The following is a 43980-nucleotide window of genomic DNA, read 5'->3' on the forward strand; positions in this document are numbered from 1 at the left end:
ATCACAAGGCTCATGTCCATAATGTTCAAAGCCCGGACATAAAATGACGTATTCCCCCTCACGAACAGCAAACGTTTCTTGTTGTTCTGTCATATATAACGTCCCTTTTTGTACATACAGTAAATCAAATACGGAAAATGTACGCCGAAAATGTTTCATTCCTTTTTGAAAAACCGCCTCTCCCCCTTTAATAAAAACAGGAAACGGTGGTACGGAAAACGATATATACATACAATCTCCCCTTTAAGTCGGAAATGTACAAAAGTCATCGCCTTTTTCTCTTTTCACTATTATATACAATCCATTAAACTAAAAACAGTTTGCAAGTCGGAAATCGTAAAGGGGTTGTCTTGTTTGGCAAAAAAGCTTTCTTTATTTGCGCTCACATGGCCCATTTTTATTGAATTGATGCTTCATATGTTGACGGGCAATGCCGATACGTTTATGCTCAGTCAATATGCTGATGAAGCGGTGGCGGCTGTCGGTGTTGCGAATCAACTATTGTTTATGGTCGTTGTCATGTTTGGTTTTATCGCGACCGGCACATCGATTTTAATTGCGCAATATGCTGGAGCAAATGATGAAAAAACAGCTTCCTATATTGGGGCGACTTCCATTTGGGCGAATTTGTTATTTGGCGTCATATTAAGCATTGCGCTTTGGGCAGGAAGCGATCGTTTACTTCAACTAATGAACGTTCCACACGAGTTGATGGCTGATGCGCGTGCTTATTTATGGATTGTTGGTGGCTTTTCGTTTGTGCAAGCGCTTATTATGACGCTTGGCGCCATTTTACGTAGCTACGGTTTTACACGCGATATGATGAATATTACAATTGGGGTGAACATATTAAACATCATCGGCAACTATTTCGTGTTGTTCGGACCGTTCGGCTTACCGGTTTTAGGTGTTGAAGGGGTCGCTTGGTCAACAACGATTAGCCGTATCATCGGGCTTGTCATTGGATTTTTGCTCATCATGAAACGTCTCCCGCACCCTCTCCCGCTTTTATCGAAAGAGGCGTTTGCATTTAGTTACATCAAACAATTATTAAAAATTGGCATCCCATCGGCTGGCGAGCATGTCGCTTACAATACGTCACAACTTGCCATCACCTATTTCATTACAATGCTCGGCACTGAGGCGTTAACGACGAGAGTATACACACAAAACATCATGATGTTTATTTTTTTATTTAGCGTCGCCATTGGGCAAGGGACGCAAATCATCATCGGTCATCTCGTTGGGGCAGAACGCTTTCATGAAGCGTATACCCGTTGCTTACGAAGTTTGCGTCTTGCAGTCATCATTTCGTTTACGATAGCAGCGTTGTTTTCCGTTTTTTCTGATCAACTGTTTTCCATTTTCACAAGTAACAAACAGATGATTGAAACAGGCGGAACGCTCATTTTACTTACGATGCTTCTTGAACCAGGGCGTTCGTTTAATCTCGTCATCATTAACTCTTTACGCGCGGCCGGCGATGTGAAATTTCCCGTCTATATCGGCATCGCTTCAATGTGGGGGGTGAGCGTTCCGCTTGCTTATGTGCTTGGCATTTCGCTCGATCTCGGCTTAGTCGGTATCTGGCTCGCGTTTACTGCGGACGAATGGTTACGTGGCTTGCTCGTCTATTGGCGTTGGAAATCAAACGTATGGCGCACAAAATCGTTCGTCAAAAAGGAAGCGACAGCTTAGCACCGAGCAAATGGTTCGCGACATTTTGTCCGCTAATGACAACCATCGGCGACCCGCCTCCTGGGTGGGTCGTCCCGCCAACAAAATATAACCCTTTCACCTGCCGACATGCGTTCGACGGACGTAAAAACGTATCCCGACGTCGATTGGACGCCATCCCATATAACGCCCCGCGATATGCGCCAAACTGTTCCGCCATATGAAGCGGAGTGATCACTTGTTCGACATCTGGTACAATGTCCAACCCATATGCCCGAAGCCTTTCATACACGAGCTGCTTATATGCTTGTTCATCGACTTGCATACGCCCATCTTTCGTAAGCGGCGGAGCATTCACTAGCACGAACAACGATGTACCATCGGTTGTAAACGGCGGAGCGCAAACGTATATTGTCGGATGTTCGCTATACCGTCCGGCAAATAGATGTTCAAACTCTTGTTTATAATTCGCCGAAAAGAAAACGTTGTGATGAGCTAAATCATCCCATGTTTGTTTTGTACCAACTAACATGACAAATGCAGAAATGGACGGCTCAGCTCGTTCATACGAACGATCGTGAGGATCAACAAGCTCTCGATATGCCCGCAACAAATCGGCATTCATAATGACGACGTCCGCTTCCACCTTTTCCCCATCTTCAAGCTCGACTCCTTTTACCGTACCGTTTTTTACAATGACGCGTTTGACCGCCCGATTCGTATGTAACGTTGCCCCTGCTCGTTTCACAAGCATCGCAAACGTATGGGCAATTCGGGCGTTTCCTCCTTCCACATAATATACCCCGTCAACCATTTCTAAATAGGCGATCATCGCAAACGTCGCTGGCGCCATATACGGTGATGAACCAATATACGTCGCATAACGGTCGTACGCTTGAATGACATGTTCATTTGTAAAATAGCGGCTAAAAAAAGAATGAAGCGTCTCAAACGGACGAGCAGACAAAAGAGCAAGCGCAAGCGATGGCGACATATAATCAACAAACGAGCGAAACATGCGCGGAAAAAAGTACGTTTTCGCGAGTTTATACAGCCGCTCCACTTCGCGAATAAAATCGTCGTATCGCAACGCCCCGATGCGATCAATACGCGCAAGCTGCTCTTTCATATAGTCGCGATCGCTTGACAGAAAAAACGTTGTGCCGTCTTCGTACACGTTTTTCGTATGGACAGCCAATTTCCGAAACGTCATGTAATCTTCAAGGCGCTCACCTGTTTGCTCAATGACGTGGCGAAACACAAACGGCATCGTAATCGTATTCGGCCCAAAATCAAAATAATAGTCGCCAAGTTGAACGGGCATTAACTTCCCGCCAAAATGGCGATTTTTTTCAAATAACTGCACATCCACACCGCGATGGGCGAGCGTCACAGCGGCAGACAACCCACCGAGCCCACCGCCAATAATGACGACTTTTTTCACGTGTACGTCCTCCCTTTCCATTCATAACGTTTCGCGCGCATCGATGCATACATTAATGCGATAAACGCTCCTGCACTTATCGGCATCCAATAACACGTCGAAATCGAACGCTCTGTCTTCCATTCGACATACGCTTTTTGAGCAATAACGATGATGAGCGGCAGCGCATACGTTATCCCATACATCAACGCTAGCGGAGCAACAATGAGCGGTGCGACGTAAAATAGTCCGTAAAACATCGTGAACATCAAAACAAAAAACGGCGAGCGATTTAACCCGACATATACATTTTTTAAAAAACCTTCCCATACTTCTTTATTCGTTTCATACATATAGCAAACGACATCAGTGCTTACGTTCGCAAGGATGACACGATACCGATGTTCTTTCATTTTGCGGGCAATCATCACATCTTCAACGAGCTCACTTTTTACAGACGCATGCCCACCGATCGCTTCATACGCCGCGCGTTCGAAAAACAAACATGCTCCGTGCGCTGCGGTCGCCGAACGCATATGCGTATAATTCGCTAAAAATAACGGCAAATGAAACAAAATAAAAAAATGTTGCAACGGCACGAGCCATTTGCCTATCAGTGGAAGCGACGACGGATGAAACGACGGAAAACCCGTCACTAATTTCGCATCATACGCAGTGGCGACCGCCAACAATTTTTCAATGACTGCAGGCTTTAACTCGACATCCGCATCAATAAAAAACAAATACGCCCCTTTCGCCTCCTTCGCCAGTTGATGACACGCATGCACTTTCCCTACCCAACCGTTAGGAAGAGGCTTCCCTTGCCATATTTGAAAACGATCGTCCTCTTTCGTTTCTTTCAACAATAACTCATACGTGCGATCAGTCGATTGGTCATCAAGAAGCAAAAATTCGACTGACTCATACGTCAACTGCTTTAACGAACGAACGAGACGGACAACATTCCGCTCTTCATTGCGAAGAGGAACGAGGACACTGACAAGCGGGCGAGCGACGATTTGTGGACGTTTCGGAAGCGAAATAAGAAACAAAGCGTTAAAAACGGTCCAAATGAAAAAACTTACCCACACCCCGATCATAACGCCCCTCCGTTCCAACGTGTAAACGATTGAAGCTGTTCACTCACAACCAACCTCTTCACTTCATCTAGTTGTGCGGTGCAAATGCGTTCGAGTTCAGCCGTTTTTTCCTTCCGATCGCTTCCTGTCATATGAGCCACCCATAACGGCTCGCCAATATGAATAAACCATTCCGGCTTACGATGGTGACGAAAACTATGATAAAACGCAAGCGGTATGATCGGCACGTTCGCTCGTTCCGCTACATATATGGCCCCTGTAAAAAACTGAAGTGGACGTTTTTCAATATGTTGTTCTTCCCCTTGTGGAAACATCCAAACGCTGTTTCCATCGCACAATAACGAAACGGCGTAGTCAAGCGACTTCATTATTTCTTTTCGTTTCGTCCGATCAATCGAAAAACCGCCAAGCTTACGAAAAAACGGATATTGTTTTAACCCTTCTTCACTCATCATCGCATAACTATTTTGTTGAAACAGAAAACGGCTCAATTGAAAGGCGATTAGCCCATCCCACCATGAACTATGATTCGCGACATATAATGCGGGTGTGCGCACGATGCGTCCACGCACATATAGCCGATGAAACGACGTGCGCAACAACCATGCGTTGTAAAGGGAAAACATCCATGCAAACGAACGACTTTTTTTCGCTTTAATCATGCCGACCGTCTCCATTTCCAAAAAATAAACGTCGCAAGCGATAACCCAAGCAAAAAAGCAACGTACAATTGTTCTAGTAACGCAAGAAATAAAAACATCGCGTCAAGAAGAAAAAAAAGAGAAATCGCTCTCCTTTCTAAACTTGCCTTGCGTGCGGGAAGAACGAACAATAAACGATGAATGACAAACGCAACAACAAACCACCCAGCAAAATTTTGAAGCGGAACGTTATAATATATGCTCGTTCCTTCCCAAAGCCAATATTGTTTCGCAACATATGCGACCGGGTCAATCACTAAATCTAATACAACCGCCAAAGATGCGCCAACAACGGAAGCAACAATAGGTCTCATTGGCGGAACGAAACGTAACGCGAGCGCATGCGTACAACCGATCACAGCAAGCCAAGCAAAGCCGATCGCTATTGGAACACCAAATATGGTCATACCAAATTGATTCGTATAATCATATGAGCCAAAAATGAGACTATACGTCGCCCCAACATACTCGACCGCCATCGTACCAATGAAGATCGCAATTGTTGCGATGATCCCCCGTCGACCGTACCTTTCAATTAAAAATAATGCACCAATCATTCCAGCAAGCATTAAAAAAACAACGTTCGCCCATTCTAACCACGGCGGTAGAAGATGAAAACCGACGAGCACAAGTCCGCATCCATACCAAATGAGAAAAAGGCGGTATAAGCGCTCACCCCACTTCAACGTTTTCGCCCCCAATTTGTTGGAGCAACGCTTTTTTTCGTTCTTCCGACACAAACGCCCGCTTCGCAAATACGTCATATTGTTGCTCACGAACAACATGTAAAATGCTTTTGTACATCAATGTCGCTCCCCGTACGGCAAAACGTGCTGAAAGTGGATAAAGCGAAAATGCCGCTTCGGCATACGTATATTTCTCTTCTGCCTTTTGTGCAATATGTTCCCATAAATCGATAAATGCGTTCGTCACCCGACCAAAAGCGATATCTTGTTCACTTACCCCATACACGCTCATCCATTCACGCGGTAAATAAATACGACCACGCGCTATATCTTCTCCGACGTCGCGCAAAATGTTCGTCAGTTGCATCGCTTCTCCAAGCGCGATGGCGCTTTCTTTTAGCTGCTCGCGACGATGCGGCGCTAAAATCGGCAATAACATTAAGCCAACGGTGCTTGCGACACAATAACAATAGCGCAACAACTGGGAAAACGTATCATAACGATGAACAGTCAAATCCATTTTTTGTCCTTCAATCATATGTGAAAACGGTTCAGCGTCCATATCATAGCGGGAAAATACGTCGCGAAGCGCTACCCACATAAAGTCATTTTCTGTATATCCACCTAAAAACGATTCCCATTGTTTTTCAAACTGTCGTAGTTGTTGATGTGGCTGTGTTCCTTCATCAACAATATCATCGACGCGACGACAAAATGCGTAAATCGCCCAAATCGCATTACGATCATGTAACGGTAAAACGGAAAATGCCCGATAAAACGTTTTCGAATGATGTGCCGTCACCGCTTCACATTGCGCATACGCTTGCCTGATATTCATCATTCTCCACTCCAATCACGCGATATTTGTTGTGCACATAACTTTGCCCCTTGCATAACAACCGGCACTCCGCCACCGGGATGAATCGACGCACCAACGCCATATACGTTTTCGTAACGTGTCGACTTCACTTGTGGGCGAAATGGACCGGATTGAAATAACGTCGGTGCGATCCCAAACATGCCGCCATCATACAACCCTTCTCTGTGCGCATCAAGCGGCGTACGCACGTGCATCCACTCGATCGCCTGTTTGACATTCGGAAACGCCCGTTTTTCTACTTCATCGACGATGCGGGTGGTCCAACGATCTTGTTTCATCCAATCGATATGCCGTCCAGCTGGTACAGGAATTAACACATATAGCACACTTTTTCCTTCAGGTGCGAGCTTACGATCGACCGCTGACGGATAAAACGTATAAAATGACGGATCTTGCGGAACGACTTTGCGATCAAATACATCGCCCATATGTTGTTGAAAATCATGGGGTAAAAAAAATTGATGAATTGGTGCATCGTACGTTTTCCGAAGCCCCATATAAAGCAGTACACAGCTCGATGAAGGGATCCATCTTCTTTTTTTCGTCATCATCGTCGGCTCATCGGTATTCATAACAAATGCATCAAAACGATGCTTTTCTCCTTTCGCATAAAGCGCCTCAACAGTGGAGCCGTTCACTTCATACTGCTCAACTTTCGTTTGCAGTCGGACGGTGACACCCGCTTCTTCTAGCTTTCTTGCAAGTAAAGAAACGAGACTTGCGTAGCCACCTTTTACGTAATACACGCCGTGCGCATGCTCGCTAAACGGAACGAGCGAGTAAAGCGATGGCGTTGTATACGGATTGCCGCCAATATATAACGTTTGTAACGAATAAGCAAGCTGCAACCGTTCATCGTGAAAATAACGCGCCATGCTCGTTTTCACAGATTGATAGGCGCGCATGCGCGAAAAAAGCGCCATCGTTTCTTTCGTGAAAAACGTTTGTTTCTTTATAAATGACTTCGTTAAAATGAGCTCATCGCCTTTTGCAAAATATTCCCTCATCTCATTCATAAAACGTTGAAATCCTTTTTCTTCTCCAGGAAACAGGCGAGCAATTTCTTGTTTTTGTCTTTCTACATCCGCGTACTTTGTATACGATACGCCGTCTGAAAAATGAATCGTATACATCGGATCGCAGCGAACAAGCTCGTATTCATCTTCTGTTATACCAACATCGGAAAGGAAGGTGCGCAGCTTCTCTGGCAATAATACAATCGTTGGACCAGCATCGATGCGAAACCCGTCTCGCTCAATAAACGAAAGCCGTCCACCAAGTCGATCGTTTTGTTCAAAGATCGTCACATGCGCGCCGCGTTTCGCTAGCCATAACGCCGTCATCATTCCACCAATTCCGCCACCGACAACGGCAATGTTCATCACGCTTCCCTCCGTTTCGGCAAAGCGCCAACAGGAATAAGCGGTTGACGATGAGCGTGCAATATGCCGTTTGCGGTAATGCGAGCCGATTCAAAAATCGTCGGCAAACCGCTTCCCGGATGCGTCCCACCACCGACAAGCCAGCAATGCTCTAACTCTTCAAATTCGTTATGTGGACGAAACACCATCATTTGCGACAACTGATGCCCTAAGTTAAATGTCGCCCCTTCGTAAACGAACATGTCATGTTGCCAATCATGTGGGGTAATGATTTTTTCATATTCAATATGTTGTTCCATACGCCCCCATCCTAACTTTTTCGCGAGCGTATCCCATAGTTTTTGGCGAAACGGTTCTTTCTCTGTTTCCCAATCAATTCCGCTCGTATTGTTCGGTACAGGGGCTAAAATGTAAAGCGCACTTTTTCCTTTTGGTGCGACTGTCTCATCTGTGACGATCGCATTTTGTACGTAAATCGATGGATCGTGCGGAATCGTTTTTTCTTTCGTAATTTCATCGACATTTCGCTTATAATCATCCGCAAATATAATCGTATGATGGGCAAGATCCACCGGCTTGTTTATCCCGACATACATCATAAACGTTGAACATGAATATTTCTTTTGTTGCAATTTTTCTTTGCGATATTTGTTTAATACCCCATCATCAACGAGATTTGTCATCGCATAAGCAAAATCCGCATTCATAATGACTTCATCAGCCGCCACTTTTTCACCGTTTTCTAATATGACGCCTTTCACCGTACGGCCATCAAGCCAAAGCTTTTTTACCCCTGTGTTGACATGTACGCGCCCCCCATATTCTGCAACGATGCGCGCCATCGCTTTCGGAATTTCGTTTAATCCACCGATGACGTGATAAATGCCGTACGCATGTTCCATATACGATAAAATGGAAAACGCACCCGGACATTCCCACGGGGACATCCCTAAATATTTCGCTTGAAACGTAAATGCTAAACGAAGGCGCTCATCATGAAAATATCGACTTAATATGTCGTATAGCGACTGCGATAACGTCAATTGCGGCAACGCTTTTAATACCGTCGGTCGCAAATAATGGTATAATCTGTCCATTTTCCTTTGCAAAATGGGTGCAAGCGCCTGCAACTTCCGCTCGTTTTCATTCATAAACCGCTCATAACCATCTTCGTCCCCTGGAAATAGCGCAGCAATTTGTTCTTTCATTCGCTGCCGATCCATCGTCATCGCTAACTTCACATCAGGAAAAATAAGTTCATACATCGGATTTAATTCAACTAGTTTCACGTAGTCATGTATGTTTCTTCCTGCGGCTGTAAATAGTTCTTCAATAATATGAGGCATGCTTAAAAACGTCGGACCGATGTCAAAGCGATACGGTCCCAGCTCGAATCGTCCATTTCGCCCGCCTACGTACGATTGTTTTTCGAATACGGAAACGTCATATCCTTTCGCGGCAAGCAACATCGCCGCCGCAAGCCCACCAGGTCCCGCCCCAACGACAACAATTTTTTTCACGTTATCCACTCCATTAAACAAAAGTTATACAAATATTATACAAGATAATAAAGAAACAAGAAAGAAAAAAGACAGCCATTTTTAGCTGTCTTTTAAATGAATGTTGTAATGCTCAAACCATTCATGAAATTGAATGAAATACGCTAAAAGTTGCGGACCAGACATGAGTTGACCAAACCATGGGATGCGAAACGAGTTTCCTTTTGTCTCAACTAATTGTTTTAACTTCTTTTCATCAAACAATTCGTACAAAACGGATGAACGATTTGTTAAAATCGTCCCTAACCGTTCAGCAACGATGTCGGTATAACGCGGATGATGCGTTTTTGGATACGGACTTTTTTTCCGATACAAAACGTCATTTGGCAAAATCCCTTCCAACGCTTTACGTAAAATGCCTTTTTCACGATTGTTATGCATTTTCATCTCCCACGGAATGTTCCATACATACTCGACGAGGCGATGATCGGCAAACGGCACGCGCACTTCTAAACTTGCCGCCATGCTCATTCGGTCTTTTCGATCTAAAAGCGTCGTCATAAACCAAACCATATTTAAATAAAATAATTCGCGGCGGCGCGCTTCTTCTGCGCTTTCTCCGTCTGCGTGAGGAACTTCACGAAGCGTTTGTTTATAACGCATATGCGCATACTCATGAAGTGGCAGTTTTTCGCGCCACGTTTCATGTAAAAGATCGAACCGTTCATTTAACGACCGCATCCACGGAAATCCGTCACGCTCGAAGTCTTCTTTTCTATGAAACCACGGGTAGCCTCCGAAAATTTCGTCGGCACATTCACCCGACAAACTAACAACAAACTGTTGCTTTATTTGACGACAAAACCAGAGAAGTGATGAATCAATATCCGCCATCCCCGGTAAGTCGCGTGCCATCACCGCCGCTTGCAATTCATCAGCTAACTGTTGTTGCGAAATGACACACGTATGATGGACGGTTTGAAACGCATCGGTCATTTGCTTAATCCACGGCCCGTCGCTATTCGGTTGAAATGCGTTGGCTGTAAAATATTGTTCGTTTTCTTCGTAATCAATCGAATACGTATGAAGCGGTCCTTTTCCTTCTCGTTCAAACGCCTGCGCCGCAATCGCTGTAATGGCGCTTGAGTCAACGCCACCTGACAAAAACGTACACACCGGAACATCTGACACAAGTTGACGTGTAATCGCATCAATGAGCAATGTTCGAATATGCTCGACCGTTTCATCAAATGAATGGACATGCGGTACGCTTTGTACGTTCCAATAGCGCCATTGATGCACGCCACGCTCAGCAACGATCATCGCATGGGCCGGTCGCAGTTCATAAATCGTTCGAAATACGCCATGTCCCGGAGTGCGCGACGGGCCAAGCGCTAAAATTTCGCATAAACTTTCGCGATCAATTTCTGCTCGAACGTTTGGATGCGCTAAAATCGCTTTAATTTCCGAAGCGAATAAAAACTCTCCTTGTTCATGACGATAAAAGAGCGGTTTGACACCTAGACGATCGCGCGCTAAAAATAGCTGCTTTCGTTCACCATCCCACACCGCAAATGCAAAAATGCCATTGAAATGATCGACGCATTGTTCGCGCCATTCCATATATGCGGTAAGCAACACCTCTGTATCCGAATGTCCTTGAAACGTATATCCTTTTTTCAATAACTGCTTACGAATATCTTCCGTATTATACAGTTCGCCATTATAACAAATCGTATAATCATAGCCGTTTTTCGTTCGCGTCATCGGTTGAACGCCACCTGCTGGATCGACAACGACAAGCCGCTTATGTCCAAATGCAACATGATCATCAAGCCAAACGTTCGTATCATCCGGCCCTCGGAAAGAGAGCGTATTGGCCATCTTGAGCACCGTTTCTTTCTCTTGATGTAAACGACGTCCAAAATGAACCCATCCGGTAATTCCGCACACGTCAATCATTCCCTTCTGTTGTGAACAAGTATGAAGCATGCTTTTATTTTATGCATCGTTTATATAAATGATGAGTTGTCTATAATGGCGTACGGAGGGAATTGACATAAAAGGAGGGAAACGAATGGATCGCCTTACAACATTGCGCACACAAAAACGTGCTTACATCTATGGTGTTGTTGAACAAGTAAATGGCGAATGGGTGTTTTTTGATGAAGATGATGAAGCGCATGAGTTCATCAGTTTGCCTGAAGAAGTGGAATTGTTTCGCTTCGGTCAATGGGTGAAAGGATGGCTCGGAGAACATGGAGACATATATATGTCGGAACGTTATACATTAAAAAACGGTGATCGTCTTCGCTACATGAAACCGTTGTCGCACGCATACGAACAATGGCTTGCTCAGCTACCCGATCACGCGTTTTTCCATTTCATTCATTTAATTAACGAATGGAATTTTTCCGTATATGACTGTTTGTATTGTTATAACTATATGTTATTTGCTGAAAAAGGGGTTAATTTTTTAATGTTCGACAACTCGCTCGACATGTGTAACGTCCAACATTATTTTGACGGGAAACAAAACCGTTTCGAACTAACGTTGCAAACAGGAAAAAAAATGATTGGCGTACAACTCGATCATTGAATCATCGATTGGCTTCCCTGCAATACTTGTTGTTCAAACTGTTCGGCCGGAAGTGGTTTAAAAATGGCGTATCCTTGCGCATAATGACATTTTAATCGTTTCAACAATTTCATTTGTTCAGCCGTTTCGACACCTTCTGCGACAACTTTTAAGCGCAAACCGTGCCCCATCGTAATAATCGATTTGACGATCGCAATATCTGAGCGATCTTTATGAAGCTGATAAATAAACGATCGGTCAATTTTTAACGTGTTAATCGGCAAATCTTTTAAGTAACTCAGCGATGAATAGCCTGTGCCAAAATCATCAATCGACACGTGTACGCCAAGCTGTTGCAGTTTTTTCATGACGTGGATGCTGTAATACATATTGCGCAACATCGAACTTTCTGTTAATTCTAAATGCAAACAATGCGCAGGCAGTTGCGATTGCTTGAGCGCTTGTTGGACGTCTTCAAAAAACGTCGGATGCTGAAATTGCGTTGCTGAGACGTTGACAGAAATCATTAACGAATCAAAGCCGAGATCGTGCCATTTTTTCGTTTGCATGCACGCTTCTGTTAACACCCAGCGCCCGAGGTCATGGATGAAACCAATTTCTTCCGCAATCGGAATAAACTCAAGTGGAGAAACAAGACCGATTTTCGGATGTTTCCAACGTAACAACGCTTCGCTCCCAATAATTTTCCCAGACATTAAATCGAGAAGCGGTTGATAAACGAGAAAACATTCATTTTTGTCGAGCGCTTTTCGTAAATATCGTTCCAACTCGACGCGATGCATGACTTGTTCATTCATTTTTGTCGCGTACAATTTCACATTGTTGCCGCCGTTTTGTTTCGCTCGATTGACCGCTGTATCTGCATTTTTTAATAGCGACTGCGCATCTACACCATCTGTTGGATAAAAACTGACACCGACGCTTGCAGTTAAAAAAAACTCTTTTTCTTCGTATACAATCGGTAAAGCAATATGTTGGAGCAATGTTTTCGTCCATTCGACGACCGTTTGCACGTCCGTTTGTTTTGTCAACAATAAGCTAAACTTATCTCCCCCAAAACGACCGAAATGCGCGCCAGATGGCAATATGTTTTTTATTCGCTCCGCCATTTGCTTTAATATTTCATCTCCTCCGTAATGACCGATCGTATCGTTCACGATTTTGAATCGATCCATATCAATAAACAATACTGCAAGGGAATCCCCTTTTTCTTTCGCTTTGTCAATTGCGCTTTTCACCATGTTTGTAAATTGCAGTCGATTCGGTAGCCCCGTGTCAATATCGTGATATGCAATATATTTGATATGTTCTTCCGCGCGCTTTTGTTCAGTAATGTCACGTCCGATGCCGTAAATACCAACCTTGTTTCCGTCAACGATAATCGGAACGTTTTTAATTTGGAATAAATATACCTCTCCTGATTTCGCTGGAATTTCTAAATTGTATTGTTGCACCTTCCCTTTTAGTGCACGATAAAAATAGCGACGTACGCGCGGAATGTCTTCTTTTTTAATGTAATCAAGCGAGTTTGTGTGCAAAATTTCGTCTGCTTTATACCCAAATACTCGTTCAAATGCAGGATTGACACTTGTGAAATTACCTTCTAAATCAGTGGAATATACAATGTCTGGATTGTGTTCAAATAAGGAGCGGTAATATTGTTCAGATATTTTCATTTTTTGACGCATCTCGTCTAAATCCGCTCGACATTCGTCAAAAACGAGGGCACAGATGACTGCTATTTCCGATGCATCCCCAATCATCGGAAACAACTTTGCTTGGGGTAAATGATGTTGCACGTATTGTTCGACTTGCATGCGAAACGAAGGAGAGAGCGAAGAAACGAAAATCGTTAGTTGGTCATACTCATATAAACGATAGTCACTTACCCACCGTTCCCAATCCGCAAACGTGTTGCAAACTGTTTGAAATAATTTCATCCCCTTTTTCCCACTCTTTCTTTCTCTTTATAATATTTTTTCAATTATTAATCAATTTGTATTATAGCACATTTCCATATGATAGAAAAAGAAAAAAGTTGGCGAATATGCCAACTTTACGAAAAGAATGAAAAACCAAACGGCAATTTAAAGCCAAGGTATAGCACAACGACGAACGCTACGATGAACTGAAGCCAAAGAACATTCGTATTTTTCCCTTTTGCTGTCCGAACGAGAATCATTTCCATCGTTCCGATGACCCATAAGCCGACAATCACTTTGACGATATACAGAAACGGAAATGAGGACATGCTATGTAAAATCCATGCGCCTGTCGCAATAATCAAAATGTAAAACAGGCGCAACAACATGTGTACCATTTTTGTTTTTTCATGCCCCCTAGCTTGAAAAGAGATCGCAACGACAAATAAAATGAGCGCAACGACCCACGTTGTAATATGTGCATGTGTCATAACCATGCTCCTTTCCTTCTCAAATTCATATATGCCTATGATAGCACGCCTGTATATGAATTGAAAAAGAAAACGCTCTCCTTTTCTATTTACTTTCTATATGCACTTCAAGTATGTTATATATGTGACTATCGAAATAGGAGGGATTGACGTGAAAACAGCACAAATTATCGAACTAACAGAAAAATACGGAGCAAATAACTATCATCCACTCCCAGTCGTCTTATCAAAAGGCGAAGGTGTATGGGTAGAAGACCCAGAAGGTAATCGTTATATGGATATGTTAAGCGCTTACTCAGCGGTCAACCAAGGACATCGCCATCCGCGCATCGTACAAGCGCTTATTGAACAAGCTAATAAAATTACATTAACATCGCGCGCATTCCATAACGACCAGCTCGGTCCATGGTATGAAAAAGTGGCAAAATTAACAAAAAAAGAGATGGTTTTACCGATGAACACAGGGGCAGAAGCGGTCGAAACAGCTGTGAAAGCAGCGCGGCGCTGGGCATATGACGTCAAAGGCGTTCCTGCTGATCAAGCGGAAATTATCGTTTGTGAAGATAACTTCCACGGTCGGACGATGACAGCAGTGTCGATGTCATCGAACCCAGAATATAAACGTGGATTCGGTCCGATGCTTCCGGGCATTAAAGTCATTCCGTTCGGTGATGTCGAAGCGCTCAAACAAGCGATCACTCCAAATACAGCCGCGTTTATTTTTGAGCCAATTCAAGGGGAAGCAGGCATTAACATTCCACCAGAAGGATTTTTAAAAGCCGCATATGACGTATGTAAACAACATAACGTGTTATACATTGCCGACGAAATTCAATCCGGGCTTGGTCGCTCTGGTAAAATGTTTGCATGCGATTGGGAAGAAATTGAACCAGATATGTACATTCTCGGTAAGGCGCTCGGTGGTGGCGTATTCCCAATTTCATGCGTAGCCGCAAATCGCGACATCCTTGGCGTATTCAATCCAGGCTCGCACGGATCGACATTCGGTGGCAATCCGCTCGCTTGCGCCGTTTCGATCGCTGCGCTTGATGTCATCATCGAGGAAAAATTACCAGAGCGTTCATTTGAGCTCGGTCAATATTTCCAAGAAAAATTGCGCGAAATCAACCATCCAGACATTAAAGAAGTGCGCGGCAGAGGGTTGTTTATCGGCGTTGAATTACACGTCCCAGCGCGTCCATATTGTGAAAAACTGCAACAAGAAGGGCTATTATGTAAAGAAACGCACGATACGGTTATTCGCTTTGCCCCTCCGCTCGTCATTACAAAAGAAGAGCTCGACTGGGCGATTGAAAAAGTGAAAAAAGTATTTGAACAGTAAAAAGCTGGGGCATCCCAGCTTTTTATTTGACTACATTTCGTAACGTTCCAATTTGCTCAATTGTAATTTCAATCACATCCCCCGACTGTAAAAAGCGCGGCGGATTCATTCCTTTTCCAACACCAGCTGGCGTTCCTGTCGCAATCACATCCCCCGGCTCTAACGTCATCCCTTTCGACAACGTCGCAATGATTGTTGGAATATCGAAAATAAATTGCGCTGTCGTTGCCGATTGTCTCACTTCACCATTTACTTTCGTTTCAATATGTAACGCATGCGGCTCAGCAATTGCCGACCGATGAACGATCCACGGTCCCATCGGACATGACGTATCTAAGCTTTTACCAAGTAAATATTGTTTATGTCGTTCTTGTAAATCGCGCGCCGTCACATCGTTTACAATCGTATAACCAAATACGTAATCGAGCGCCTGTTCTTTCGGGATCGCTTTTCCCTTCTTCCCAATCACAATCGCAAGCTCCCCTTCATAATCTAATTGATCGGTTACATCCGCATGGCGTAAAATCGTTCCCTCATGCCCGATCACTGTCGTTGGCGCTTTCGAAAATACAATGATATTTTCACGATCTGCTTCGCCACCCATTTCTTGTGCATGATCGGCATAATTTTTTCCGATACAAAAAATATTTTTTGTCGGGCGTGGAATCGGCGCAAGCAGTTGAACATCACGAAGCTCATACGTCCACTCTGGTCGCACACGTTCAAGCACACGTTGCACTTTTTCAATAAACGATTCACCAAGTTCGATGCATTCGATCATCGTATGCGGTATCGTTTCATCTGCTTTCGATAAATGAACGACTTTCTTCCCATGAACAACCCCTACAAACACATCCGATCCGGCGTGCGCTGTAACAAACTTCATGTTCTCATCCCCTCTTTTGTATGATCGAACATCATTATGTTCTCTTTTTCATAGCTAAACTCCTTTGAAAAAAAATCATTTTTCAACACATTATCCTATTTCCTTTTTCTTTATAATATGTATAATAGTTTATACACGCAGTCATTTACAGACTGTTTACGAAAATGAAAAATGTTGGTGAATCTTATGTCTCTTTCCCTCATCGAAAAGAAAAGACGACAATTAATTGAATTGGCGCAAATGTACGGTTTTTCTGCGAAGGAAACGATCCAATGCAGCCAAGAGCTTGACGAATTGTTAAATAAGCATTTGAAAGAAGCCGTGCTTTTTCATAAAGAAAAAGAGGACAAGCCGTGTACGACATGATCTGTTCATGTCGTTTTCTTTTTTCCGTACGTCATCCATCGCCATACGCGTTCCAACGGTCCGATGTCATGTTTTTTGAGCCACCAATGGCTCCAACATATTTGTATGACATATACAACGAGTGCGACAGCGAGCGCTTGTTTTGGTGTTACTTTTCCATACAATCCGAAGCCATATGAATAAAAAATGGTCGTGCAAACGACGGATTGCATCAAATAGTTTGTGAACGCCATTTTGCCGACAGGCGCCAAAAAACGAATCACTTTCTCTGTCACAAACGAAAACGCGGTCAAATAAAACAGGGCGAGCGCAGGACCTCCGATCATATCTTGGGCATACTCGGTTACGATATTTTTTTCGACATACGGAAGCCACTTGAAAACCATGCCAATAATAAACGAGCCGATGCACCATTTTCGGATCGTTGCGCGATGTCGATTGACATCATGAAACCACTTTTCTTTTGCGATATATGCACCAAATAAAAAAAATGGTAAAATCGTTAACATAAAAATAAATGCTTGTGTCAATGAATTGACGTACAACCAGTCATCTAGCCGTTGCACAAAAATTTGTTCCCACGTGCCTTGTTGATAATTTGCGATCGCTTGTTGCGCCAACGTCGGTTGGGAAAAATCGACATCACCGCTCATTTTCCACATGAGCCACATGAGTACGGTGGAACCGAAAGCCCAACTGCTCCAAAGCGAAAGCGCCCAGTTGCGCAACGTTTTTGCGCTCGCTTGAAAAAACGGAAAAAGAAGCAAACCAACGATCGCATACCCGATTAAAATATCACCATGCCAAATAAAAAACGCATGAATCATACCAAATAACAACAACGCTAGCAATCGGCGCAAAAAAGTCACCCGAAACTGCTCGCCCCCCTTATCAAGCATGATCCATGCTCCCCAGCCGAACAACAACGAAAAAAGCGGATAAAAGCTCGCTTGCGCAAATATATCTACAAATGCAAGCAGGAAACGATCCACCCCATCTTTCGCAAACACCGTAGCATCGACATACATCGTAGGAAGCGAAAAATCAAGAACGTTCACAAGCAAAATGCCAAGCAACGCCACCCCACGCACCGCATCAATGATTGAAATACGCATCTTTTCCCTCCTTTTCCATTTCAGCGTAAAGAAAAAAGAGCCGTCTGTCAATCGACAACGGCTCCTCCCTATTAATTCACATATCTTCCTGTCTTCCCTATTGATTGCCAATATTCGTTGCGTAAATGTACTTTTTGAATTTTTCCTGATGCGGTTTTTGGCAATTCTTGAACGAATGTCACACCGGTAATCGCTTTAAAATGAGCAAGTTTTTCACGTGAGAAAGCGATGAGTTCTTGTTCGGTCACTTCTTTTCCAGGACGGACAACGACAAACGCATGCGGCGTTTCGCCCCATTTTTCATGCGGAACGGCGATGACAGCTGCTTCGAGCACAGCTGGGTGCTCGTACAACACCCCTTCGACTTCAATCGATGAAATGTTTTCCCCACCGCTAATAATAATATCTTTTTTCCGATCGACGATGTCGATGTTTCCGTATGCATCAATCGTCGCCATATCTCCTGTATGCAGCCAACCGTTGCGAATCGTCTCCATCGTTGCCTCTGGATTTTTCCAATAGCCTGCCATCACACCGTTGCTGCGCACAATGACTTCCCCGATCGACTTTCCGTCGCGAGGCACCTCTTCCCCTTGCTCATTGACGACTTTTACTTCACAGCCAATCATCGCATAACCCGCTTTCGCTTTCATGCGATATTGTTCACTTAATGGCAAATGGTCGAGATGCGCGCGAATCGTCGACACCGTGCTTAACGGTGATGATTCCGTCATGCCGTACACTTGAATAAACTCCCAACCTAATTCTTTTTCCACGCGCGTCACAAATGCTGGTGGGGGAGCAGAACCTGCAATAACGACACGCACATCGTGTTCGATCGTCGGCACATGTTGCTCATAATATTGCAACAGCGTATTTAACACCGTTGGCGCCATATGCATGACGGTCACTTTATATTTATTGACGTATTCGAAAATGACTTCAGGAACGGCCTTACGCAAGCAAACGTGCGTCGCTCCGTTTGCTGTATAGTAAAATGGTGCTCCCCATCCGTTTACGTGGAACATCGGCAAAATGTGCAAATACACATCGCGGTCTGAAACACGCAAATGGTGCATCGTACTTAACGCATGCAAATAGTTGTTGCGATGTGTGAGCATCACCCCTTTTGGGTTTCCTGTCGTTCCGCTCGTATATAGCAAACTACATACGTCGTTTTCATCGATATCCGGGCGCTCAAACGGCTCTTTTGTATATTGAGCAAGCCATGTATCGTAAGCGATTTCATAAATGTCGTCCGTTTTGCCGTGCACGATGATATGCTCAACTGTTTGCAACTCGTTTTTGACTGGCGCAATTAAATGATACAACTCATAATCAACGAACAACACTTTACTTTCGCTATGGTTTAAAATAAATACATAATCATCTGGTTTTAGGCGAATATTGAGCGGCACCATGATCGCTCCTGTTTGAAATACGCCGTAAAATCCTTCGAGCATTTCTAACGTATTTGGCGCTAAATAAGCGACACGATCACCTTTTTTCACCCCTAAATCGCGTAACCCGTGCGACAATTGATTGACGCGCTCATTGAGCTCGCGATAGGTGAGCGATTTTCCCTCACTAATGACGCCAACTTTATCACCATAAAGCGATACGGCGCGATCTAAAAAATGAGTTAATACTAATGGAACGTTCATCCCCAATCCCCCTTATTTTTATGTCTAAAAATTATCATTTTTCAGAAATATTATAGCACATCTTTCTTTTTATGGAGCACATTTCTTTCATTGTTTTCATATAATCGGGTAAGGGAAAGAATGAGAGAGAGGACGATGGCCATGCCTTCTTATATTGCAGGTCCAATTAAAATTACGAACGTCAGTAGCGATGCGACCGTCAATTTCGGCGATACGTTGCAAATTGCACCAAAAAGTTCATCGAAATCGCTTGCAGGTGCTGGCGGAGGAAATACAGGGGACTTTTTACAAACAAATACGTTCATTAGCTTCACAAATACAATCGATCCAGACATCGCCGATGGCAACGTAAAAAGCAAGGGATAGCCGATGCCAGCCATTGTTGGAGCGGTACAAATTAACAGCATCGGAAGTGGCGGTGTGTTTCATATCGGCGATGTATTTGCTATCTCTCCGTATAGCGTTGCTAAAACGTTTGCTGGCGCTGGTTCATTTAATACAGGGGACGGTTTGCATATTTACAACCAATATAGTAACACGAATACGAACGACCGTGATATTGCCGATAGCAATATTACTGGAAACGCCTAGTGAGGTGGGAAGATGAACTTTTACATTCAACAAACGATTTCGATTCATCAATTAAAAATCGGCTCGCTCACGAACTCATCCGTTCTTCAAATCGGAACAACCGGAAAAGTACAACCGCTCGCCACATTAAGCAATACGGGGCAATTTACACAACCTGCTCCGGAAGCAAAAATTAATATTCAAGGAGGAGAAGGACCGTTCGTTCCACTTCAATCCCCTGTATAAAACAGTGCTACTTCTTTCTGCTCGGCCATACATTAGAAAGTAAAAGGGTCGGCAAAGAAGGAGGCGTCATAACATGTGGCACGATTACTTTAAACAACTCGAAACGTATTTAAAATGGCAGCAACAAAAAATGCAATTGCTTGAACAAGCGATAAACGATTTACAACAACAATATGAACAGCTAAAAAAAAAGCCGCACACAACAATTGAAAAAATCGAATATCATTTTGACCAGTTAAAAGTCGAGACGTTAGAAGGAACGTTAAATATCGGTTTAAATCCTGCAACGTTCGGAGAAGATACGATTGAAAATTTTGCTGTTCCCCAAAGCCAGACAATTATTCCGCAACCAGTACCGATTTTTCGCGACATTCAAACTGCTGTTCACGAATATTTACAACAAGAAGGCGAAAACATCATCGCACGCACCGAACAAACATATGGACGTTCACTCGATTCAGCATATCGCCAATTTATATTACAAGATATTGCGCGGCAAATTGATGATCGCATTCATTTTTATTTACGCCAATACGGAGAGCATGAACATGAAAACGATGCATTACAACAAACGATCATTTCTTATTTAAAAAGAGATATTGAACATTCAATTGACACATTTTTAAAACATTTACCACGAGAGGAGACGAACGAATGAATATGACAGTTGTGAATCATCATCTATCTGTCGGTCATATCGCCATCGGCGGCGTAGCAAGCGCCTCGCTCGTATTAATTGGCGATAGCGAAACGATTCAACTAGCTTCTGCATTTGATACTCCACCCGAATCGTTAATTATCGGTCCGTTTCCAGAAAAACAAAACAATAAAAAAAATGAGGAAAAGCGATGAGCCGCCTTTCCATCGTCCACTTTCTACGAGCAAACGCTGTTGTCTTTAGTTCTGTTGTGCAAATTGGAGATAGCCAAGAAATTCGCCTTTCTGCACGAGCGCTTGCTGTTCAGCGACAGCTCGAATATGTGGATAGTCGGGAATTTCCTCTTTTATTTCCTATCTTTATAAAACCGATTCCCACTCCACCAATCGATGCGGAACCGCTTTGTCGCCATACGTTGCACAATTGTCCGCTCATCGCCGTTCATTCCGTTCGCGTCATCGGAATTTCTTCTACATCTGTCGTGCATATCGGTTCAACAAAAACAGTAGAAGCCGAATCACGAGTAAAACATATTCGGCAACTCACCGAAAGGAGAAAAGAACATGCCAGCTCTCGTCGGTCCGATTAAAATTAATCTTGTCGCTAGCGGCGCCGTCATGCAAGTCGGTGATACGTTGTATGTATCACCGAAAATATCATCGAAAACATTTGCTGGTGCTGGTGCATTTAATACGGGAAATTTTATTATCGCTAACAACGGCATTAGCTTAACGAACACGCTTGATTCTGACGTATTCGATCAAAACGTTGCCGGCAATGCTTAACGCTTTTGCCGTTTCGCTTTTTTTATTTTTGGTATGCGTTCAGCTGGTTGTTTGCGAATCCAGCGAACAAATGACGCAATTTGCTCATCATGTTGTAGCCGTTCAATCGTATAGAGCCGACTCGCTAACTCTTCATTCGTATATATAGCGTGAATTTGTTTATGGCACGGGATGCATAACTTTGCTGTTTCTGTGCCACCGTACTCTTTTGGTGTTAGATGATGATCAGTTAATACGACATCTTCTCTTCCGCAAAGCTCACACATCCCTTTCATTGTAATTCTCCTTTACATCACTTCAAGTTGGACCGTTGTTCCTTTTCCAGACGGTTCTGCTGGCTTGACAATCAACCGTTTCGGCATGCGCGCATGCAATTCTTGCACGTGACTAATGACCCCAATCGCCATATTATCTGCACGCAATCGTTCTAATGCGGTCATCACGACATCTAACAACTCTTGATCGAGCGTGCCGAATCCTTCATCTAAAAAGAAAAATTGAAGCGGATATTCTCCGCGCAACTGAATTTGCGCTGATAGTGCCAACGCTAACGACAAAGACGTTAAAAACGTTTCTCCACCAGATAACGTCGTTACCGGACGACGCACACCACCGTTTGCATCATCACGAATGACAAAACCGCCTTCCGAATCTAATTCAATTGCATATCGTTGTCTCGTTAATTCTCCAAGCCGTTCCGATGCGTAGCGCGTCACGTGAACGAGCTGTTCCTCGGCAATAAATTCAACAAAACTGTTGCCGCGTAATACTTTTTGTAGCTCTTCATATTGATTGACCATTTTCTCTAATTGCACTCGTTCGCGTTGCAATTGTTCAAAGCGCACATGTTTCGCTTCCAAGTCAGCGACGATCGCTTCAAGTGAGCCAAGTTGTCTCATATGCTCATCGACTCGTTGCTTCACTTCTTCATACTCACGCATCGTTTCTTCCCATTGCTGTTTCGTTATCGTCATGCCGTTCATCGCTTCGTTTAAACGCTGCCATTCGTTTTCTAGCTTCAACAACACTTGCTTATATTGCTGTATGTCGTGAGCCATTTGTTGTTTGATTTGTTCTTCTAAACGAGAAGCCCGCACGTCATCGACTGTCTTCCACGGACTTTTTTGCAACTGCTCAGCTAAAACTTGTTCTGCTTCTTTTTTTCGTTTTTCTCCTTCTTGTAAAGCGACGTCTGCGGCTTGTTTTTCCGATTGCAACATTTGTAATTGTTGTTGCAATGATGTCCATCGTGCATACGCCTCTTCTTCTTCTCGTTTTACACGCTGAAGCGCTTGTTCGAGGTGAATGAGCTGTTGTTTTCCGGACTCCTCATCCATTCCTTCAGGTAGCGTTCGTCTATATTGTTCGTATTGTTGTTGTTGCATATTCCATTCCGTCATACGTTCTGCTTTTTGTTTCATGACTGTTTGATACGTTTCTTTCCATCGCTCCAATTCAGCTCGTTTATCATCTAGTATCGGCACGCTTTTTTCAATGCGCTGTTGCAACTGTTGCGCTTCTCCTTCCCGTTGACGAAGATCGCTAACTAGCGCATCGACTTGTTCAAACGATACATCTGGATACGTCTCATGCCACACTTTTTTTTCTTGTTCGATGCGCGCATGTCGCTCGGTACATTTTTCCTCCAATTGAGCGATTTGTTGGCGCAACGTTTCGATTTGATACGCATATTGCTGTTTTTTTTGCTTTTGTTCGTTCCATCGCTCCATATGGCGATATATCCGATCGCGACATGCGATATAATCTTGTTGCAACGCCTTTAATTCGACTTCGGCCTCTTTGAAAGTGGAAAGAGGCGTGTCTTCAACTTCACGTTTCACTTTTTCGACATCGACACGTTGTGGCAGCGACTGACGCGCCATCAGTTCAGCTAGTTGCTCAACTTGCATTTTTACTTGTTGCATAGCCGCAATGAGTTGTTCCCCCATTTGAATGGAGCGGTCGATTTGTTCGATTACTTGTTCATCAAGTATAACTTGTTGTCTTTTTGCCCGATTTGGATGATGTGTTGAACCACACACAGGACAAGGATCACCGTCGTGCAAACGTTCTGCTAACGTCGCAGCTAAATCGTGCAGTCGTGCCGCTTCGATTTGCTTTTTTTCTTCCTTCCATTTGTAGACGAGCACTATCGCTTGTTTTTCTCGTTCACATACGCGATGATATAACGATTCGATATGATGAAACTCTGCTAATAAACGCGCTTCATATTGTTCTATTTTTTTGATTTCTTCATCATACGTACGCTTCATCATTTCGTACGTTCTCTGTTTTTCTTCTTTTTCCTTTTCTATTTCTTCAAGCGCTTGTTGTTGCAATTGAATATGCTTCTTTTTTTCGTATGCTTGCTCTAATCGCTCTTTAATATGGACGTCTACTTTTTTTTCTTCCCATTGTTTTTTGAACTCTGCTTGTTTCGTGCTCCATGTCGTATATTCTTTCAAACACGTTTCAACCATTTGGCGCGCTTGTTGTTCTTTTTGCTCCATCTCTAGCAAACTCGCACGTGTTTTCGCCTGCTCTTGTTCAAGCGCGCGCATAAACGCCAATGTTTGTAGCGCTTGTTTAAGCTGTTCTTGTTTTTGCAGCCATTTCGGTTCTTCTTCGTTTTTTTTCGCACGCAACTGTTCGTATTGCTTGCTTGCTTGTTCATACATCGTGCTTGCTTGCTGTAATTGATCGGCTAGTTCACTTGCTTTTTTTCCCCAATGTGCAACCTCACTTACGCTTCGTTCGACTTGTTCAATATACGGCATGAGCCGCTCCGCTTCTTTGCTTCGCTCATACATTTGTTCAAGCTGCTTTATGTGTTCTTCTTGTTCGCGCCACTTGTCAAGTTGTTGTTCCACTTGTTCTTTGTCACATTGCCATTGCCATAATTGCTTTTCTTTTTCGTATCGTTCGTGAATGTCGCGCAATGCGCTTTTCGCTCTTTCTAACTCCTCTTTTTTTTCTGCTAGCGCCTGCTTTTGTTTTTCGACTTGTTCTTTGGACGCATCGCCAAGCCCAGCTTGTTCCCCTTTAATGGCTTCTAGCTTCGCTGACGCTTCGGATAATTTATTTTTTAACTTTTTATTTAATTCATCGCCATATCGTTCGAGATGAAACAACCGTTGTAGCATTTGACGGCGTTCCGCTCCCTTTAACGATAAAAATTCTGCAAATTTTCCTTGTGGCAAAACGACAGCCCTTGTAAAATCTTTCATTTCTAAACCGAGTAGCTGTTTCACTTGCTCATCAACAAGCCGTGTTTTATCAGCGATAACGACGCGCTCCGCTCCTTCTTCAATGAAACGGCTAACAACAGAGCGAATTCTCACTGCATCCGCACGCTTAAATGAGCGCTCAACCGTATATCGCTTTACTCCTTTCGCATTTTGCAATTCAAACGTAAACGAAACGAATAGCTCGTTTTCTGCATGATTCATAATGCCGTTTGTTTGATTTGAGGCACGTTCGACATTTCCGTATAACGCGAGCGTCATCGCATCTAAAATTGACGACTTGCCGCTTCCGGTCGGACCGAAAATGCCAAATAGCCCCCCTTCACATAGCTTCTCAAAATCAATCGTTTCCTTTTGGCGAAAACTATGCAACCCTGCAATCGTCAAGCGAATCGGCTTCATTATTCGTCCTCCTCGGCAACGAGTTGTAAAAATAGTTGAACGATTTCTTCTGACGGCTTCCCTCCGCCTGTTTGTCGTTCATAAAATCGTGTAAATAACGTTTCAATTGGCGCATCGGTATGCACTTCACGAACGATTTCTTCTTTCTTTAAGTAATTCGGGCGAATATGGACAAACCCGTCATACAATTTGCGCAAACGATGTGTTTCTTCTAATGTTAACGATTGCTCGACATCAATTTCTAAATCAATCCACGCCCCGCGGTCGCGCTCTTCTTCGATCCAACGATATACTTGCGTAAGCCCTTCGGTTGCCCGCCATTTGACGAGTGGACGCCCTTTTGACAATAAATATTCAGAAATGATCGGCGCACAGCGCGGCTTCACGTCAATAATCGTAACAGACTTGCTATATCCCGCTTCGGAAAAACTGTAAGCAAGCGGTGAGCCAGCATAGCGTGCAGGCATGGCGGCATGTTTCACATCTTGCGGACGATGCAAATGCCCCAGCGCGACATATTGCGCGCGTGTAGGGAAACTTGCAGGCGACACCGTATACGCTCCTCCCAGCTCAATCGGTCGCTCCGAGTCGCATGTGGCTCCGCCTGCAACATATACATGGCTCATTGCAATGTTCACCGCATCCTCGCGAAACGATTCGTTCATTTTCGCAAAAATAGCGCGAATGCGCTCATCATATCGCGCGCGCAATAACGCTTCATCGCACTCCTCTGCCAACAATTCATTCAGTCGTGACTCTGACGGATATGGAAGCGCTCCGATCATTAATGTTTCATCGCTTGATGGAACATAAATTTGTTGCACACGATCCGTCGGAAAGCCTAGCAACGTAATGGCGTGCTGTTCGGCAATCGGAGCAGCAGCACTTAAACGTCCCGGATGATCATGGTTTCCCGCAATCACGACAACATGACGCTTGCCATAATCACTTAAACGCGAAAGCGCTTCGTAAAAAAGCTGTTCCGCATCGGCCGGCGGATTGACTGTATCAAACGCATCCCCTGCAAGCAATACGACATCGATATTCTCTTTTTGTACAATTTCTACGATTTCATCGATCACCGCTTCTTGCTCAGGAAGACGGCTTCGCCCTTCAAGCGTTTTTCCTAAATGCCAATCAGCTGTATGTAAAATACGCACATCAATCCCCCCCCATCGGCACAAGTAGAGCGCCATCAAAAGCGTATACATACGTTTCTGTTACTTTCTTTTTCCAAATGGCTTCAATCGCTTCCCGATATAGTGCCAATTGCCCCTTGTATCGTCGCTTTAATTCCTCTTTCGGATCGTTCATCCACGACACGCGATCTGTTTTATAGTCAATTAAAACGAGCCCGTGCTCATCTTCAAACACGCAATCAATAACCCCTTGAACGACGACCGTCTCGCCTTCCATTTCGTGCGCTAAATAAAATGGCACTTCTCGCTCAAGTCGCGACGCACGTTGCATTCGTTTACCAAGCGGAGTGTTAAAAAAGGCGACAATGCTCTCTATATCAACAGCTTTTGCCTGTTCTTCCGTTAGCCATTCACCGTTTACCATGCGCGCGATTTGTTCCTGCACCGCATCAACGGTGACTTCTTTTGTGACATCAACATGTTGCATGACCAGATGCATCATCGTTCCTCGCTCAGCTGGCGTCATCGTTTTCGCTTGTAAAAAGCGTGGACGTTCAATAAGCTCTTTTCGAAACGGTTGTTCCGCATGCCCTCCGTATATGTCACGCTGTCGTTTTAACTCCGATACGCTTTGTTTTGCTCGTAACACCGTGGCGTCCGCATACGTGTATTTCCAAAAAAGACGGCGCTTTATTTCTTGTTCATATTCGCTTTTCATTAACACAGGTTGCAGTTGTTGAATCGCTTCGACAATGTCTCGATGTTCATTCACTTGCTCATCTTCTTGTTCAAGCGACTGCGCTGACACGATGTAAATATCCCATAATGATGGATCATAAAGCACCGTTGAAGACGAACATATCCCTTGTCGGTGACGAACCAATGCATAGCCAATCCAATCCGCATAGCTTTTTGCCTTTTCAATGATATACGCAGGAAGTTCCCACGTGGATGTATAAGCGACTTCTTGCCATTTTTTCTTTTTCTCTTCGATATCTTTTGCCGTACAGACGATGTACAATTTTTCTTTTGCACGCGTCAGCGCAACATACAAAATACGCATTTCTTCTGCAAGCAGTTGAAGTTTCATTTTTTTCTTCATCGCTAATTGCGCGATCGTCGGATAACTTGCTCGCCACGTCGGATGAACGAAGCGCATCCCTAGTCCGAAATCTTTATCTAATATATAATCGCCACGTAAATCTTGCATATTAAATGATTTCGCTGCACCAGCTAAAAAGACGACCGGAAATTCAAGCCCTTTACTTTTATGAATCGTCATCATGCGCACAACGTCTTCTTGTTCTGTCAGCGAACGAGCAGCACCAAAATCACTTTCACGTTCTTTCAGTCGCTCAATAAAACGTAAAAAGCGGAAAATGCCACGAAATGACGTTTGTTCATATTGTTTTGCACGATCGTATAACGCACGCAAATTCGCTTGCCGCTGTTTTCCACCAGGCATCCCACCGACGTAGTCGTAAAAGTTTGTATCACGATACAATTGCCAAATCAAATCGGCAAGCGGTTTTTGTCTTGCTGCTGTACGCCATTCGAGTAAATATGAAAGCCAACGTTTCATTTTTTCATGCAGTTCATCATGTGGTGGTTGATCAACAAAAGCAAGCAACGCCTCATAAAAAGCTCCGTCTTTTTTCGCTAGGCGAATGCGCGCCAACTCCTCTTCGTTTAAGCCAACAATTGGAGAGCGAAGCACTGCCGCAAGCGGAATATCTTGATACGGATTGTCGATGACTTTTAAAAGCGACAACATGATCGCCACTTCTGTTGCGGAAAAGTAACCGCTAGATAACTCAGCATATACAGGAACGCTTTGTTTGCGAAACTCCTCTAACATGGCTGAAGCAGATGACATCGAGCGGCATAAAATGACAATGTCGCGATACATGAGGCGCCGTTCCCCTTTTAAACGACGGTCGTAAACGAAAAACGGCTCAGCAAGTAATTGTTTAATTTTTTTAGCAATCCAGCGCGCTTCCAGCTGAACAGCCGTTACATCCTCTTGTTCTTCTTCACCGCTTTCTTCTTTTGCTTGATCGATCCACACGCATTCAACAGGCACTTGTTTTTCCGGATAATCGTGTGCGCCAAAGCGAAGCGCGGCATCGTCGTCATAACGCATGTCGCCGACCGTTTCTGTCATGAGTTGTCGAAAAATAAAATTCGTTCCGTCTAATATTTCTTTTCGGCTGCGAAAGTTTTTCGCTAAATCAATGCGAAGTCCACCATCACCGTCTTTCGTAAAGCGATTATATTTTTGTAAAAAAAGCGACGGTTCCGCAAGACGAAAGCCGTAAATCGACTGTTTCACGTCGCCGACCATAAACATGTTGCCCATTGCTTCATCGTCATTTGATACGAGCCGTAAAATCGATTCTTGCACCATATTTGTATCTTGATATTCGTCAACGAGCACTTCGGCAAATTGTGCTCGATAATAAAGGACGGCTTCTGACGGCTTCAGCTCATGCTCCATAGAAGAAGCGCGTAAAATGCGTAAACAGTAATGTTCTAAGTCTGAAAAATCAACGATGCCTTTTTCATCTTTTTTCGTTTGCAATAGCTTAGCAAACCGTTGCACGATTTGGACGATCGTTGCAACAATCGGCTTCATTTCGCGCAAATGGCGAATGTATGTCGCCGGTTGAAACGAAAACAACTCTTCTGTTAAACTGCCTATTTCTTTTTTCACTTGTTCGCGCAATTTTTTTACATCATCCACAAGCTGTTCATCATACGCTCCGTCTTTCGGCTTTCTTTTTGCCGTCGCAAACGATACGTTTTTCATTGCTTCATGCAGCTTTTGCCACGACTCATCACGCGCTTCTTTTAGCTTTGCAATGACTTGTTGATCGCTTGCGAGCGTATCATGCAAATAATCCGGTCCGCCCGGCTCTTTCGTTTTTTGCAGCGCTTGCAACAATCGTTGTTCCGCTGCTTCAAACGCCAAATCGACCGCTTGAAAAAGGTAGTGAGCATACGGCAAATCGTCGATGCGTGCGTGTTCTGCGACATCGTACATATGAACGATTTGTTGCAGCCATTCGTTTGGATTAGGATGCGAACGTGAAAATTCATATAGACGCAAAATAAGCGTTTGTAAATCCGCATCTGTCCGATCACTCGTATATCGATCGACAACAGCTAAAAATGCTTCGTCGTTTTCCGCATAATATTGCTCAAATAACGTTTCTAACACTTCTTCTTTTAATAGCGCCATCTCTCCTTCATCCGCAATGCGAAATACCGGATCAATGCCGATGACGTAATAATATTTGCGAATGACATCTAAACAAAACGAATGGATCGTTGAAATGGAAGCTTTTTGCAAAAGACTGAGTTGTCTCCGTAAATGGAGCGAATGTGGCTCTTTTTCAAGCGCTTTTTCTAACGCTTCTCCGATGCGTTGGCGCATTTCTGCCGCTGCAGCATTTGTAAACGTCACAACAAGTAACCGATCGACATCGATCGGCCGCTCTTTATGCAATATTTTTTGAATGATGCGCTCGACAAGCACCGCCGTTTTTCCTGATCCCGCTGCTGCGGCAACGAGCGTATGCTTTCCAGTCGCATAAATCGCTTGCCATTGTTCATCCGTCCATTGACTTTCTTGTGGTTTTGGCGGAATCACACAATCACCCCTTTAACCATTCATCAATCTGTTTCGGTGTGAGCACGCGATATTGTTCCGCATCGACCCCTTCATCAAATTGGCATACATCGCGAAACTCACAATATTGGCATGCTGTTTTATCTTTTTGCTTATATGGTGCAATTTGTGTAACACCTTCCATCATTTGTTCACCTACATTGACAATAAAGCGTCGCACATGTTGCCGTAGCATCGTAAATTGTTGCTCTGTTAACACTTTCGAATGTTGCGCAAACGTTCCATTTTTATTTAAGCGAACAGGAATAACGAGAGAACTTGTTCCCGGTTCTATGTTTTCATCCATTAAGCGAACCGTTTTTTCGTCTGCCAATACATATCCGCCCATTTTAAACTGTTCTAAAAACTTTTTCTCCAATTCACGTTCGTCAAGCCATTCATTCACTTTCATCATTGGGTTATGAATCGGAAAGTATAGCACGCCCGCTGGAAACGCTGATGTGCCAACAAGTCGCTCGGCATATTCAAGCACAATATCTAAATATGCTAACATTTGTAGCGCTAAGCCGTAATATACTTCCGTTAAATCGAGCGTCTTTTGCTTTGATTTATAGTCGATGATGCGAAGAAGTACACCTTGTTCGCTCGTTGCTTGGTCAACGCGGTCGATACGGCCGACAAACTGCAACACGGTTCCGTCGGATAGCGTAAACGAAAGCGGTGGAAGCGGCTCGCCTTCACCAAATCCTAATTCGACGCCAATCGGTACAAATCCACTTCTTTTTGCATGTTCACTTAATACGGTCGTCGCTTTCGTCATAATCGTTTGCAGTTTTTTCTTCATATATCGATAACGGTGTGTACTTAATAACACTTCTTGTTGAATATATGGTGCAATTTGTTCAACCGCCTCATATGACAGTTGCTCGCATTGCTGTTTGGATAGCTGACTCCACGGAAGTTGCTCTTGACGCAGACGATCAGCGATCACTTTTAACGCCTGATGAAACAACTGACCCATATCAGGCGCCTTTAATTGAAACACGGTTCGTTCTTTTAACTTTAATCCATGCGCGGCAAAATGAGCGAACGGACAACGATTAAACGTCTCCATGCGCGAAATGCTCGCCTTCACTTTTTTTCCATATAACTCTTTCGCCAACTGCTTATTTAATCGTTTCGAGCGATTTTCATAAAATAACGCACGCCCAACGACCGCGATTCGTTCTTTCCATTGTTCATGTTGCACGTATGCGTTGTATACATCCCACCATATCGGTTCGATAGCATATTGTCGCTTCCATGCTTCCAATTGTTGCACGAGCGGACCGAGCGTTGCGACATCGTTTGTCACATACGACAGCTGTTGTTGCAGTGGAAGTACAAACGGATCCGCTCCCCATTGCATCTTTTTCACGTACGGGAACATGTCCATCAACCGCTTAATAAACATTGATGGCAATAACGTTTTTTCTTGTTCATCAGCTAGCGCATACGTGACATATAAACGTTCAGACGGGCTAACAAGCGCCAAATAAAGCAAAAAAGGTTCGTCAAGTAACCGTTCGCGACTAGCTGGAGCAACATGTAAAGAATAATGGTGCAACAATTCACGATCTGTTTCCGACAACATGCCATCATCATTTTTGCGCATCGGAATAACGCCTTCGTTTACCCCTACAAGAAATGTACAACGAATATTCGAAAGACGCGAACGATCGAAATGCGCAATTAACACTTGGTCCGTCGCTGGTGGGACGAGAGAAAACTGCAAACTTTCAAGTCCCGTTTCAATAATCGTAAAAAATGTTTCAAGCGAAAGTGATTCATCGCCTAATATTTCAACATATTCATCAAGCAAATGAATAAACGCTTGCCATACTTGCTCATGATGGCGGGCAGCGGACAAATCACCTCTTTCTTCTGCTTCATCGCGCAAACGTTCTAATTTTTGCGGAATATGAAGCTGTTCTGCATACGCATATAGCGCCTCGCATCGCTCACGCCCTGTTTTTGCTTGCTTCAGCCGCTTTTGTAAAAGCGATAACGGCGAAATGACAAGCTTGCGCCATTCGTTTAATTGCTGTTCATATCGCTTTTCTTCATCTGTTTGTGGGGCGTGTATGCCTTCTAGCCCTTTATATTTACGATACGTCCAATGCTCCGTCCACTTATCCCCTTGTATGCCGGAAGCAAGCACATAGTTTTCAAGCTGATCCATGGCCATGCGCATCTCATGAACAGGTTGATCAAGCGAGAAAAACAAGTCTGTTTTTGTAGCACGAAACACCGCTTCATAACGAAAGTTCGTCCGCACCGCTTCCATACTTGCGCGCAAAAATTCAATAAACGGATGATCAAGCATCGGTTCTTTTTCATCAATAAAATAAGGGATACGATAATCTGCAAATACCGTTTTTAACACGTCGCGATAGTCTGAAACGTTACGAATCAATAAGGCGATGTCACGATAGCGATATCCTTCATCGCGCACAAGTTGAACGATTTCGCGCGCAATCCCTTCCATTTCTGCTCGGCGGGTGGTCGCTTCTCCGATAGCGATCGCTTCCGTTTGTTTTTCCAACTTACAAACAGGTCGTGCATCGTAATAGGCTTCAAGATGACGAAGCTCTTCATGTTTGTGACGGACGTTGTCATGAAGTTGCACGACGTTTTCAATCGCTATCCCATTTTGTAGTGCAATTTCACGCAGTTGCGCATACGTCTGCCACGTGTTGCGGAATACGTGTAACTCGTTTGGCAGCTGTTCATACGGAGCGTCTAACGTGAGCGCAATCGTCACATGCGGGCAATGAATAAATAGTTGTTCAATGACCATATATTCTTGGGGCGTAAATTCATAAAAGCCGTCCATGTAAATACGGGCACGCTTTATATAGGAAGAATGACGAATTTTTTCAGCGAGCAAGCGCAAATAATCTTCTGAATCGACATAATGATGCGCCATATACTGTTCAAATTGCTCGAAAATCATTGCTGTATCTTTTAATTTATCGGCAAGTACCATTTCGTTTGCTGTCGCATGACGACGCAGCTCTTTTTCCGTTTGTTTTAACGTTGCTGGCGTGACACAATATCGTTTATATTCCGTCAACATTTGCTCAAGTTGTTCAATAAAGCCGCGTTTATCCGCCGCTTTTCGAAACAGTTTTAACTGTTCTTTTTGCTGTTCAACAATTTTCCTTAGCAACATATGTACGCCTGTTTGCGTTAAATGATAGCGGCTCATGCCGCCTGTCTCTTGCAAGACGCGCCAAGCAAGACGTGTGAAACTAAACACTTGTGCGCGAATCATTCCTTTTATATTTGCGTTCATGAGAGCATATTCCGATTGAAACGTCATTTGTTCAGGAACAAGATAAATGAGCGGGCTTCCAACCGGTTCATGCGCAAGTTGTTCGATCATTTCTTTTAAACACATCGTCGTTTTTCCGCTTCCAGAACGCCCGATGATGAAGCGTACAGACATATTCGTTCATCCTTTCTTATTTTCCGTCATGCAATGCGAAACGTTGCTCAACTTTTTTCCCAATGTACCAAAGAAGAAAAATAGCGACTGCCACAAACACCGTACGCACTGGTTGGCGAATAAGCGCCACCACATCATAACCGATAAAACTAATCATAAACACCATCACCATTTTTCCAAGCAAAACGGCAAGCATATATTGTTGCATCGCAATGCCCGATAGCCCAGCAACAACATTGACCGCCGCAGATGGTGTAAACGGAAAACAAAGGAGTAAAAAGAGCGGGCCAAAGCCGCGTCGCTCCACCCAATGCATCATGCGGCGAATCGTCGAGTGGCGATGTAAAAAGGAGAAAAAGCGCTGCCTCCCGATTTTTCGAACAAGGAAAAAAACGAGAAGCGAACCCACACTCGTTCCAATCCATGAAATGAGAAATCCTTTCCAAAGACCAAATGCCGCAGCATTTGCCATAACAAAAACGAAAAGTGGTAAAAACGGTAAAAATGCCTCAGCCATTGGCAGCAATACGCCAGGAATAACGCCAAACGAACGATATTCCGCTAACATATCAAGCATATGTTTTATTGTAAACCATTGTTTTAATTCCTCTAAACTCATACTGTAACCCCTTTGCCACGTGCTCATGCTTATATTGTACAAGTTTAGAGGAAAAGAGAAAACTACTACGACCATTCCTTTTCCCGTAAGTATAATAAATACATCATTTTCCTTTCGCGTGCTTCAATTCGTTCGTTCATTTTTGTTCGCAACTGAGCCGTACGATGTAGCTGATTCACGAATGAATGATGCGAAATACATAGCTCTACGCTCATGCCATTTGAAAACGTAATGCGCGTTTTCCCACCTTGAACATGTTCATGATGACGAATATGCAAATGAGATAGCCATACACATTGAGGATTCATTGGGGAGATTGTTGGAAAAAAGAAAATTTCGTTCGTTGGTTCGACTGCAATCGGTGCTTTATGGGAAGTACCAATAATATGTCTCGCTCCATCTTTCCTTCCTCTTAAACTTGCGCCATAATACAAACAACTTTGTTCAATAATTTCCATCGGACTTTTTTTCACGATGATTTCTCCATCTTCCTCTAACGCTTTCGTCCATATTTGTTTATCACGAGAAAACGGAAAAAGTCCCATCGTATAGCGCGTCAAATGTAGATGCTCAACGATGAGCATACAGCTCCCTCCCTTATATACACACTTCGACAATATTATACCATGAATATACAAAATTTTCATAAAAAATCCCCTCGTTTTTTCGAGGGGATGTGATTTTATGCACCCGTAAATTGTTCTTCTTCTGTTGAACCTTTTAACGCCACAGTTGAAGCTTGACCGCCTGTGATGACAAGCGATACTTCGTCAAAGTAACCTGTTCCGACTTCACGTTGATGGCGTGTGGCTGTGTAGCCATATTTTTCTGCCTCAAACTCCGCTTGTTGCAATTCAGAGTAAGCCGCCATGCCGCGATCGCGATAGCCATGCGCTAACATAAACATGCTGTAGTTGAGCGCGTGGAATCCTGCCAATGTAACGAATTGGAACTTGTAACCCATTTTTCCAAGCTCCACTTGGAAGTTTGCGATCGTTTCGTCATCCAATTTTTTCTTCCAGTTAAATGAAGGCGAGCAGTTGTACGCAAGCAATTTGCCCGGGAATTTTTCATGAATCGCTTCCGCAAAACGACGCGCTTCTTCTAAGTTCGGTTCGCTCGTTTCGCACCAAATTAAATCTGCATACGGTGCATATGCTAATCCGCGAGCAATTGCTTGGTCTAAGCCCGCACGCGTACGGAAAAAGCCTTCTGGCGTACGCTCACCTGTAATAAACTCTTGATCGCGCGGGTCGATGTCGCTTGTAATTAAATCCGCTGCATTTGCATCTGTGCGCGCAATTAATACGGTCGGCACGCCCATAACGTCTGCCGCAAGTCGCGCCGCAATTAAGTTACGAATCGCTGTTTGCGTTGGAAGCAACACTTTTCCACCTAAATGACCGCACTTTTTCTCAGAAGACAATTGATCTTCAAAGTGGACGCCTGCTGCTCCTGCTTCAATCATCGCTTTCATTAGTTCGAATACGTTTAATTGACCGCCAAATCCTGCTTCCGCATCAGCGACAATCGGCAAGAAATAGTCGATGTCTTCTTTCCCTTCGACATATTGAATTTGATCGGCGCGTTGAAGCGCTTGGTTAATACGCTTGACAACGTGCGGCACGCTGTTTGCTGGATATAAGCTTTGGTCTGGATACATATGACCCGCTAAGTTCGCATCCGCTGCCACTTGCCAACCGCTTAAATAAATCGCTTTTAAACCTGCTTTTGCTTGTTGTACCGCTTGGTTTCCTGTTAACGCCCCAAGCGCATGGACGTAATCTTCCGTATTTAATAAATGCCAAAGTTTTTCCGCCCCACGACGTGCTAGCGTATATTCAATATCGAGAGAACCGCGCAACTTAATAACATCTTCCGCGCTATACGGGCGCGTAATCCCTTTCCACCGTTCATCCAACTGCCAACTTTCTTCTAATTGTTTCACACGTTCTTCAAACATGCTCTCTCCCCCTTGTTTTTTATCGTAACCCCTCTGTTTTCGTGCGTATGACCCCCAAAAAAGTTGTGACGCTCTTTTCTCTATGTACGAGCTTTGGTACGTCTCCCACCTTTCTTGTTATAATACACGTTTTTCTTTCGACGTTTTTATTATATAACACAATTTTCAGAAAAGAAAGTATTTTTATGAATTTTTTTCAAAAAAATTATCCTGCTTCTACTGTTGTTCTAAAAAGATAATTCGTTCTAAGATGGTCGGATGGCTGTAACGAAATAGTTTGACGATATATGGTGGATGTACTTGACTTAAACTTGAACGCGTCAATTCTTGAAATGTCGAGATCGCCGCTTCTTTATTTTTCGTCAGCTCAATCGCATACTTGTCTGCCGCATGTTCTTCATAACGAGAAATGGCATTCATCGCAGGACTTGCCGCAAAACTTAATAGCGAAATCAACAGTAAAAACATAGGTAAAGAAGCAAGTTCGTTCCATTTTTCAATGCGACAAAGCGCGCCAAAACGTCCAATCATTCGTTTCATCCATCGATTCGTCAACAGCAATCCGATAAATGTGACAACAATGTATAACCCAATTCCCCAATAAATATGTTTCATGACGTAATGAGCCATTTCATGCGCCATAATAAATAAAATTTCATCTTCGCTTAACCGCTCAAGCGTCGTATCCCATAATACGATACGCGAGTTGCCGCCAATGCCCGTGACATACGCATTTAACGCATTTGTCTTTTCCGACATGTTTACTTCAAATACGTGTTCAGCCGGAATGTTCGCCTTTTCCGCTAACGCTAAAATTTTTGCTTCTAGCTGTTTATTTTTCAGTGGATAAAAATCGTTATAAAGCGGATCGATGAAAACAGGTTGAATAAACGTTAAAAAAAGTGTAAATGGAATCGAACAGAGCCATGCGTACACCCACCATCGTTTTTCGAATTTTTTCATAAGCGTATATAATACATAAACGATGACGACCATGATCGCGTAATTTACCCAAAAATCAATGAGCTCGTCACGCATCCAACTTGAAAATGTTTGTGTGGAAATTTTATAAATTTTTGCAACGTAATAACTTGTGTAACTAAGCGGAAACGTAACAACTTGTACGAGAAGCGATAACCAAAATACGTAAATCGCCGTTTGCATAAACCGTCTTTTTGTCGTCGCTTCCGCCCACTGTTGAAAGCGCGCCGATAAACCAAACAGCAACACAAATATATAAATGACCCACTCATATGGAACGGATAAAAAGAATAAAAAGTTTTTCACCTCGGAAAACTGTTCGGTAAGCATCAGTTCTTTTCTCGTTAAAAACGTTGCAGGATCTGCGCTTGTGCCTTTATATTGTGCCGGAATGGATGAGTCTGTCCATTGAAATAAGTAAAATGCAAAAAATAGTGCGTACATCGCATAAAGGAATAACGTCCAAAAAGCTATTTTTCTCATTGCCCTTCCCCCCTTGTCCATCGTTACTATTAGTTTAGTTTTTCATTCACCATTTAGAACAACGAAAAAATTCAAATAATTGTCACGTCCCGTTCTCCTCATTAACACGTTGATTATGTATGATGAAAGTGGGAGGGATATACGTTGAAAAAACTATATATCGGCTTTTTTAGTTTACTTGCGATTTGTATTGGCATTGGTATATTTTATTTTTCTTTTTATCGGCAAGAAAAAATGGAGTTTCCAAAAGACGTGACAATGCAAACTGCATGGGGAAAACCGTATGCATTCAACAACATGGAGCCGAAAGTGCGCCTATTAGAGTTTGTGTACACAAACTGTCCGGACATTTGTCCAAGTACGTCATTTCAAATGAAGCAGTTAAAAGAGAGATTAGAAAAAGACGGTTTATTTAAAACGAAAGTGGAATTTATTACAATTACGATCGATCCGAAACGCGACACACAACAAGTGATGCAAACGTATGCGAACATGTTCGGAGTAGAAAGTGACAATGAAGGATGGATTTTTTTACGAGGTAGTGAAGAAGATACAAAAAAAGTAGCGGACGCGTTTAACTTCCTATATCGCGATCCTGGAAACGGCATGCTTATTCATACAACACTCACATACTTTTTAGACGAAAATAACCGCGTTATCGACACATTCGGCATGGGCGAAAAAGGGTTTGACAAGGAAAATGTGTATAAACGCATAGTAAAAGAGGCGAAATAGCCTCTTTTTCATTGAAAAATCAACATCTTTCGACAATAATAGACATATATTCTATTTTTCTTTAAGGAGGGGCTTGCATTGGAAAAACATATACATATACCACATGCCCTGTTTACAAATGAACAGCTTTTGTTCAACGTCATGGACCAATTGTTCGATATCGTCTTTTTAATGAAAGTGGAAGAAGGGCCGCGCTTTCGGTATGAACGTGTTAGTCCAGCCGCCATCCATTTAGCGAGTTTAACGGAAAAAGATATCGGAAAATGCATCGAAGATATATATGATCATCACGTCGCGAATCATTTAAATGAACAATATACAAAAGCATGGAAAACAAAATCGCTCGTTACCTTTCGCGATCGTATGAATGTAGAAGGGATGCGTTTTGCGGAATCTACGTTAATCCCTATTGTAAATGAAAACAGCGAAGTGACACATATTGTCGCATGTACGCGCGAAATTACCGACATATTGCAAAAAGAAGAACAGCTAGAAGAAGCACGTCAATTAATTGATTCTTTATTTACCCATTCACAAGAAGCATTTATTTTATTTGATTTATTCGGACGAATCATTCGCGTAAATAAAGAAGTGGAACATTTATTCGGATTGCAGAAAGAAGAAATTGTCGGAAAAACACTTTCCGAAGTCATCCCAGCGTATAAAGAAAATATTGAACAAACATTGACGCGATTAAGCAAAGGGAAACCGTTACATGCCATTCGTTTGACGATGAAGAAGAAAAACAATGAAAACATATACGTTTCCGTTAATGCTTCTCCGCTGTTAGACAAAAACGGAAACATTATCGCAGGTTTTGCTAGTCTGTTGAATATTACAGATCTCATCCAAACGCAAAAGCAATTAAAACAAAGCGAAAAGTTGCATCGTCACATTGTTGAAGCATTTCCTGATGCGATTATCATTTGTACAGACGATGAAATCACATACGCCAATTCCGTTGCCCTTCATATGTTTAAAGCATCAACGCTTGACGATTTAAAAAGCAAGCCGATTCAACAATGGATCAATACAGTCCAACAACCAACCATCACAGCAATAAATGGCGAAATCATCCCCGTATACATCGACGTACTCCCATTTCCATATGAGCTGAAACGGACTGAATTGATGCTCATTAAACCAATCGAGCCGATTGCCGCAAGTCAAAAAGATGAAACGTATATAGAAAGAAACGAGTTTGTCGAAAGGCTAACCGATCTTCTTTTTACACATGAAGGAGTTGCCATCCTTTTAATTGACGTGTACCAATTCAAAGCGATCCATAGCTTCTTCGGTTATGAAAAAGGCAACAAGCTATTAAAACAAATCGGCATCCGTCTTCATGAAGCGATCAAGACAAAAGCGATGTGGACAAAAATAGGTGACGATCAATTTGCGATTGTTCTTTCCTATAAAAGACAAGATGAAGTGAAACAGCTTGCAAATACGATAAAAGAAACGCTCCAAGAACCTTACACCATCGGCGATCAATCGATTCGAATCGGCGTTCATATTGGCATTAGTTACGCATTCGACGCTCAATTATGCGCAGAAACGCTAATCAATAATGCAGAAAAAGCGTTATATTTCGCAAAAATGGAAGGAACAAACATTATCAAACCATACGAGCCGCATATGTCAAACGCTTTTACGCGAAAAATTCAGCTTGAAAACGCCCTTTCATCAGCTGTGGAAAACGAGGAGCTTTTTTTGCTCTATCAACCGAAAGTAAATTTCCATACGCGTTCGTTCAGCATCGAAGCTCTCGTCCGTTGGAAACATCCACAGTTTGGGTTTGTGAGCCCTGCAGAGTTTATTCCAATGGCAGAAGAAACGAACGCCATTTACGACATCGGAAAATGGGTGTTACGCCAAGCATGCCGCGATCTTACATTTTTACGTCAAAATGTAGCTGGATGCATGAAAGTCGCTATCAACTTATCCGCAAAACAATTTTTAGACGAACATCTCGTGGAAGATATTCGGCATATTTTACAAGAAGAGCTCTGTGACGCCTCGTGCTTTATTTTCGAAATTACTGAAACAACGATTATTAAAAATCCTGAGCACGTCGCAAAAACGTTAGAACAGTTAAAACAACTCGGCTTTTCGATTGCGGTAGACGACTTTGGCGTCAGCTACTCGTCACTTGAATATTTAAATCGCTTCCCGATCGACGAAGTGAAAATTGATCGCTCGTTTATTCAAAACATCATAAACAATGAAAAAAGCAAAGAAATTGTAAGTGCCATTATCTCTTTAGCGCATAATTTACAGTTAACTGTTACCGCCGAAGGAGTCGAAACGAAACAACAAGCACAATTTTTAATTGAAAAACAGTGCGAGCAACTGCAAGGTTTTTACTTTAGCCGCCCGGTATCGCTCGAACAACTGCCAAACACGATCGTATCATTACAACAAACGGTTAACACATTAAAATCCCCGATGTAACTCGGGGATTTTTTATACGAGCACCGCGCGATCGCTCGCGAATTGGCTGCCGCGAATGCGCTGAAACTCTTGAAGCAACGCTTCGACAGTCAGCTTTTTCTTTTCTTCTCCACTCGCTTCAAAAATAATTTGTCCACCGTCCATCATAATAAGCCGATTGCCTAATTGGACGGCTTGTTCCATATTGTGCGTCACCATTAACGTCGTTAAGCGATATTGTTCAACAATTTGTTTCGTTAAATTTGTAATGAGCTGGGCGCGCGCAGGGTCTAACGCTGCGGTATGTTCATCAAGAAGTAGCACATGCGGTTTCGTAAACGTCGCCATTAACAGCGACAACGCTTGTCGTTCTCCACCAGATAATAAGCCGACTTTGGCATGCAGACGATTTTCTAATCCAAGTTGAAGCGTAGCAAGAGTTTCTTTAAAAAATTCGCGCCGTTTTTTCGTTACCCCGAACTGTAACGTCCGTCTAACCGTTCGGTTATAAGCGATCGCTAAATTTTCTTCAATCGTCATATTTGGTGCCGTTCCCGCCATCGGATCTTGAAAAACACGCCCGATATAACGCGCACGGTCATGTTCACTCATCGTTGTCACATTTTTTCCGTCAATGACTACTTCCCCTGTATCTGGCGCAAGTCGCCCTGAAATAATGTTCATGAGCGTTGATTTTCCTGCCCCATTACTCCCAATAATTGTAACAAAATCACCCGGCTGAAGCGACAGCTCAATATGTTTTAGCGCCACTTTTTCATCGAGCGTTCCTTCGTTAAATACTTTCGTAATCTGCTTGAGTTGAAGCAACGGCTGCACCTCGCTTTCTCGCTTTCCGCTGTTTTTCCGCACGCGTTGCGACCATTTGCGGAACGACAAGCGCTAAAATGACGATCAAAGCAGTAATGAGCTTCACATCACCCGTTTCTAAAAATTGGACACGCAACGCAAGCGTAATGACTATGCGATATACGATCGCCCCTAAAATGACAGCAAGCGTCGCCCGCACAATCGTTTTCGCCCCAAACAGTGCTTCCCCGATAATGACTGACGCTAAACCGATGACGATCATTCCGATGCCCATGCCAATATCGCTAAAACCGCTATATTGTGCAATCAACGCCCCTGAAAATGCGACAAGCGCATTCGACAAACCAAGCCCGATAATCGTTAGGCGATCCGTATTACCTGAAAAACTAGCAATCATTTTTTTATTGTCACCAACTGCCCGAAGCGCCAAACCGACTTCTGTTTTTAAAAATAAATCCATAATCATTTTCACAAATGTCACGAGTACAATCCCAAATATCACAATCGCCCACGTTTTCGGGGCAAAAGGAATGATTGTTGCTAAAGCTTGATTGAAACGTTGAAATGCTGTCGTAATGATCGTCATAACCGTTTCTTGTTGTAAAAGTGGAACGTTCGGTTTGTCCATAATGCGCAAATTGATCGAATATAAAGCGATCATCATTAAAATTCCTGACAATAACGGATTAATTTTTCCCTTCGTATGCAAAAGCCCTGTCGCACATCCCGCTAAAAAGCCAGCACCAAGCGCCGCAAGCGAGGCGATGAACGGATTGACGCCACCGACGATAAGGACGGAAGCGACAGCCGCTCCCGTCACAAAGCTTCCGTCCACCGTCAAATCGGGAAAATCTAAAATGCGAAACGATATATACACACCAAGCGCCATAAGCGCATATAACAATCCTGCTTCTATGGAACTAAACAATGCTGTAATCATACGATCCATCCTTTGCGTTATTCAATAAATTCCGCCATGCTATCCCATTCGCTGCGCCATTCCACGCCCATGTCTTGCGCTGCTTTTTTATTAATAACAAGCTTCAATTTTTGCGGATATTGCACCGGAAGTTCAGCCGGCTTTTTCTTTCCTTCTAAAATGTCCGCCGCCATCACACCTGCTTCATAGCCAATATCATAGTAGTCAAAACCGTATGCCGCAAAGCCGCCGCGCTTCACGGAATCTAACTCCCCAACAAAAAGTGGAACATCTTGATCGTTTGCGACTTGAATGACCGACTCAAGCGCGGAAACGACGGTGTTGTCTGTAATGACGTAAAAACAATCGACTTTGCCAACTAACGATTCAGCTGCTTGCTTCACTTCCGCCGATGTCGACACCGACACAGGTACGATCGTTAAATCTGTGCCTTCCATCGCTTTTTTCACCGCATCAATTTGAGCAACGGAGTTCTGCTCTCCCGCATTGTAAATCATACCGACGCGATTGCCATCAACATATTGATCAATAAATTGCACCGTTTTCGGGATCGCGTCTGGATGTGTATCCGTCGTCCCTGTCACATTCCCCCCCGGCTGTTCCATCGATTGCACAAGCTTTGCTCCAACCGGATCCGTCACAGACGTAAAGACGATTGGAATGTCTTTCGTTGCATTTAAGGCGCCAAGCGCGCTCGGTGTCGAATTGGCGAAGATTAAGTCAACACCATCTGCAACAAAGTTGTTGGCAATTGTTTGGTTATTGTTCATATCTCCTTGCGCAATTTGCACATCGTATTCCACTTTTAATCCTTTATCTTCAAGCGCCTTTTTAAATCCGTTAAACGCCGCATCGAGCGATGGGTGTTCAACAATTTGTGTCACGCCAACTTTATATGTTTTCTCCCCACTCGTTTCTTTCGACGTTTTCTCTTCGGAACATCCAGCAAGCACACTACCTGCAAGCAACAACGCTCCACACATGTTTAACCACTTCATTTGTATCCGTTACAGAAAACTTACAAAACTTTATAAATAATCTATTCATTATTTATAAAGTTTACGTTTCCTTCCTTGTTCATCGCGCCCGATTTCGCCGA

At 43.4% G+C, this 43980-nt stretch carries 39 protein-coding genes (1 of these 39 only partly in view); 13 read left to right on the forward strand and 26 right to left on the reverse strand.

Features of this window, described 5'->3' with window-relative positions:
• Positions 1-231, reverse strand: partial view of a helix-turn-helix domain-containing protein gene (locus HNQ84_RS02215; protein WP_435620990.1) — the beginning only. Its footprint begins 618 nt before the window's first position; the window shows 231 of its 849 coding nt (coding positions 1-231); the start codon lies at positions 229-231; the stop codon falls past the left edge of the window.
• Between the two features lie 123 nt (positions 232-354).
• Here HNQ84_RS02215 and HNQ84_RS02220 point away from each other — a divergent pair, with 123 nt between their 5' ends.
• The gene (locus tag HNQ84_RS02220) at positions 355-1698 is read left to right on the forward strand and encodes an MATE family efflux transporter (RefSeq protein WP_435620991.1); all 1344 of its coding nucleotides are present in this window, start codon (positions 355-357) and stop codon (positions 1696-1698) included.
• Here HNQ84_RS02220 and HNQ84_RS02225 read toward each other — a convergent pair.
• The 8 genes from HNQ84_RS02225 to asnB all read right to left on the reverse strand — a co-directional run bounded on the left by HNQ84_RS02225 (position 1676) and on the right by asnB (position 11301).
• Entirely contained in the window at positions 1676-3142 is a 1467-nt protein-coding gene (locus tag HNQ84_RS02225) for a phytoene desaturase family protein (protein ID WP_435620992.1), read from the reverse strand. The two genes, HNQ84_RS02220 and HNQ84_RS02225, sit on opposite strands and share 23 nt — an antisense overlap.
• A complete protein-coding gene (locus tag HNQ84_RS02230; protein ID WP_435620993.1) occupies positions 3118-4200 on the reverse strand; it encodes a glycosyltransferase family 2 protein in 1083 nt (360 codons plus the stop codon). The genes HNQ84_RS02225 and HNQ84_RS02230 overlap by 25 nt, the downstream gene beginning before the upstream one ends.
• Positions 4197-4862 carry a lysophospholipid acyltransferase family protein gene (locus tag HNQ84_RS02235; RefSeq protein WP_435620994.1) on the reverse strand — a complete coding sequence of 222 codons (666 nt, stop codon included), beginning with the start codon at positions 4860-4862 and terminating at the stop codon, positions 4197-4199. Before HNQ84_RS02235 ends, HNQ84_RS02230 begins: the two co-directional genes overlap by 4 nt.
• Positions 4859-5587 (reverse strand): carotenoid biosynthesis protein, encoded by a 729-nt coding sequence (locus HNQ84_RS02240; RefSeq protein WP_435620995.1) that lies wholly within the window; start codon positions 5585-5587, stop codon positions 4859-4861. The genes HNQ84_RS02235 and HNQ84_RS02240 overlap by 4 nt, the downstream gene beginning before the upstream one ends.
• A complete protein-coding gene (locus HNQ84_RS02245; protein WP_082435671.1) occupies positions 5574-6425 on the reverse strand; it encodes a phytoene/squalene synthase family protein in 852 nt (283 codons plus the stop codon). Before HNQ84_RS02245 ends, HNQ84_RS02240 begins: the two co-directional genes overlap by 14 nt.
• Entirely contained in the window at positions 6425-7849 is a 1425-nt protein-coding gene (locus HNQ84_RS02250; protein ID WP_435620996.1) for a phytoene desaturase family protein, read from the reverse strand. Before HNQ84_RS02250 ends, HNQ84_RS02245 begins: the two co-directional genes overlap by 1 nt.
• Positions 7849-9369, reverse strand: a complete 1521-nt coding sequence (locus tag HNQ84_RS02255; RefSeq protein WP_435620997.1) for a phytoene desaturase family protein — start codon at positions 9367-9369, stop codon at positions 7849-7851. Before HNQ84_RS02255 ends, HNQ84_RS02250 begins: the two co-directional genes overlap by 1 nt.
• An 81-nt stretch (positions 9370-9450) precedes the next feature.
• Positions 9451-11301 carry an asparagine synthase (glutamine-hydrolyzing) gene (gene asnB / locus HNQ84_RS02260; RefSeq protein ID WP_435621021.1) on the reverse strand — a complete coding sequence of 617 codons (1851 nt, stop codon included), beginning with the start codon at positions 11299-11301 and terminating at the stop codon, positions 9451-9453.
• Positions 11302-11425: 124 nt separating this feature from the next.
• Between asnB and HNQ84_RS02265 the strand changes: the two genes are divergently transcribed.
• A complete protein-coding gene (locus HNQ84_RS02265) occupies positions 11426-11947 on the forward strand; it encodes a DUF2777 family protein (protein WP_183248451.1) in 522 nt (173 codons plus the stop codon).
• Here HNQ84_RS02265 and HNQ84_RS02270 read toward each other — a convergent pair.
• On the reverse strand, positions 11941-13887 hold the full coding sequence (locus HNQ84_RS02270; RefSeq protein ID WP_435620998.1) for a putative bifunctional diguanylate cyclase/phosphodiesterase: 1947 nt from the start codon (positions 13885-13887) through the stop codon (positions 11941-11943). The two genes, HNQ84_RS02265 and HNQ84_RS02270, sit on opposite strands and share 7 nt — an antisense overlap.
• Before the next feature lie 116 nt (positions 13888-14003).
• Complete coding sequence (locus tag HNQ84_RS02275) at positions 14004-14360, reverse strand: YisL family protein (protein WP_435621022.1); 357 nt, start codon at positions 14358-14360, stop codon at positions 14004-14006.
• Between the two features lie 100 nt (positions 14361-14460).
• Between HNQ84_RS02275 and HNQ84_RS02280 the strand changes: the two genes are divergently transcribed.
• Positions 14461-15702, forward strand: a complete 1242-nt coding sequence (locus HNQ84_RS02280; RefSeq protein WP_435620999.1) for an ornithine--oxo-acid transaminase — start codon at positions 14461-14463, stop codon at positions 15700-15702.
• A 22-nt stretch (positions 15703-15724) separates the two neighbouring features.
• On the opposite strand, the gene HNQ84_RS02285 is transcribed toward HNQ84_RS02280, so the two are convergent.
• Positions 15725-16588 carry a fumarylacetoacetate hydrolase family protein gene (locus HNQ84_RS02285; protein ID WP_435621000.1) on the reverse strand — a complete coding sequence of 288 codons (864 nt, stop codon included), beginning with the start codon at positions 16586-16588 and terminating at the stop codon, positions 15725-15727.
• A gap of 186 nt (positions 16589-16774) precedes the next feature.
• On the opposite strand from HNQ84_RS02285, the gene HNQ84_RS02290 reads away from it, so the two are divergent.
• A complete protein-coding gene (locus tag HNQ84_RS02290) occupies positions 16775-16954 on the forward strand; it encodes an aspartyl-phosphate phosphatase Spo0E family protein (protein WP_035046237.1) in 180 nt (59 codons plus the stop codon).
• A gap of 5 nt (positions 16955-16959) precedes the next feature.
• On the opposite strand, the gene HNQ84_RS02295 is transcribed toward HNQ84_RS02290, so the two are convergent.
• Positions 16960-18069 carry a DUF418 domain-containing protein gene (locus HNQ84_RS02295; RefSeq protein ID WP_435621001.1) on the reverse strand — a complete coding sequence of 370 codons (1110 nt, stop codon included), beginning with the start codon at positions 18067-18069 and terminating at the stop codon, positions 16960-16962.
• A gap of 71 nt (positions 18070-18140) precedes the next feature.
• Positions 18141-19733: a long-chain-fatty-acid--CoA ligase gene (locus HNQ84_RS02300; protein ID WP_435621002.1), complete on the reverse strand. Its 1593-nt coding sequence runs from the start codon at positions 19731-19733 to the stop codon at positions 18141-18143.
• A gap of 141 nt (positions 19734-19874) precedes the next feature.
• On the opposite strand from HNQ84_RS02300, the gene HNQ84_RS02305 reads away from it, so the two are divergent.
• The 7 genes from HNQ84_RS02305 (at position 19875) to HNQ84_RS02335 (ending at position 21992) form a co-directional block, all read left to right on the forward strand.
• Positions 19875-20099, forward strand: a complete 225-nt coding sequence (locus HNQ84_RS02305) for a spore germination protein (protein WP_009361956.1) — start codon at positions 19875-19877, stop codon at positions 20097-20099.
• Positions 20100-20102: 3 nt separating this feature from the next.
• Complete coding sequence (locus HNQ84_RS02310) at positions 20103-20324, forward strand: spore germination protein (RefSeq protein WP_009361957.1); 222 nt, start codon at positions 20103-20105, stop codon at positions 20322-20324.
• Positions 20325-20336: 12 nt separating this feature from the next.
• Positions 20337-20549: a spore germination protein GerPB gene (locus HNQ84_RS02315; RefSeq protein WP_091703029.1), complete on the forward strand. Its 213-nt coding sequence runs from the start codon at positions 20337-20339 to the stop codon at positions 20547-20549.
• 73 nt (positions 20550-20622) lie between these two features.
• Complete coding sequence (locus tag HNQ84_RS02320) at positions 20623-21207, forward strand: spore germination protein GerPC (protein WP_435621003.1); 585 nt, start codon at positions 20623-20625, stop codon at positions 21205-21207.
• Positions 21204-21401, forward strand: coding sequence for a spore germination protein GerPD (locus tag HNQ84_RS02325; RefSeq protein WP_055440481.1), 198 nt, complete (start codon positions 21204-21206; stop codon positions 21399-21401). Before HNQ84_RS02320 ends, HNQ84_RS02325 begins: the two co-directional genes overlap by 4 nt.
• Positions 21398-21796 carry a spore germination protein GerPE gene (locus HNQ84_RS02330; RefSeq protein ID WP_183240572.1) on the forward strand — a complete coding sequence of 133 codons (399 nt, stop codon included), beginning with the start codon at positions 21398-21400 and terminating at the stop codon, positions 21794-21796. The genes HNQ84_RS02325 and HNQ84_RS02330 overlap by 4 nt, the downstream gene beginning before the upstream one ends.
• Positions 21771-21992, forward strand: a complete 222-nt coding sequence (locus HNQ84_RS02335) for a spore germination protein (RefSeq protein ID WP_032100839.1) — start codon at positions 21771-21773, stop codon at positions 21990-21992. Before HNQ84_RS02330 ends, HNQ84_RS02335 begins: the two co-directional genes overlap by 26 nt.
• Here HNQ84_RS02335 and hlpB read toward each other — a convergent pair.
• The 9 genes from hlpB to HNQ84_RS02380 form a co-directional block, all read right to left on the reverse strand.
• Entirely contained in the window at positions 21989-22267 is a 279-nt protein-coding gene (hlpB, locus tag HNQ84_RS02340; RefSeq protein ID WP_183240574.1) for an HNH nuclease-like protein HlpB, read from the reverse strand. The genes HNQ84_RS02335 and hlpB overlap by 4 nt on opposite strands.
• Positions 22268-22279: 12 nt before the next feature.
• The gene (locus HNQ84_RS02345) at positions 22280-25639 is read right to left on the reverse strand and encodes an AAA family ATPase (protein WP_435621004.1); all 3360 of its coding nucleotides are present in this window, start codon (positions 25637-25639) and stop codon (positions 22280-22282) included.
• Entirely contained in the window at positions 25639-26799 is a 1161-nt protein-coding gene (locus tag HNQ84_RS02350) for an exonuclease SbcCD subunit D (RefSeq protein WP_435621005.1), read from the reverse strand. Before HNQ84_RS02350 ends, HNQ84_RS02345 begins: the two co-directional genes overlap by 1 nt.
• A gap of 1 nt (position 26800) precedes the next feature.
• Entirely contained in the window at positions 26801-30430 is a 3630-nt protein-coding gene (gene addA / locus HNQ84_RS02355) for a helicase-exonuclease AddAB subunit AddA (RefSeq protein ID WP_435621006.1), read from the reverse strand.
• Positions 30431-30434: 4 nt separating this feature from the next.
• Entirely contained in the window at positions 30435-33899 is a 3465-nt protein-coding gene (gene addB / locus HNQ84_RS02360) for a helicase-exonuclease AddAB subunit AddB (RefSeq protein WP_435621007.1), read from the reverse strand.
• Between the two features lie 16 nt (positions 33900-33915).
• Entirely contained in the window at positions 33916-34518 is a 603-nt protein-coding gene (locus HNQ84_RS02365) for a TVP38/TMEM64 family protein (protein WP_435621008.1), read from the reverse strand.
• Positions 34519-34583: 65 nt separating this feature from the next.
• Entirely contained in the window at positions 34584-35102 is a 519-nt protein-coding gene (locus HNQ84_RS02370) for a competence protein ComK (protein WP_082180297.1), read from the reverse strand.
• A 98-nt stretch (positions 35103-35200) separates the two neighbouring features.
• The gene (gene aceA, locus HNQ84_RS02375) at positions 35201-36481 is read right to left on the reverse strand and encodes an isocitrate lyase (RefSeq protein WP_055440472.1); all 1281 of its coding nucleotides are present in this window, start codon (positions 36479-36481) and stop codon (positions 35201-35203) included.
• A 216-nt stretch (positions 36482-36697) separates the two neighbouring features.
• Complete coding sequence (locus tag HNQ84_RS02380) at positions 36698-37945, reverse strand: M48 family metallopeptidase (RefSeq protein ID WP_435621009.1); 1248 nt, start codon at positions 37943-37945, stop codon at positions 36698-36700.
• 144 nt (positions 37946-38089) lie between these two features.
• Here HNQ84_RS02380 and HNQ84_RS02385 point away from each other — a divergent pair, with 144 nt between their 5' ends.
• Together HNQ84_RS02385 and HNQ84_RS02390 are read left to right on the forward strand one after the other, a co-directional pair.
• Complete coding sequence (locus tag HNQ84_RS02385; RefSeq protein ID WP_435621010.1) at positions 38090-38680, forward strand: SCO family protein; 591 nt, start codon at positions 38090-38092, stop codon at positions 38678-38680.
• Positions 38681-38758: 78 nt separating this feature from the next.
• On the forward strand, positions 38759-41134 hold the full coding sequence (locus HNQ84_RS02390; protein WP_435621011.1) for an EAL domain-containing protein: 2376 nt from the start codon (positions 38759-38761) through the stop codon (positions 41132-41134).
• A gap of 12 nt (positions 41135-41146) precedes the next feature.
• Here the strand turns inward: HNQ84_RS02390 and HNQ84_RS02395 are convergent, their stop codons facing one another.
• Genes HNQ84_RS02395 through HNQ84_RS02405 form a run of 3 tightly spaced genes read right to left on the reverse strand, consistent with a single transcriptional unit; the run spans position 41147 to position 43879 of the window.
• Entirely contained in the window at positions 41147-41941 is a 795-nt protein-coding gene (locus HNQ84_RS02395) for an ABC transporter ATP-binding protein (RefSeq protein ID WP_183248592.1), read from the reverse strand.
• Positions 41907-42881: an ABC transporter permease gene (locus HNQ84_RS02400; RefSeq protein WP_435621012.1), complete on the reverse strand. Its 975-nt coding sequence runs from the start codon at positions 42879-42881 to the stop codon at positions 41907-41909. The genes HNQ84_RS02395 and HNQ84_RS02400 overlap by 35 nt, the downstream gene beginning before the upstream one ends.
• 17 nt (positions 42882-42898) lie before the next feature.
• On the reverse strand, positions 42899-43879 hold the full coding sequence (locus HNQ84_RS02405) for an ABC transporter substrate-binding protein (protein WP_435621013.1): 981 nt from the start codon (positions 43877-43879) through the stop codon (positions 42899-42901).
• Positions 43880-43980: the final 101 nt, after the last annotated feature.

The organism is Anoxybacillus eryuanensis, from assembly GCF_051200995.1.
Taxonomy (GTDB): domain Bacteria; phylum Bacillota; class Bacilli; order Bacillales; family Anoxybacillaceae; genus Anoxybacillus; species Anoxybacillus tengchongensis.

Coding starts and splice junctions, on each gene's coding strand:
- HNQ84_RS02250 (WP_435620996.1), bottom strand. CDS start 7,849: ATGAACATTGCCGTTGTCGGTGGCGGAATTGGTGGAATGATGACGGCG.
- HNQ84_RS02245 (WP_082435671.1), bottom strand. CDS start 6,425: ATGAATATCAGGCAAGCGTATGCGCAATGTGAAGCGGTGACGGCACAT.
- HNQ84_RS02270 (WP_435620998.1), bottom strand. CDS start 13,887: ATGAAATTATTTCAAACAGTTTGCAACACGTTTGCGGATTGGGAACGG.
- HNQ84_RS02225 (WP_435620992.1), bottom strand. CDS start 3,142: ATGGAAAGGGAGGACGTACACGTGAAAAAAGTCGTCATTATTGGCGGT.
- HNQ84_RS02300 (WP_435621002.1), bottom strand. CDS start 19,733: ATGAACGTTCCATTAGTATTAACTCATTTTTTAGATCGCGCCGTATCG.
- HNQ84_RS02320 (WP_435621003.1), top strand. CDS start 20,623: ATGTGGCACGATTACTTTAAACAACTCGAAACGTATTTAAAATGGCAG.
- hlpB (WP_183240574.1), bottom strand. CDS start 22,267: ATGAAAGGGATGTGTGAGCTTTGCGGAAGAGAAGATGTCGTATTAACT.
- HNQ84_RS02405 (WP_435621013.1), bottom strand. CDS start 43,879: ATGAAGTGGTTAAACATGTGTGGAGCGTTGTTGCTTGCAGGTAGTGTG.
- HNQ84_RS02310 (WP_009361957.1), top strand. CDS start 20,103: ATGCCAGCCATTGTTGGAGCGGTACAAATTAACAGCATCGGAAGTGGC.
- HNQ84_RS02365 (WP_435621008.1), bottom strand. CDS start 34,518: ATGAGTTTAGAGGAATTAAAACAATGGTTTACAATAAAACATATGCTT.
- HNQ84_RS02295 (WP_435621001.1), bottom strand. CDS start 18,069: ATGCGTATTTCAATCATTGATGCGGTGCGTGGGGTGGCGTTGCTTGGC.
- aceA (WP_055440472.1), bottom strand. CDS start 36,481: ATGTTTGAAGAACGTGTGAAACAATTAGAAGAAAGTTGGCAGTTGGAT.
- HNQ84_RS02330 (WP_183240572.1), top strand. CDS start 21,398: ATGAGCCGCCTTTCCATCGTCCACTTTCTACGAGCAAACGCTGTTGTC.
- HNQ84_RS02290 (WP_035046237.1), top strand. CDS start 16,775: ATGTCTCTTTCCCTCATCGAAAAGAAAAGACGACAATTAATTGAATTG.
- HNQ84_RS02315 (WP_091703029.1), top strand. CDS start 20,337: ATGAACTTTTACATTCAACAAACGATTTCGATTCATCAATTAAAAATC.
- HNQ84_RS02265 (WP_183248451.1), top strand. CDS start 11,426: ATGGATCGCCTTACAACATTGCGCACACAAAAACGTGCTTACATCTAT.
- HNQ84_RS02230 (WP_435620993.1), bottom strand. CDS start 4,200: ATGATCGGGGTGTGGGTAAGTTTTTTCATTTGGACCGTTTTTAACGCT.
- HNQ84_RS02275 (WP_435621022.1), bottom strand. CDS start 14,360: ATGACACATGCACATATTACAACGTGGGTCGTTGCGCTCATTTTATTT.
- HNQ84_RS02235 (WP_435620994.1), bottom strand. CDS start 4,862: ATGATTAAAGCGAAAAAAAGTCGTTCGTTTGCATGGATGTTTTCCCTT.
- HNQ84_RS02325 (WP_055440481.1), top strand. CDS start 21,204: ATGAATATGACAGTTGTGAATCATCATCTATCTGTCGGTCATATCGCC.
- HNQ84_RS02305 (WP_009361956.1), top strand. CDS start 19,875: ATGCCTTCTTATATTGCAGGTCCAATTAAAATTACGAACGTCAGTAGC.
- HNQ84_RS02285 (WP_435621000.1), bottom strand. CDS start 16,588: ATGAAGTTTGTTACAGCGCACGCCGGATCGGATGTGTTTGTAGGGGTT.
- HNQ84_RS02400 (WP_435621012.1), bottom strand. CDS start 42,881: ATGATTACAGCATTGTTTAGTTCCATAGAAGCAGGATTGTTATATGCG.
- HNQ84_RS02380 (WP_435621009.1), bottom strand. CDS start 37,945: ATGAGAAAAATAGCTTTTTGGACGTTATTCCTTTATGCGATGTACGCA.
- HNQ84_RS02280 (WP_435620999.1), top strand. CDS start 14,461: ATGCACTTCAAGTATGTTATATATGTGACTATCGAAATAGGAGGGATT.
- HNQ84_RS02370 (WP_082180297.1), bottom strand. CDS start 35,102: ATGCTCATCGTTGAGCATCTACATTTGACGCGCTATACGATGGGACTT.
- HNQ84_RS02335 (WP_032100839.1), top strand. CDS start 21,771: ATGCCAGCTCTCGTCGGTCCGATTAAAATTAATCTTGTCGCTAGCGGC.
- HNQ84_RS02345 (WP_435621004.1), bottom strand. CDS start 25,639: ATGAAGCCGATTCGCTTGACGATTGCAGGGTTGCATAGTTTTCGCCAA.
- addB (WP_435621007.1), bottom strand. CDS start 33,899: ATGTCTGTACGCTTCATCATCGGGCGTTCTGGAAGCGGAAAAACGACG.